General features: G+C 25.3%; 37 protein-coding genes, 2 tRNA genes and 1 pseudogene (1 of these 40 only partly in view). 15 read left to right on the top strand and 25 right to left on the bottom strand.

Features of this window, described 5'->3' with window-relative positions:
* On the bottom strand, positions 1-306 hold a 306-nt coding region (locus KQY27_RS08345; RefSeq protein ID WP_224426118.1), incomplete at its 3' end, for an SLC13 family permease.
* Positions 307-1,025: 719 nt separating this feature from the next.
* Here KQY27_RS08345 and KQY27_RS08340 point away from each other — a divergent pair.
* Positions 1,026-1,099: transfer RNA gene (locus KQY27_RS08340), tRNA-Gly, on the top strand.
* A 2-nt stretch (positions 1,100-1,101) separates the two neighbouring features.
* Positions 1,102-1,175 (top strand) — tRNA-Gly (locus tag KQY27_RS08335).
* A gap of 285 nt (positions 1,176-1,460) precedes the next feature.
* Here the strand turns inward: KQY27_RS08335 and KQY27_RS08330 are convergent.
* Positions 1,461-3,563: a right-handed parallel beta-helix repeat-containing protein gene (locus tag KQY27_RS08330; RefSeq protein ID WP_224426117.1), complete on the bottom strand. Its 2,103-nt coding sequence runs from the start codon at positions 3,561-3,563 to the stop codon at positions 1,461-1,463.
* 877 nt (positions 3,564-4,440) lie between these two features.
* Positions 4,441-6,063 carry a thermosome subunit alpha gene (gene thsA, locus KQY27_RS08325; protein ID WP_224426116.1) on the bottom strand — a complete coding sequence of 541 codons (1,623 nt, stop codon included), beginning with the start codon at positions 6,061-6,063 and terminating at the stop codon, positions 4,441-4,443.
* A gap of 678 nt (positions 6,064-6,741) precedes the next feature.
* Between thsA (KQY27_RS08325) and KQY27_RS08320 the strand changes: the two genes are divergently transcribed.
* On the top strand, positions 6,742-7,365 hold the full coding sequence (locus KQY27_RS08320; protein ID WP_224426115.1) for a cyclase family protein: 624 nt from the start codon (positions 6,742-6,744) through the stop codon (positions 7,363-7,365).
* 161 nt (positions 7,366-7,526) lie between these two features.
* On the opposite strand, the gene KQY27_RS08315 is transcribed toward KQY27_RS08320, so the two are convergent.
* The 14 genes from KQY27_RS08315 to KQY27_RS08250 all read right to left on the bottom strand — a co-directional run bounded on the left by KQY27_RS08315 (position 7,527) and on the right by KQY27_RS08250 (position 30,189).
* Positions 7,527-8,996 carry a hypothetical protein gene (locus KQY27_RS08315; RefSeq protein WP_224426114.1) on the bottom strand — a complete coding sequence of 490 codons (1,470 nt, stop codon included), beginning with the start codon at positions 8,994-8,996 and terminating at the stop codon, positions 7,527-7,529.
* Between the two features lie 564 nt (positions 8,997-9,560).
* Complete coding sequence (gene asd, locus KQY27_RS08310) at positions 9,561-10,610, bottom strand: aspartate-semialdehyde dehydrogenase (protein ID WP_224426113.1); 1,050 nt, start codon at positions 10,608-10,610, stop codon at positions 9,561-9,563.
* A gap of 17 nt (positions 10,611-10,627) precedes the next feature.
* A complete protein-coding gene (dapB, locus tag KQY27_RS08305) occupies positions 10,628-11,449 on the bottom strand; it encodes a 4-hydroxy-tetrahydrodipicolinate reductase (RefSeq protein ID WP_224426112.1) in 822 nt (273 codons plus the stop codon).
* A 741-nt stretch (positions 11,450-12,190) separates the two neighbouring features.
* Complete coding sequence (locus tag KQY27_RS09360) at positions 12,191-13,474, bottom strand: Fic family protein (RefSeq protein WP_224426111.1); 1,284 nt, start codon at positions 13,472-13,474, stop codon at positions 12,191-12,193.
* Positions 13,475-13,769: 295 nt separating this feature from the next.
* Positions 13,770-14,663 carry a 4-hydroxy-tetrahydrodipicolinate synthase gene (gene dapA / locus KQY27_RS08295; RefSeq protein ID WP_224426110.1) on the bottom strand — a complete coding sequence of 298 codons (894 nt, stop codon included), beginning with the start codon at positions 14,661-14,663 and terminating at the stop codon, positions 13,770-13,772.
* A 170-nt stretch (positions 14,664-14,833) separates the two neighbouring features.
* Entirely contained in the window at positions 14,834-16,054 is a 1,221-nt protein-coding gene (locus KQY27_RS08290; protein ID WP_224426109.1) for an aspartate kinase, read from the bottom strand.
* 523 nt (positions 16,055-16,577) lie between these two features.
* Complete coding sequence (locus KQY27_RS08285; protein ID WP_224426108.1) at positions 16,578-17,294, bottom strand: metal-dependent transcriptional regulator; 717 nt, start codon at positions 17,292-17,294, stop codon at positions 16,578-16,580.
* 545 nt (positions 17,295-17,839) lie between these two features.
* Complete coding sequence (gene acs, locus KQY27_RS08280; protein WP_224426124.1) at positions 17,840-19,777, bottom strand: acetate--CoA ligase; 1,938 nt, start codon at positions 19,775-19,777, stop codon at positions 17,840-17,842.
* Positions 19,778-20,135: 358 nt separating this feature from the next.
* Positions 20,136-21,953 (bottom strand): putative glycoside hydrolase, encoded by a 1,818-nt coding sequence (locus KQY27_RS08275; protein WP_224426107.1) that lies wholly within the window; start codon positions 21,951-21,953, stop codon positions 20,136-20,138.
* Positions 21,954-22,457: 504 nt separating this feature from the next.
* Complete coding sequence (locus tag KQY27_RS08270; protein WP_224426106.1) at positions 22,458-24,212, bottom strand: pseudomurein-binding repeat-containing protein; 1,755 nt, start codon at positions 24,210-24,212, stop codon at positions 22,458-22,460.
* A 1,305-nt stretch (positions 24,213-25,517) separates the two neighbouring features.
* Positions 25,518-27,185 carry a thermosome subunit alpha gene (thsA, locus tag KQY27_RS08265; protein ID WP_224426105.1) on the bottom strand — a complete coding sequence of 556 codons (1,668 nt, stop codon included), beginning with the start codon at positions 27,183-27,185 and terminating at the stop codon, positions 25,518-25,520.
* A 402-nt stretch (positions 27,186-27,587) separates the two neighbouring features.
* The gene (locus KQY27_RS08260; protein WP_224426104.1) at positions 27,588-27,797 is read right to left on the bottom strand and encodes a hypothetical protein; all 210 of its coding nucleotides are present in this window, start codon (positions 27,795-27,797) and stop codon (positions 27,588-27,590) included.
* A gap of 268 nt (positions 27,798-28,065) precedes the next feature.
* On the bottom strand, positions 28,066-28,692 hold the full coding sequence (locus KQY27_RS08255) for a class I SAM-dependent methyltransferase (RefSeq protein WP_224426103.1): 627 nt from the start codon (positions 28,690-28,692) through the stop codon (positions 28,066-28,068).
* Between the two features lie 273 nt (positions 28,693-28,965).
* On the bottom strand, positions 28,966-30,189 hold the full coding sequence (locus KQY27_RS08250; RefSeq protein ID WP_224426123.1) for an FprA family A-type flavoprotein: 1,224 nt from the start codon (positions 30,187-30,189) through the stop codon (positions 28,966-28,968).
* 504 nt (positions 30,190-30,693) lie between these two features.
* Between KQY27_RS08250 and KQY27_RS08245 the strand changes: the two genes are divergently transcribed.
* From KQY27_RS08245 to KQY27_RS08235, 3 genes are all read left to right on the top strand, one after another.
* Positions 30,694-32,079: a cyclic 2,3-diphosphoglycerate synthase gene (locus KQY27_RS08245; RefSeq protein WP_224426102.1), complete on the top strand. Its 1,386-nt coding sequence runs from the start codon at positions 30,694-30,696 to the stop codon at positions 32,077-32,079.
* A 100-nt stretch (positions 32,080-32,179) separates the two neighbouring features.
* The gene (locus KQY27_RS08240) at positions 32,180-32,644 is read left to right on the top strand and encodes a GyrI-like domain-containing protein (protein WP_224426101.1); all 465 of its coding nucleotides are present in this window, start codon (positions 32,180-32,182) and stop codon (positions 32,642-32,644) included.
* A 182-nt stretch (positions 32,645-32,826) separates the two neighbouring features.
* On the top strand, positions 32,827-33,351 hold the full coding sequence (locus KQY27_RS08235; protein ID WP_224426100.1) for a RimK/LysX family protein: 525 nt from the start codon (positions 32,827-32,829) through the stop codon (positions 33,349-33,351).
* 48 nt (positions 33,352-33,399) lie between these two features.
* Here KQY27_RS08235 and KQY27_RS08230 read toward each other — a convergent pair.
* The 6 genes and pseudogenes from KQY27_RS08230 to KQY27_RS08205 form a co-directional block, all read right to left on the bottom strand.
* Positions 33,400-34,470, bottom strand: a pseudogene (locus KQY27_RS08230) (virulence RhuM family protein).
* A gap of 250 nt (positions 34,471-34,720) precedes the next feature.
* Positions 34,721-36,556 (bottom strand): AMP-binding protein, encoded by a 1,836-nt coding sequence (locus KQY27_RS08225; RefSeq protein ID WP_224426099.1) that lies wholly within the window; start codon positions 36,554-36,556, stop codon positions 34,721-34,723.
* Positions 36,557-36,683: 127 nt separating this feature from the next.
* The gene (locus tag KQY27_RS08220; protein WP_224426098.1) at positions 36,684-37,625 is read right to left on the bottom strand and encodes a hypothetical protein; all 942 of its coding nucleotides are present in this window, start codon (positions 37,623-37,625) and stop codon (positions 36,684-36,686) included.
* A gap of 275 nt (positions 37,626-37,900) precedes the next feature.
* Entirely contained in the window at positions 37,901-38,788 is an 888-nt protein-coding gene (locus tag KQY27_RS08215) for an NAD(P)-binding domain-containing protein (RefSeq protein WP_224426097.1), read from the bottom strand.
* 37 nt (positions 38,789-38,825) lie between these two features.
* Entirely contained in the window at positions 38,826-39,704 is an 879-nt protein-coding gene (locus KQY27_RS08210; RefSeq protein ID WP_224426096.1) for an alpha/beta hydrolase, read from the bottom strand.
* A gap of 605 nt (positions 39,705-40,309) precedes the next feature.
* Complete coding sequence (locus tag KQY27_RS08205; protein WP_224426095.1) at positions 40,310-40,624, bottom strand: UPF0058 family protein; 315 nt, start codon at positions 40,622-40,624, stop codon at positions 40,310-40,312.
* A 1,070-nt stretch (positions 40,625-41,694) separates the two neighbouring features.
* Here KQY27_RS08205 and hisD point away from each other — a divergent pair.
* The 7 genes from hisD to KQY27_RS08170 all read left to right on the top strand — a co-directional run bounded on the left by hisD (position 41,695) and on the right by KQY27_RS08170 (position 49,548).
* Positions 41,695-42,996, top strand: coding sequence for a histidinol dehydrogenase (hisD, locus tag KQY27_RS08200; protein ID WP_224426094.1), 1,302 nt, complete (start codon positions 41,695-41,697; stop codon positions 42,994-42,996).
* 9 nt (positions 42,997-43,005) lie between these two features.
* Positions 43,006-43,455 carry a GNAT family N-acetyltransferase gene (locus tag KQY27_RS08195; protein WP_224426093.1) on the top strand — a complete coding sequence of 150 codons (450 nt, stop codon included), beginning with the start codon at positions 43,006-43,008 and terminating at the stop codon, positions 43,453-43,455.
* A gap of 527 nt (positions 43,456-43,982) precedes the next feature.
* Positions 43,983-45,302 (top strand): aspartate--tRNA(Asn) ligase, encoded by a 1,320-nt coding sequence (gene aspS, locus KQY27_RS08190; RefSeq protein ID WP_224426092.1) that lies wholly within the window; start codon positions 43,983-43,985, stop codon positions 45,300-45,302.
* Positions 45,303-45,639: 337 nt separating this feature from the next.
* Positions 45,640-46,326, top strand: coding sequence for a queuosine precursor transporter (locus tag KQY27_RS08185; protein WP_224426091.1), 687 nt, complete (start codon positions 45,640-45,642; stop codon positions 46,324-46,326).
* Entirely contained in the window at positions 46,307-47,548 is a 1,242-nt protein-coding gene (gene tgt, locus KQY27_RS08180; RefSeq protein ID WP_224426090.1) for a tRNA guanosine(34) transglycosylase Tgt, read from the top strand. Before KQY27_RS08185 ends, tgt begins: the two co-directional genes overlap by 20 nt.
* 240 nt (positions 47,549-47,788) lie before the next feature.
* Entirely contained in the window at positions 47,789-49,135 is a 1,347-nt protein-coding gene (locus KQY27_RS08175; protein ID WP_224426089.1) for an NAD(P)/FAD-dependent oxidoreductase, read from the top strand.
* Positions 49,136-49,302: 167 nt separating this feature from the next.
* Positions 49,303-49,548: a type II toxin-antitoxin system PrlF family antitoxin gene (locus KQY27_RS08170; protein ID WP_224426088.1), complete on the top strand. Its 246-nt coding sequence runs from the start codon at positions 49,303-49,305 to the stop codon at positions 49,546-49,548.
* A gap of 153 nt (positions 49,549-49,701) precedes the next feature.
* Here the strand turns inward: KQY27_RS08170 and KQY27_RS08165 are convergent, their stop codons facing one another.
* Positions 49,702-50,460 (bottom strand): TatD family hydrolase, encoded by a 759-nt coding sequence (locus KQY27_RS08165; protein ID WP_224426087.1) that lies wholly within the window; start codon positions 50,458-50,460, stop codon positions 49,702-49,704.
* 341 nt (positions 50,461-50,801) lie between these two features.
* Entirely contained in the window at positions 50,802-53,207 is a 2,406-nt protein-coding gene (locus KQY27_RS09355; protein ID WP_224426086.1) for an Ig-like domain repeat protein, read from the bottom strand.
* A gap of 1,249 nt (positions 53,208-54,456) precedes the next feature.
* Here KQY27_RS09355 and KQY27_RS08155 point away from each other — a divergent pair.
* Positions 54,457-54,807, top strand: a complete 351-nt coding sequence (locus tag KQY27_RS08155) for a VOC family protein (protein ID WP_224426085.1) — start codon at positions 54,457-54,459, stop codon at positions 54,805-54,807.
* A 124-nt stretch (positions 54,808-54,931) separates the two neighbouring features.
* Positions 54,932-55,223, top strand: the 5' end (the start) of a protein-coding gene (locus KQY27_RS08150) for a DUF4012 domain-containing protein (RefSeq protein ID WP_224426084.1). 467 nt of this gene lie beyond the right edge of the window; only the first 292 of its 759 coding nucleotides appear in the window; it begins with the start codon at positions 54,932-54,934; its stop codon lies beyond the right edge, outside the window.

The raw sequence follows: 55,223 nt of genomic DNA, 5'->3' as shown, positions 1-55,223 counted from the left end.
TTCAACCAAACCACTTTTCCTAATACCTTCAGCTATTATGAATCCACCAATCATTAAAAACAAAATGGGATTAGCAAAACCAATGGCCACATTCTGAAAAGTTGCAATACCCAATATAGGCTGCATAAACAAAATAATAATGGAAGTGGCTGCTAAATGAAGAGCTTCACTTACCCACATAATAATTGCAAATACCAATAATGCTAATGCCATATGTCCAGCATAACTAAGACCTGGAAGTGGGATTAACATTATAATTATAGCTACAATTATAGCTAAAGGCAACCCTATTCTTTTAAAGTCCATAACTTTTTCCTCAAAGGATTATTTAGCCCTATAATCAATTGAAAAACTGATAAAAGCTAATTACAAAGTTTTATATTTATATTTAAATGAATAAACTAATTTATTAATGATAAAACATTATTATTATGTATCTATAATTGATAAAAATAATAATATTATCAACTAGAAACTATTTACTTTAAAGTATATAAACTTAGCTAAATAAACAAAAAGTAACCTATAGTATATAAAAAAACATCAATAGTATATTAATATTGTATAATACTAAACTTTTTTCTTCAAAAATAAAGAATAACCCTATATTTTCAAAATAGCACAAAATCAAAGATTTTAAAATTCAAAATAATAAAAATTTTTTAATAATACTAAATTTAATTATTTCATAAACTATTATATTATAGTAAATTATTATTTTATACTAACTTATTATTTTATATATGAACATTAATTTCTATAAGTTTTTATAAAATTAATAATTTTTATTCACTATAAATTAATAGTAATATAAAAATACCTTATATTTTTAGAATTAATACCCTATAAATTAATATTTATATATAAAATTAAAATGTTATTATTAATAAAATAAAATCTGATTTCTTAAATCCGATTTTTTCCTAAAGATTCATTATAAATTAAGAATTATAAAATGGAAAATTTTATATATGATAACAAATAATGTATATTTGTATCTAATTTTATAGATTCTTTATTGTATTGCGGTGTTAGTCCAGCCTGGTTAAGACTCTGGCCTGCCACGTCAGTGACCCGGGTTCAAATCCCGGACGCCGCATTGCGGCTGTAGTATAGTCTGGTTAGTACTTGGGCCTTCCAAGCCTACAGCCCGGGTTCAAATCCCGGCAGCCGCACTTCATTTTTAATATATTTCTATTTTTAATGTTATTTATCTAATAATTATCAAATTATTCTTCTTTTTATTAAATATTTTTATAATTATAAAAAAATAGATAAAAATTATAAAAAATATAATATTATCAAATTATTCTTCTTTTTATCAAATATTTTTATAATTATAAAAAAATAGATAAAAATTATAAAAAATATAATAAAAATATAAACTTAAAAATTAAATAAATAGATAAATAGATAATTCTGAATTAAATCCAGAATTATCATAAAGTCTTTTTTTTCAATTATTTCCTTTTTCTAATGCTTACAACAGAAAATATAGCAAATAATATGGCTAAAACAATAGCCACAGGAATACCTGTGTTCTTCATTGCTGCAGATACAGTTGGATTATCCAAGCTAGATGAAGAGACAGCATCTTTAGAATTTTTTGGATCAATTGTTAGAGTTTTACTAGAGTCATTAGAGTTATTTTCTTTTTGATCTGATTTGTCTCCATCTGTTTCATTAGTTGTATTAGTTGTATTGGTTTCAGTTCCATTTGGGCTAAATGGTGGACTATAAGCTTTTATGAATTCAATTGTAAAATCAACAAATTCATCATCTGCTAAAGAACTGATTATATGTTTATCTCCAGCTTTGCCATTAGTGAAATATTCTGATAATATAGTCAACCTAGTATCTCCACTATTAAAAATATTTACACCAAAACTATCGATCTCAAAATAAGGCAATAACATTTTGTAATGTTCAACAAGCTGGTTTAGTATTAGATAAATATCAATACTAACTGGAGTTCCTTCAACGAAGTAAGCATTTTCGCCAGTTTTAGTAGTAATATAATCATTAACTGATATTGCAATAACATACCAGTTATCAAGAGTTAAACTCTTACCAACACTAGTATCATTAATAAAAGAATCAATGATATTCTTTCCCCACCAGTTGAGATTTGCATTAGTATTGTTTCCTTCATTAATTAGTCCAAATTCACTGTTTTTGTAGATTCTATTGTAGTTAATGGTAGAATAATTTGCATTGCCATCAACCCAAATACCAACAACATTGTTTAGTAAGTTATTAGATAGTACTTTGTTATTGTTACCATGAAGATAAATACCTATATTATTATTAGTAATATTGTTAGATGAAATATTTAAATCATCAGTCAACCAAGTTCGTATCCCATAATATAAATTGCTAATATCATTATTGTATATTTTATTGTTAATATACTTAGTAGAATCATAGATAAGGATTCCTGCATTGTTATCATTTGCATCTGAGGAACTTATAATGTTGTTATAGATTTCATTAGTTTCAACCAACTTTCCATTTATAATCCAAATACCAGCAGTAGTATATAAATTACCACTATTATTTGTATCAAATTTTATATTATTAGAATATATTTTATTGCCTTTAACAACTGTATCAGGAGTGTTGGTCATATATATTCCACCACTATTATTATAAGCATTACCAGATTTGATTCTGATATTGTTCTTTGAAATATCATTGTTACTGGATTCTTTTTGGCCTGAAACAACAATAGCAGTTCCTCGAGATTCAATGTTATTATTAGTTATTTTGTTGTTTATAATTGAACCATTTTTATTAGCTGATGTTACAAGAGAAATTCCATTCCGATTATTAGCCTTATTTTTTATGGTGTTGTGGGAAATTGTATTATCTTTAATAAACCCATTAGATTTTCCATTAGAAATACTAACTCCTGCACCATTATTTGAATCAATATAATTATTTGAAATATTGTTTCCGATAATGTCACCATCAGCTAAATTAGATATAGAAATACCTGCTACTGAACCATCCGAATTAACACTACCATTATTGATTATATTATTATCACTAATAGTATTATTAGTATAGTTTCCACCACTTAAAATGATACCTCTAGAATACTGAGTATTCGTAGTGATAGTATTGTTACTGAAATTAGAATTATTTGCACCAACAACAGAATTACCAGCATTATCATTATAAATGTAGATTCCATTTGTTGTTACATTTATTATATTATCGGTAATATTAGCTCCATCTAAATTTACTAGCCTTCCGTAAATACCATTAGTATAATTAGATATATTAAAACCAGATAATGTAAATGATGTAGTATTACTCAAAATATTGAATGCATTGCCTGTACCTTTTCCAACAATGTTAACTCCAGTTTTAGCTATTATATTCAAGTTTTTGGTAATATTCAAATTTAAAATTTGATTATAAATTCCAGATTCAAAAATTATATTGTCAAAAACATTAGCATTTTCAATAGCAGATTGGATAGTTTCAAGAGACATAGAGTCTGTAATAGTAACATTATTTGCTGCAGAAACAGAGGAGACTCCTATAAAAATTGTCATGATTAAAAAAACCATTAATAGGATCTTTTTAATGTATTAACCCCCTATAATTTAAATTCAACCACATATCTTTATAACTTAACAAAATTATTTAATAATCTTAAGAAAAGTTATATAGTACATTTATACATAATTGAAAGTTCAAAATTAGATTTAAACCCCCCAATATAATTTAATCCAATTAATCAAAAACTTGATTAACCCATGATTAAATTATGCAATTATGAAAATTATTAATTATATCTATCTAATTGACGAATAACTAAATCAAACTATTTATTTATTGTTAAAAAAAAGTTTTACCTAGATAGATTCTAGATAAATTTTAGAGGGATTTTAGAAAGATTTTAGAGGGATTTTAGAAAGATTTTATTATGATGAATAATTGTTTCTAAGAAATTTGTGTAAATTAGAGTGTAATTTTTAATAGATTATTATCGTTTTAGTCAAATTATTAGTCTAAGCTAATATAACTATTCTATAGACAAATATTTTATAGATTACAAATAATCTATATTAATAACATGTATTATATAATATTTATTAACATATAAATTTTTCGAAATAAAAATAAATAATTGATATTTATTCGAGAATAAATTATAAATAATATTATAATTTATTAAAATATTACCGATTTATATAAATTCTATACACTTAGTTAAAATGAATAAACTAAAAATTTTTAATTTTTTTTTGAAAAATTAATAATCAACAAAATATAGAAAAAAATAGCTTAATATGGAAAAAAATAGCTTAATATAGAAAAAAATAGCTTAATATAGAAAAAAATATAGAAAAAAATAGCTCAATATGAGAAAAAAATAGAAAAAAATAGAAAATTAAAAAAAGAAATAAAAAATAAAAGATATTAAAATTACATCATAGGAGGCATTCCGCCCATAGCAGCAGGATCCATACCACCCATATCAGGTGCGCCACCGCCAACAGATGCAATTACATCATCTATTCTTAAAATCATTTCAGCTGCTTCAGAAGCAGACTGGATAGCTTGTTTTTTAACACGTTTAGGTTCTATTACACCAGCTTCTTTCATGTCAGTAACATTTCCTTCAAAGACATTTAGTCCCATATAAGGAGAGTTTTCATGAGAAGCTCTAAGATCCACTAGTGAATCAATACTATCAAGACCAGCATTTTCAGCTAAAGTTTTAGGAACAACTTCTAAAGATTCTGCAAATGCAGTTACAGCTAATTGTTCTCTTCCACTAATAGATTCAGCATAGTCTTTTAATTTTTTTGCCATTTCTATTTCTGGAGCTCCACCACCAGCTACAACTTTACCATCTTCAACAGTAGCAGAAACTACACCAATAGCATCTTCGATAGCTCTTTGGATTTCATCTACAACATGTTTAGTACTTCCTCTTACGAGTAAAGTTACAGCTTTAGCTTCTTTACATTTTTCTACAAAGATCATATCTTCGCCAGATATTTTCTTCTCAGTTACTTCTCCAGCAGAACCTAAATCTTCAGGAGATAAATCATCAATATTAGATACAACAGTAGCACCAGTAGCTTTAGCTAATTTTTCAATATCGGATTTTTTGACTCTTCTTACAGCCATGATTCCTTCTTTAGCTAAGTAATGTTGTGCTAAATCATCAATACCTTTTTGTGCAAATAATACATCTGCACCAGAATCTGCGATTTTAGCTACCATATCTTTAACCATATTCTCTTCTTGTTCAATGAAAGCTTGCATTTGAGCAGGGTCAGTGATACTGATTTCTGCATCCATTTCAGTTTCTTTTACTTCAATTGGAGAGTTGATTAAAGCTATTTTTGCGTCAGTTAATTCTTTAGGCATTCCAGGATGTACTCTTTCTTTGTCTATGATTACACCTTGAACTAAGGTAGATTCATCTACAGTAGCACCTTCTTTCTTCTCAATTTTAATATGATCAGATTCGACTTCACCATTTTCAGCTACTTGTTGAACTGCTTCTACTACGAGATTAGCTAATGGTTCACGAGCTTTTTCAGTTCCTTTACCAGTCATTGCAGTCATAGCTACTTTAACTAAAGTATCTTTTCCAACATCATCAATAGAAATATCTTCTAATATTTCTTGAGCTTTTTCAGCTGCTTGTCTGTAACCCATAGCTATGATGGTTGGGTGAATATCCATGTCTAATAAGGATTCAGATTTTTTAAGGAGTTCTCCAGCAATAATAACTGCAGTAGTAGTTCCATCCCCTACTTCATCTTCTTGGGTTTTAGCTACTTCTACAAGCATTTTAGCTGCAGGATGTTCGATATCCATCTCTTTTAAGATAGTTACACCATCATTAGTAACAACAATATCTCCGAGTCCATCTACAAGCATTTTGTCCATACCTTTTGGACCGAGTGTAGTTCTTACGGTTTCAGCTAAAACTTTTCCAGCTAAAATATTATTTCTTTGAGCATCTCTGCCTAAAATTCTATTAGTACCTTCTGGTAAAACTAAAATAGGTTGTCCTTGGCCATTTGCCATTTAAATCACCTCATAATTTATAGATTATTTATTTTAAAATTTAATATTAAATGTCTAATAGACATTTAATGTGTATTATATATTAATATATAATACAATTAATAGTTATTTAATAAAAATATCTTTTGTAACAAGCATGCCATTATTAATGGAAAAAGAAGATAATTTCTAAAAAAAATGCTGATTTAAAAGATATTAAAAATTTATTAAATTTTCTATTATTTTAATATTTTAATAAATTTCACAATATAAAGTGGGTTTGAGGTTATATATAAATTTTACTATTTTACTAATATTAATTTAATATATATTTTATTTTATTATCTATTTTATATCTTTAATCAATATATTTACAAAATTAATTTTAATATATTAACTAATTATTATTCATTAATTTTATAACATAATTTATATAGGATTTAAATATTTTTAAATATTAGTTAAATATTATCTTAATATCATTTTTCACTAGTTTTAAGTTTTACAAAATAATTAATAATATTTTTTTATTATCATGTATTTTAAATAAATATTTTTTTATTAATTTTAAATATTTTATACAATATTTTATATCTATATTTTATATCTATATTTGAAAATTTTTAATAATATAAAAAACATATCAATATTATTTAATAACAATAAATATCATATGATAATATGATAAAAGGTAAAAACATGAATTATATAGATTTAAGCCATAAAATGATAGATAAAATGGATGTTTATCCCGGAGATCCTGAATTTAGATTAAAAGAAATTACAACAAATGACGAAGATTATTCTCTTTTTAAAATAAGTGGAGGATTGCATACAGGAACACATATTGATGCACCTTATCATTATATTCCTAATGGTAAAAAAGTATCTGATTTAGATATTAAAAATCTTGTTGGAAAAGCTAGTATAATAAAAATGAAAAATGATGTTGATATTATAAATAAATGTATCAAAATTGATGATGTTAAAATAGAAAAACAACTGGAAAACATAGCTATTTTAAACACAGGATGGTTCAAACATTGGAACAATGATATATACTTCAATGAAAATCCTTATATCTCCAAAGAATTAGCTAAACTATTAATAGAAAGTGAAATTTCTGGAATAGCTATTGATACATGTTCAGTAGACAAAGTAGGTCAAAATCATATCCATAAAATGTTTCTTAAAAATGATATTTGGATTGTTGAAAACTTAACTAATATGGACCAATTAACAAAAGATAAATATTATTCTTATTTTATTCCAATGAATATTGATGCAGAAGCTTCTTATGTTAGGTCTTTTGTTGAATATTAAAATAAAAAATAATAAATTATAATGAATCAACTATATAGATTAAAAAAGTTAAAATATAAGTTAAAAAAAGTAAAGAAGTAAAAAGATAAAAAAATAAAAATGTAAAAAGCTGAAAAATAAAAAGAAATAATCAAAATAATTAATATAAAACTTTATATTTTCTATTTTTTATCTGTTTTAATCCAATTACCATCAGGAATATTCTTAGGATCTTCAGGTTTTAAATATCCTTTACGTTCTAAACCTTTTATAATATTAGAGATATTATTATAAGAAATATCTTTAAAAGCAATTTCACGAATATATGTATGGATATCTTGAGAAGTCATAGGTTTATCTGGGATTAAATAGTAAATTTGAGATTGGAAAGAAGTCAAATCTTTTTTTGGTGAAGAAGTTAGCTTTTTATAATTATTTTTAATTGTTTCTAACTCTTTATTAACTTCTTTACAAGACTTAAGCTCATTTTTCAATTTTTTTATTTCATTTTTATTAGCTTTTTCAATCTTTTTAATTTCGTTAGATTGAGTTTTAGACACATTATTTTGGATATTATTTAATGAACTTTGATTTGAAGCTGAATTTGGTGATTCTTGATATTTATTAGAAAGATCTTTATTTAAATCAGAAAACAAACCTTTTATCTCTTCTAATTTTTTAATTTTAGTATCTTTACGATTAATTTCTTCTTTTAATTTATTATATTCTTCTTTAGAAATATTATTATCTTTAATTTTCCTTAATTCTAGTTTTTTATCATCCAGATCTTCAGTTAAAGATTTAATTTTATTATCTTTTTCTAAAATTTTATCAAGAGCAGATTGAAGTTTAGAATTGATTTCTTCTAATTCTTTACTCCTATATTGTTTAATATCATTTTGAAGAGAAGATTTAATTTCTTCAAAAGAAGATTGTATTTGTTCAAGTTCTTCTATTCTTTTGTCTTTTCCATCTAAACGATTTTCATAAGCTATTTTAACTTCTTCAAAAGATGCTTGTATTTCTTCAAGTTCTTTGATTCTATTATCTTTACCTTCAATCTCTTTTTTCAGAGATTTAAGAACCTCTTCATCAACAGCAGCTGCTTTTAAAACTTTTATTTCATTATCTTTAGAATCAATTTCCCTTTGAAGTTCTAAAAGATTATCTTTGCTGGCTATATTATTTTCTAAATCTTTAATTTTCTCTTTATAAGATTTAATTTCATCGATAAGAGATTTTATCTCTTTATCTTTTTCAACTACAGTAGCTAATGAGGATTTAAGTTTTTCATTATGTTCTTTAAGTTCTTGGGTTTTGAAATTATTTAAATCCTTTTCAAGAGCTACCTTAATATCATCAAAGGAGTTTTTGAAATTACTAAGATCTTTGATTTTGTTTTCTTGAGTTTGAATTATATTCTCTTTGTTATTAAGAGAAGTCTCTAAATTATTTAAATCAACCTTAAGATTAGCTATCTCTGCTTGTTTCTCATTAATGATAATTTCTAGTTTTTCAGCCCGATCATCATTTTCTAAGAGACTTTTTTCCTTTTCAAGGTTCATTAAATTCATTTTCAACTCATTAATCTCTAATAAACAAGATTTAACAAGATTCTGTAAACGAGCCTTATCCTCATCATTTCCTACCATAATATCCCCAAACCAATCTTAAATATCCTCAAATCAATCTTAAAATATATTTATACAACTAATATCTTATGATAAATAAATATAATTAATAATAGAATATTAATTATTTCCTATTTAATATATAGAATCTATAAAGATATATAGAAATTATATCTATTTAAATAGTAAATTAAGATTTTCAATAATATCCATGTTAAAATCCCCACATGATTCATGAATAAAAACTTAATACTATTCTATTATATGATTTACTAGTATTTAAGTATTGGTATAAATTAGTGGATTATAAAATATTAGTAATGATAAAACAAAGAATAATTTAAGAAAAAAATTAAAAATAAATTGAAAATATAATCTAAATAGAATAAAATAAAATGAAATTATAAAAAATGAAAATAAAATTATAAAAAATAAGAATAATATTATAATAAAAATAAATTAAAATTAATTAAAATTAATTAAAATAAAATAAAAAATGAAATATAAATTAATACACAAGTGTAAATTAATAAATAGATTCCATTATAATCTCTAAACTTAATATTTAAAACTTAATCTCTAAAACTATAAAATGGTTTTATTAATTAATTCTGCATTAAGAATTGAAGCTCCAGCAGCTCCTCTAACAGTATTATGACCAACTAGAACATATTTAAAACTATTATTAAATACAGGATCTTTTCTAAGTCTACCTACTGTTACTGCCATTCCACCATCAGCATTCCTATCCATTCTTGGTTGAGGCCTATCATCTTCCTCTTTAATAATTACAGGGTTTTTCGGAGCAGAATATAAATCAAGGTCTTGAGGAATTGATTTGAAGTTTGCCATATCATTTTTAATGTCATCAAGAGATATATCTTGATCTAATTCAATGAAAACAGCTTCAGTATGGCCATCAACAATAGCTACCCTATGACAAGAAGCAGTTAATCCAAAGTTAGCTGGAGTAACATCTAATCCATCAAGAGTTCCAAGTAAGTGAAGAGTTTCACTTTCCATTTTTTCTTCTTCACCACCAATATATGGAACTAAATTATCTACAATAGCCATAGATGGAACACCATCATATCCAGCTCCAGAAACAGCTTGCATTGTGGAAACATAAACTCTATTTATATCATAATTGTCATAAATTGGTTTTAAAGTTAAAGTAAGAGCTATAGTACTACAATTAGGATTAGTTACAATAAATCCATCCCATCCTCTATTTTTTTGTTGAGTTTCTATGATATCAAGAAATTCAGGATTGACTTCAGGAATAACAAGAGGAACATCTTTTTCCATCCTCATAGCACTTGCATTAGAAGCAACAATAAAATTTTCAGCTAATTTTGGTTCTACTTTTGCTGCAAACTCAGTTGGAAGTGAAGAAAATAATATATCCACATCATTATCAATTGCAGAAGGATCAGTTTCACTAACAACAATATCCTTTACAGACTCAGGCATAGCATCATCGAGATACCATGTTGTAGCATCTTCATATCTTTTACCAGCAGAGCGTGAAGAAGCAGCTAACGCTGTTAAATCAAAATCAGGGTGTTTATCCAATAACTGAATAAATCTCTGTCCTACCATCCCAGTTGCACCAAGTACTCCTACATTTACCATTTTATCACCAAAATTTTTTATTTAATACCTAAAACATCAGCCATATCATTGACTTTGCCAGGTTCACCATTCATTATAAATCTTAAAGCTCTCATTACTCCAGCAATGAAAACTTCTCTTGTATGGGCCCTATGAGTTATTTCTAAACGTTCTCCCTCACCAACAAACATCACAGTGTGATCACCAACTATATCTCCACCACGAATAGCATGAAGCCCTATTTCTTCTTTAGTTCTTTCACCAACAATTCCTTCTCTTCCAAAAACACCTATTTCATTGGTTTGTCTATTAAGTGTTTCAGCTATTACCTCAAATGCAGTCATTGCTGTTCCAGAAGGAGCATCTTTCTTTTTATTATGATGAGCTTCAATAATTTCAATATCAAAGTCATTTAAAATAGGAGCTAAATCACGTAATACTTTAAAGAAAACATTTACACCAATAGCCATATTTGAAGAAATAACAGCTTTAACATTAGTTTCTTTAACAATATTAGCTATTTCACTAGATTGTTCATCAGTGAAACCAGTTGTCCCAACTATAACATTAACACCGATTGAAGTTGCTATTTTTATTGTTTCAAATGCAGCGCTAGCTATAGTAAAATCTACTAAAACATCTGGTTTAGTTTCTTTTAAAACTTTTTCAAGGTTTTCAGCACCATTAGTTGTAACACCTATATTTCCAATACCAATAACTTCCCCAATATCCTTACCTTCAAGAGTAGAATTAGGTATTTCAATAGCAGCTACTACTTCAATATCTTCTTGTTCAAGAATTTTTTTAATAATTCCAGAGCCCATTCTTCCAGCAGCTCCAGTTACAGCAACTTTTAACATTTAAAAACTCCTAATTTTTATTTATATAATATTTTAATAATAAATTATTATAATATGATTTATTTATATAATAAATATTATAAATTTTATAATATTTTAAAATTATTTATAAATTATTTTATATAATTTTTTTATATAAAATACTATATTCAATTTATTAATATAATATTTTAAAATCTCTTAATTAATAAACTACATAATTTAATTTACTTATATAATTATTTATAATTTTTTAATTAAAAAATTTTTAAAATATATAACAAATATCATTATAACTTTATTAAATATATTTATAAATATTATTTATTTTATATATTTTTATTTTATCTAAAAAATCCGATAGATCTTCTATGTTAAAATTTATATTTTTATTTCATCTAAAAAATCCGATAGATCTTCTATGTTAAAATTTATATTTTTATTTCATCTAAAAAATCCGATAAATCTTCTATGTTAAAATTTATATTTTTATTTCATCTAAAAAATCCGATAAATCTTCTATGTTAAAATTTATATTTTTATTTCATCTAAAAAATCCGATAGATCTTCTATGTTAAAATTTATATTTTTATTTCATCTAAAAAATCCGATAGATCTTCTATGTTAAAATTTATATTTTTATTTTTTCTAAAAAAATCTTTCGAGATTCAAGGAAAATCTCGGATTTATATTTTTATTTTTTCTAAAAAAATCTTTCGAGATTCAAGAAAAATCTCGAAGTTTCATTAACATTATTAAAATTTAATTAATATTAACCAACTTATCAAAATCTTTAGATTTTATATAAATTCTTTTAGTTTTATTTACAGCTATTGGCTCAATAAAACCTTTTTTTACAAGTCCTGCTAAATCAGCTCTTGCTGTGAAATTCGAAACAGAAAATCTCTTTTCAATCTCTTTAACAGTGAAAACAATATCTGGATTTTCATATACTTTTTTAATTAAGTATCCTTGTCTTTCATTAACTCCTAATTTATTAATCATTTGAAGAATTGATATTTTTTCCTCTTCTTTTATCCCCACATAGTTTTTAAATGATTTAAAAGCTTTTTTTATTGTTTTTAAATTATATATAATAAAATAATTCAAGTCATTATCATCATTTTCAGTATAAAGATATGCTTTTTCATATTGAGATTTTGATTTAGCAATAATTTTTGAAATTGATAAATATTGAATAAATCCATAACCATTTTTCAACATATACCAATAAAAAAGAGAACGAGCCGTTCTTCCATTTCCATCAACAAATGGGTGTATCCAAGCAATCATAAAATGAATAATAATTCCTTTAATAATAGGGTGAATAGATTTATCATCAGAATTAAAAAAATTAGATAAATCATCAATCAAATTTGGTATTTCTTTAAAATCAGGAGGTATATGTACAGCTTCTCTTGAATGCCTATTAAATATATTTATATCATTATTGGTTCTGAAAGTTCCTTCTTCTTGATCATTATCTAAAGTTTTATTAGTAATTAATTTATGAATCTTTAAAAGATTTTCAGAATTTAAATCTTGATCTTTATTTTCTCTAATATATTCAATTGTATGATAATTATTAATTATCATTTGCTCTGATGAATCTTTTGGTTTTGTTTCTTTTAGTAGCATTTCTTTAGCTATTTTATGTGTTGTGGTAGCTCCTTCAATTTTGCTACTTGAAATAGCTTCTTCCATAAGAGAATTCATAAAATAATGCTTTTTATCATTTTGAGAAATGAAATCAGAAGGAGAAATATCTTCTCGAAGATTAATATCAAAGTAATGTAATAATTCTAAAAAGTTCTCAGTGATAAAGTAATTAAATTTATATTTTCCAAAGGATAGTATAGAATAGTTAATAAATCGACTTAATTTAACAATACTCCAAAGTTTTTTAGGAGACAAACTTTTTGGAGATTTATATTTAACTTTATTCCAGTAATAATAGTTGTTGTTAATGTATTTAACTAATGAAAATATTTTTTTATCTTTAAAATAAGAAATATGTTTATTATTTAACTTTATTTCTGGAGGCACCTCTATCATATTATAATATTTTTTTTTAAAATATAAAAATCTTTCGATATTCAAGAAAAATCTCGAAGTTTCAAGAAATAATTATATTTTTTTCATATATATTCTTCTAAAATTTTAAAAAATTAGGAATAAAAAATAAAATACTATAACAAATATATGAAAAAAGAGAAAAAAGGAAAAAATAAAATTAAAAGATAAGAATTAAAATTAAAAATAAAATATAAAAAATAAAATATAGAAAATAAAATATAGAAAATAAGAATTAAAATATAATAATAAAATATAATAATAAAAATCAGATTAGTTCTAGGTCTTTTAAGACATTTTGAACTTTTATCCTATTTTCATCTTTTAAAGGAGCAAGAGGCAATCTTATATCTCCAGAAGGACGATTTAACATTTTTAAAGCTTCTTTAGTAGGAACCGGATTGCTTTCAATAAACAATACTTTCATTAGATCATAAAGTTCATAATGTAAGTCCATGGCTATTTCATAGCTACCATCTAAGCAATTGTTAACCATCTGGCTCATTCTTAATGGATCAACATTAGCTACTACACTAATAACACCTTTTGCACCAAGTGACATCATAGGAAGTGTTAGATCATCATTTCCAGAAAGGATTGAAAATTTATCATCTAAACCAGCTTTTTGAAGTGTTTTTTGAGTTTTAGAAAGTTTATCTAAATCAGGATTAGCTTCTTTAATAGCTACAACATTATCAAGTTCAGCTACAGAAACTATTGTTTCAACATCAATATCAGTACCAGTACGAGAAGGAACATTATAAACAACAATAGGAATATCTGAATTATTATTCATAGTTTTATAATGCTCAATAAGTCCATGTGGTTGTGGTTTATTGTAATAAGGAGTTATTACAAGAGCCATGTCTGCTCCAGCCCTTTCAGCATATTGAACCAATTCTAATGCATCCCCAGTTGAGTTACTTCCTGCACCAGCTATAGTAGCTACTCTACCATCAACTTCTTCAACCAATATATCTATCAATTTTTTTTGTTCAGGAATAGTAATAGTAGCTGATTCACCAGTTGTTCCTGCAGCTAATAGACCATCCACACCGTTTTCAATTAAAAAGTTAATATTTTCTCTATACCCTTCTTCATCAACTTCATTATCTTCTGTAAATGGTGTAATCATAGCTACAGCCGTACCTTCAAAGTTCATATTTTTCCTCCATTATTTTTTTATCTATTTTCCTTTATTATTTTTATTATCTTTTATCATATGTTATTATTTTTCCTTTATTATCTTTTATATTATATGTTATTATCTGTTATTATCCTTATTATCTGTTATTTTTGCTTATATTAATTAATATAATATATTATAAATTATTATTCTAAAACATTTTTAACAAGTTCAAATGCTTTTTCTCCATCTTCCCATTCAACAAAAATAACAACAGCTGTTTGTGAAGAAGATATTTCTACAATATTTATGTGGTTATTTCTAAGAGGATCAGTAATATCTGATATTATCCCAGGAGTTTCAATAAAATCCGGGCTAACTAACGTCAGCATAGCTATTTCCTTGCCAAGTGAAAGTGAACTAAGTTCTTCAGAATCAATTACCAAATCATGTAATAAATGATAAGCATTGACAGCATCTTTCTTATTTACGAATATAGTCACAGAATTCTGACCTGCTGAAATGCCAAATATATTAATACTACTTTCAGCTAAAATTGAGGTTAATTTAGAAAGAAGACCAGGTCTTTTAAGCATTCCATCTCCAACAATAGCTACTACAGATATTGGTTCTGGATATAACATAGTAGTTTTCATCATCTCTCCGTCATAAGGCCCTACAATTGAAGTCCCTTTACTTGAAAGATCTCCATTTTCGTGACTAATAATTTTTGCACTAATTACAGGATCTTTATATTTCAATGCATGAGGATGAAGAACTTGTGCTCCATGAGTAGCTAAATCCCTCATTTCTTCTACAGATATTTTATCCAATTTTTTTGCTTTTTGGATTTTATTGGGGTCTGTGCTCATCACACCATCAACATCAGTAACGATAATTACTTCATCAGCATTTAAACAATGTCCAAGAAGGAAAGCAGTAATGTCACTTCCACCCCTGCCAAGAGTAGTAATTTCTCCATGAGGACCTTTACCTAAAAATCCACAAACAACAGGAATAATTCCTTGATCTAAAATTTTCATCAATTCTTTACTCATTAATTCAGAAGCTGAAAAATCAATTTTAGCTTCAAGAAGATTATTATCAGTGATAAGTGGCCATTCATCACAGTAAGGATCAATATATTCTGATTTTACTCCAAGAGATTCAATTACAGAGGACATAACTCTAACACTAGTCATCTCACCCATAGACAATATTTCAGCCATTTGTTTATCAGTAACATTTGATTCAACAGAATCATCAACTATCTTTATAAGGTCGTCAGTTGTCTTGTTAATTGCAGATACTACTACAACTACCTTATTACCTTTCATATATTCATTAACAACTGATTGAGCTGCTTTTCTTATTTTTTTGCCATTTCCTATTGAAGTTCCACCGAACTTAGCTATTATTAGTTCCACTAGCTTCACAACCTTTTATTTATTTTTTATTAATATACTATCATGAAAATTCATTAATATGACCATCAAAATGATTTAATATTTAAAATTATAATTTAAAATTCATAAAATTCATAAATTCTTAACTATATTTCATAGATTCTTAATTATTATATACATAAGTATGATGATTTAAATTTTTATACCGTTCATAATTATGAAAATTATTATTAATATAATTAGCTATTGTATTTAAGATATAGTTTTTTAAAAGAAATAATTTTAGATACAAGAAATATTTTGAAAAATATTCAAAGTGAAAATAACATGATTTAACTAAAATAAGCTAAATATAAAAATTTATAGAATAAAATGAACTAAAATTTAACATAAAATGAAAAAAAGAAAATAAAAAATGAAAAAAGATAAAAATCACTGAATCTTAAAATGTAAAAATAAAAATAGATGAAATAATATAGCAATTAGCTTAATAAAATAATTCTAGTTTTAATTAAAATAACTATAATTTCAACAAAGATAATTACTAACAGATTTTAACAAAAATATTGTTAGCTATAGTCATTGGAAGTTCTATTTTTGATCCATTTACAAAAATATCTAAAGAATCGTCTTCTTTATTTGATTTATCAATTTGAACTGGGACTCCAATAGCTATTCCTAAAGACATTAATTTTTTTAAAATATTTGTGTCGCCTCTAATAAATGAAATTTCAGCTTTTTCATTAGAATATAAATCAGGAATAGCAATTAAATTTGCTTTTCTTATGCCGATTTCTTCAATATCATTTTTATCATTAATACAATCCCCACAAGATGAAAAATCAAAATCACATGGAGGAATTGGTTTATCATCTGGACAAAAATCAGGATGTTCTAAAATATGACACATAGATCTTTCTGCTTCATCCGATAATGAATGCTCCATATTACAAGCTTGAATATGAACATTTTCTGGTTTTACTTTTAATATGTCTTTTAAAAACTTTTCAAGAATCCTGTGTTTTCTTGTAATTTTTTGAGCTATTTTAAATCCTTCATCAGATAAATTAGCTCCTTTATATGGAATATAATTAATGTATCCTAAATCTTCCAATTTTTTTAACATCTGAGTAACACTGCCAGGAGCTATATCTAAATTCTTAGAAATTGTAGTAGTGGAAACATAATTTCTTTTATCCCCATACTTATATAAAACCTCTAAATATTCTTCTATATTTTCACTTAGCTCTTTATTTGCCATGAAAACCACCGCTAATATTTATAATTAGGTGAAATAAATAAAATCCATTTATTATTTTTAATATCCTTATTGAATTTATAATTCTTATTTATAATTCTTATTTATTATTAAATATAAAATTTAATACCCTTATTGAATAATTTAATATTTTATTGAAAAATATATATTTAATGAATTAAATTTCATTAATTAATAAATTTAGTATAAATTCTTATTTTCTTATACTTTCTTATGAAATAAAGCTTCATTTTATTATAAATTTAATATTTTATTATAAAAATTATTTTTTCTTAATATATTTTTATATAATATGAATATATATGAATGATATAATATAAAAAGTTTTGGTTTACCTAAAATTTATATAAAAATTAGAAAATAGAAATAAAAATTAGAATATAAAAATAAAAAGTAGAATATAAAGTAAAATATGAAGTAGAATATAAAATAAAATATAAAAAATTAAAATAAACCGAATATAAGAAAATTGAGAAAATAAAAAACAAAAAATAATAAAAAAATAATAAAAATAAATAAAAAGTTACCTATAAATCATCTAAAGTAGATGTATCTCCTAAATCTTCTCCATCTTCTTTAGCTTTAAGGATTCTTCTCATTATTTTTCCACTTTTTGTTTTTGGGAGAGAATCAACAGGAACCATTTCACCAAGAACCGCTACAGGTCCAAGAGCATGTCGAACATGTCGTTTTAATTCTTCTCTAAGTGTGGACTTATATCCTTCTTTAAATGGCATATCTAAATCATAGCCTTTATTAAGAATTAAGAAAGCTTTGATTAATTGTCCCTTAACAGGATCCTCTTTACCAATAACAGCTGTTTCATTAACAGAAGGATGACTATTAAAAGCACTTTCAACTTCAACAGCACCTATTCTATGACCAGCTATTTTTAAAACATCATCAGATCTACCTTCAATCCAAATATAGCCATCTTCATCCATTCTAGCCATATCCCCAGTTTTATACATACATTCTGGGAAGAATTTCCAATAAACATCTTCAAAACGTTCTTCATCCTCATAAAGAGTTCTAAACATTGCAGGCCATGGCTTTGTAATAGCTAAGTATCCTTTTTTACCATTTTCAATTTTTTTTCCTTCTTCATCTACTATAGCTACATGAACCCCTGGAAGTGGTTTTGTAGCAGAACCTGGTTTTAAGTCAGCTATAGGCATTGGAGCAATCATATGCATACCTGTTTCTGTTTGCCACCAAGTATCCATAATTGGTGTTCTACTTTTTCCAATTTCTTCATACATCCATTTCCATGCTTCATAGTTAATTGGTTCACCAACACTTCCAAGTATTTTTAGAGAATCAAGATTGTATAATTTTGCATATTTTTTACCAAATCTCATTAAATGACGTATAGCTGTTGGTGCAGTATAAAATTTAGTTACACCATATTTTTCAACGATTTCCCACCAAATACCAGGATCTGGATAATCTGGAGCACCTTCATAAATTAAGGTAGTTGAACCAAGAAGAAGAGGAGCATAGATAGTATAACTATGACCTGTAATCCATCCAGCATCTCCTGTTGACCACCAAAGATCATTGTCATGAATATCGAAAACATTTCTAAGAGTAGTAGCTATACCAACCATATAACCTCCAGTAGTATGTAATACTCCTTTTGGTTTACCAGTACTTCCTGAAGTATAAAGAATAAACAATGGATCTTCTGCATCCATTATTTCACTATAACAAGAATCGCCTTCCCCTTCAATTAAACGTTCATAGAATATTTCATTTCCACGAAGATCAGCTACATCATTATATCTACCAGTATGGTTTACAAGAACAACAGTTTGAACAGTAGGACATTGTAACATAGCTTCATCAATAATAGATTTAAGATTGATAATTTTTCCACGTCTGTATGTTCCATCTGCTGTTATAACAACTTTAGATTTAATATCATTAATTCTTTCTACAACAGCTACAGAAGAAAGTCCTGAATAAATAGCACTATGAACAGCTCCAATTTTAGTACAAGCTAACATAGAAATAACAAGCTCTGGACACATTGGAAGATACATGGAAACAGTGTCTCCTTTTTTAATTCCAAGATTCCTTAGAGCATTTGCCATTTTGTTGATTTCACGATAAAGTTCATAGTAGGTGAGTTTTATTTCATCTCCACGTTCATTTGTGTAGAGTATAGCTATTTTATTTCTTTTTTCAGTTTTAATCCATCTATCAATAGCATTATAAGCAAGGTTGATTTTTCCACCAACAAACCATTTGTAGTATGGTTTTTCACTTGTATCAAGAACTTCATCCCATTTTTTAAACCAGTCAAATTGTTCAGCTTCCATAGCCCAATATTTTTCAATATCGTCTCCTTTGTTAATTTCCCTATCCCAATCTTTAACAAGAGCTCTTTCAATTACTTTAGAGTTTGGAGGAACAATTTGATCTCCATTGTGATTATCCAATTTATTTTGATCTTCTTTCATTTTCTCAGATTCATCCATGCTATCATCTCCTTTTGGTTCTAGCTCAGTACTATAAATACTATATATTATTTGAATGATTTATATAATTCTTTATAGAAATTTCTTTTACTTTTAAAAATTCAGTATATCATATTATTGTAATATATGATATATTAATATACAATATATAAATTTTGTGATGATTAATCATGATAAATTAATTATTTGAATTATTTTTAATAATATGAATTAATTATCAAAAAATAACTTTTTAAAAATGTAGAAAAAACAATTAAAATAATTAAATAAAAAAGTTATTGATAATTATTCTAAATAAAAAAGCATTAAAAATAAAAAAAATAAAAAAAGCTTATAAAATTTAATATAAGCTTAAAAAGTTAAAAAATGAAGTTAATCCCCATCTAAATAGTGCGAGACCCTTAGCTCCTCCAAGTAGACTAGCTAAACAATCTTTTTTTAGAGCTGAAGCTGAAAGAGCAACAGGCTTATTATCACTCTTATAAGATTGTAAACCTGTCCAAATTTTGGCACCTCCAGAATTTGAAACAAACCACTTAGTTGTAGCTGTTATCCAACTAGAAGCTTTATTATAGTTTCCTTTATAAACCATTGGAACTATGACATCTAAATATTTACCCATTTTAGGAATATTTTGACCATAATAACGAGCATTAGCTGAAGTTTCAGGCATTACTGCTGCAGAAAGAATTATATCCGGATCATACTTATTTATACATGATCTAACTTGACTTAAAAAGTTAGTAATAGCTTTTTCTCCAGTTACACCATTTTTATAATTATATTTATAAGCAGTTCCAGGATATCTTAGATAATCAAGATGAATTCCACTAATATAATCCATTCTTGAATAAGTTTTTATCTTAGAGAGAATACGATTAAATTGAGCTTGATTATAAGATTTTTTAGCTGTATTTATAGGATTTATCCATTTTCCATTGCTATAAAAACATTGAACCCATAGATGAGTTTTAATTCCTTTATTAGCTGCATTTTTAGCCCATTTAACAACTGCTGATTTTCCATATTTAGAAATTGCTGCCTCATGTAAAAATACATTACCTATACCTGATTTAGAAATTTTATTTAAATCAATTCTACTAAAATCTTTACTTTGTATCCAGATAGAATTTGAATTAGGAACATTTTTACTTTTAGATGCTCTAACATATTTTGGAATATACTTATTCAATTTATGAGACTTACTAACACTTATAGAAACATATTTAGGTAATTTCTTGTAATAATAATTATAATTAAGAACCGAAGCAAACATATATACAGCTGTTTGATACTGAATTTTTTTTCTACTACTTGCAGTAATAAAATTTGGAATCTTTTTATATTTATTAATATATTTAGTTGTTTTTAAAGCATAGCTATAATATTTAGATAAATAAATTTTAGACCTAATAGTTGTTCCAGCAGGTTTACTAGGATTTTTAATATTATATTTTACATTAACTTTTGAATAAACCTTTTTCTTCTTATTTTCAATTGTTTTAGTCATTAAATAGGTAAATTCAGGAACAGAATATTTAGAACCTTCAACAGTTACATATTTAGGTAATCTTTTATTAGTTTTAACATACTTTTTAAGATTTTTAGAAGCAGATATTACTCCACTTTGAGAAACTGATTTTGAAGAACCAGTAGTGCTTGATTTAGCACTAGAACTAGAGTATGTTTTCGAAGCAGCATGTGCTTTATTAATTCCATCTGAATTAGAATCATGTTTTAAATCAATTTTATTGTTTAAATTAGATTCATTTTTATCAGTAGCTACATTAACACTATTAAAAATAGAATCAGAAGATTCAAATCCATTAAAAGGATTCAAATTTAAAACCTGGTTAGTTTCCATAACCACAGCAAATGCTGAAAAAAGAGTCAAAATTAAAAAGAATGATGTTAATAATTTATATGTATTCCTATTGATATTTGTACCAATATTTTTATTAATATAATTATCATTACTATTATAATTATTATTGTTATTATAATTATTATTATAGTTGTTATTATTTACATTAATGCAATTATCTATATTATTTCCACTAATATCATTTTCAATGTTATTTTCACTAAATTTATTATATTTACTATTTTTATATCTATTATTTTTATATTTATTATTTTTATATTCACTATTTTTCAAACCAAAAATATTTATACCCCCTAATAGCTAAAATTCAATTTAAAAAAATATTTCAGTAAATAAAACCTTTTAGCTATTGATATGCTCAGATAACTAAAAATCAAATAATTAACTTCATAAAAAACGCAAAAAAATTATTAAATTTAAACACTATAATCATCCTTATACTATTAAAAATAAGAAAAATTCAATGATTAAAGTTTTTATATATTTTATTATAAGTTATATTCAATTTTAAATACAATAACCTATATTCATCTCATCTTTAATAAATATTTTGATATTTCTATTTTTAAAATTTTAAATGAAAATCATGTTTATATAAATATTATTACTTTATTACATTGTTTATAAAATTAAAATGTTTAAAATGAGCTGAAATAAGATTAGATTAATACAATAATGATATAAAGTTAAAAAATAGAAATTAAAAATAAAAATTAAAAAATAATAAATAAAAATAATAAATAAAAATTAAAAAATAAAATAATAAAAAAGAAATAACTATTTAATACCTAAAAGGTTAAATAAGTTAGTTATTCCCCATCTAAATAAAGCTATACCGTCTCCTCCTCCATTTAAAACAGATTTGCAGTCAGCAGTTAATTCAGCAACTGAAAGTCTAGTGAGATCATCATCAGAGTGATATCCATATAATCCTCCCCAAACTTGAGCTCCTCCTGAATTTTCCTTGTACCACTTTGTTGTAGATTCAATCCAAGCATTGTCTTTATTATAGTTCCCTTCATATAACATAGGAATCAATATATCAAGATATTGACCTAATTTAGATGCATCTTGTCCATAATATATAATTGCAGCTGATTTTTCAGGCATTAAAGCAGCTGAAAGAATAATATTATTATTTACAGCTTTAACAGCAACTGAAAGTTGTCTTACAAATTCAGTTATAGCATCAGCACCAGTTTTTCCATTACCATAAGTAAATATAGAAGCTTTATTGGTATCGGTTCCTGGATATCTAAGATAATCTAAATGAATTCCAGCTACACCACTTATTGCAGCATAAGATGTGGCTCTAGAAATAACACTATCAAAATAGTCTTGATTAAGAGCACCATTACTTATTGGATTAGTCCATTTTTTACTACTTGCATTATAAAAAGTAGAAAACCATATATGAACCTTAAATCCTTTAGCTGCAGCTTGTTGAATCCAATTTACAGCTGAAGCATAGTTATTAAATACATTTTCATGAAGGAATATGTTTCCAATTCCATATTTAGCAAGTAAATCCAAATCTACGTTATTCATATCTCCAGAATGTACCCAAATAGCATTTTTATTTGCAGACAAATTGTAATTATTATCTGGAGTACTTGGAGTTGAAGATCTTGAAAAATTTGGTTTATATTTATTTAGTTTATTAGTTTTAGCAATATTTAATGTTAAAGTAGATGGAATTTTTTTATTGCTAGCTATATAAGCACCAACTTTCGCAAAACCATATATAGCTGTTTGATACTGGATTTTACCATAACTAGAACTAATATAATTAGGAGCTTTTTTATATTTATTTATGTATAAATATGTTCTTTTAGCCCAATTATAATAAGTAGACTTTGAAATAGTCTTTTTTATAGTAGAACCAGAAGGACTTGTTGGATTTTTAACATTCCAGAGGATAGTTACTGAACTACTTGATTTTGCACATTTTAATGCAATAGCTTTTGAAACTAAATACATAAATTCAGGCATTGAAAATTTTACCCCAGAAATAGTTATATAATCAGGTAATCTACCATTTTTTTCTACATAACTTTTAAGACTTTGAGAAGCTTTAAAAATTGTAGATTGAGAAAGTTTAGTTAATTCTCCAGCTGATCCACCAGAAGAGCTAGAAGAATCAGAAGAAGAACTTCCATTATTAGAACTACTAGAACCTCTATTATAAACAGGCAAATATTTGTTAATATTTTGAGAAGCCTTAACATTAAGAGATAATTTAGATGGTAATCGACCATTACTATAAACATAGTTCAAAACTTTGTTAAATCCATATATAGCTGTTTGATATTGGATTTTACCTAATCCAGTGCTAATATAATTTGGAGCCTTATTATATTTTTCAATATAGTTTACTATATTTTTCACATAAGTATAATAAGATTTAGCAGATAAAGTACCTTTTATATTATTTCCAGCAGGTTTGCTTGGATTTTTAACATCATACTTAACTTTAATACTAGAAGTGACTTTATTATATTTATTAGCAATAGTTTTACTTAAAATATACATATATTCACTTAAAGAATATTTATAACCAGCTATAGTTATATAATTTGGAAGTTTTTTATACTTAGATACATAACTATGTAGTGATTTTGAAGCAAGTAAGATACTGCTTTGAGAAAGAGTAGTAGGCTTATTATTTCCAGAACTTGAACTTTTAACAGTAGGTGCTACATTATTTGTTGGAGAACTAGTAGGAACTAAAGAGTCATTTTTTGTATCATTATTAGAATCATTAGAACCAGTATCAGTAACACCAAGACTATTATAAACTGTAACCCCTGAAACATCAGATGATCCATTAGAATCATATGTAGAATTAGAATTACCATTAGCTGAATCATCAGCAAAACTCGCACTACAACTTAAAAATACAACTATAGAAAATAATAAAACTATTTTTATATATTTCGATTTAAATAAACCACTAATATTACTACCTCACTGTGTTATCTATTAATTTTTCAATTAATAGATTTTTAACCTATTAGAATTTATCTAATAGAGTTACGTCCCCAAAAATTGTGATTTTCTTATTAGATTCATTAAATATTAACAATTAATTAACAATAATTTACAGCTAATTAATAAATATAATAACTAATTAACAAATATAGTTTTTTCATGTCAATTTATTGGAAAATTCGAAAGTATGTTAAAAGTTAATATTAATAAATTCGAAATCACAACCATTAAATCCGCCTCTAATCTATTTAAAATAATTGTTAATAAATTATTAATATATTAAAATCATTATTAAGCAAATAAGACAATATTATAATAATTTATAATCAAAATATCAAATAGTAGAGTAATATTTATTTGTTTTTCAAACTATTTAAATATTGCTCTTATTAAAAGTATAACGAATATTCCAAAGATTATACATGATTAATAATAAAATAAAGAATAATTTCATAAAAAAGACAAAAAATGATTAATATTAATGAACTAAATAAATTTTTAAAATCGTATATAAAAAATAGAACAAGTATAATACATAACAATAAAGCTATATAAAAAGTATGTAAAGATAAAACAGACTATAAATACAGATAAAGTGCTAAAAAATTATAAAACTAATTATAATCATATAATAAGAGTTATAAAGAAATAAAATTTGTATAATAAAAAAAAGAAGTAAAAAAGAAGTAAAAAAATAAAATAAAAAAATAATGAAAAATAAAATTATAAAATAATAAAATAATAAAAAATTAAAAAATTAAAAAATATAAAAATGAAAATGAAAAACGAAAAAATTAAAAATATGATAAAATAATTAAAAAGTTGAAGGTAAAAAGATGTAAATAATTACATCATAGGAGGCATTCCACCCATACCGCCCATACCGCCCATGCCACCCATAGGAGGCATACCACTATCATCTAAATTATCATCTGTATCAACAGCTTCTAGAGCACCTCTAGCAGCTATAAGATCATCTATTCTTAGAATCATTTCAGTAGCTTCAGCAGCTGACTGAATAGCTTGTTTTTTAACTCTTTGAGGTTCAACAACACCAACTTTTTTCATGTCAGTAACTTCCCCTTCAAAGACATCTAATCCCATAAATGCAGATTGTTCATGAGCTGCTCTTAAATCTGCTAGAATATTAATAGTATCTAAACCTGCATTTTCAGCTAAAGTAGATGGTACAATTTCAAGAGCTTCTGCAAATGCATTTACAGATAACTGTTCTCTTCCACTAATTGATTCAGCATATTCTTTAAGTTGGCGAGCCATTTCAATTTCTGGAGCTCCACCACCAATAACAACTTTTCCATCTTCAAGAGTTGCAGCTACAACACCAAGAGCATCTTCTAAAGCTCTTTCAATTTCTGCTGTAATATGTCTTGTGCTTCCTCTGAGAATAATAGAAACAGCTTTAGGATCTTTACATTCTTCTATAAAGACCATCATTTGGTCAAATATTTTCTTTTCATATACAATTCCAGCTTCACCTAAATCATCTGAAGTTAAATCTTCTACATTAGTAACAATTTTAGCACCAGTAGCTTTTTCAAGACGATTCATATCAGATTTTTTAGTTCTTTTTACAGCTAATATTCCAGCTCTAGAAAGATAATGTAAAGCCATATCATCTATTCCTTTTTGACAGAATAAAACATTAGCTCCAGAATCAATGATTTTATTAATCATTTCACGAATCATTTGTTCTTCATTTTCTAAGAAAGCTTGAATTTGATCAGGACTTGTGAGATTAATTTTAGCATCAGTTTCTAAATCTTTAACTTCTAAAGGATATTTAAGTAAGGCTATTTTTGCATTTTTTATCTTTTTAGGCATACTAGGGTCTGCTTTACCTTTATCTACAAGAATACCATCAACAATTTCAGATTCATCTACACTTGCACCAGAAACTCTTTGGATATTTATGTTTTTCTTATCAACTTCACCATCTTCTTCTACTTTAAGGACAGCATCAACAATTAACCTAGCTAATGGTTCTTTAGCTTTTTCTGAACCTTTACCAGTCATAGCAGTCATAGCTACTTTCATAAGAGTATCTTCATCTTTAGCATCAAGAGATATATCATTTAATATTTCAAGAATTTTAGCTACAGCTTGTCTGTATCCTTTTACAATAACAGTTGCGTGAATACCATCATCTAATAACTCTTCAGCTTTTTTAAGAAGTTCTCCAGCTATTATAACTGCAGTTGTAGTTCCATCTCCAACAACATCTTCTTGGTTTTTAGCTATTTGAACAAGCATTTTAGCAGCTGGATGAGCAATATCCATTTCTCTAAGAATAGTTACACCATCATTTGTAATAACTACATCACCCATACTATCAACGAGCATTTTGTCCATACCTTTTGGACCAAGAGTAGTTCTTACAGTTTCAGCTAAGATTTTTCCAGCCATTATATTCATTCTTTGAGCATCTCGACCTAAGAAACGTTGTGTATCCTCAGGTAATATAAAAATTGGTTGATTACCATTATACTGTGCCATTATTTCACCTAATAATTTAAAAATCAATTAATTATTAATTTATATGTAATAATTATATTTATTTGTAATAACTATATCTATTTGCTATTTATTTGCAATACATTTATTCTTATAATATATTATTTATAATATATTTATTTACAAAATTATAAAATTAAAAAACAAATTTTTCAAATTTGTAGTTAATACATAATAATATAGATGGGTTAGAAGTTATATAAAAATGTTATTATTTAATATAAATTATATTAAAAATGTAATTAAAAATAAAAATATGACTAAAAAATATAGTAAAAAATATTACTAAAAGATATTACTAAAAAATTTAGTTAAAAATATAGTTAAAGCTATGATTAAAAAATATGATTAAAATATTGATTAAATATTGATTAAAAATAAATTTTATCTATTTTTACCTCTTGTTTTTTTATTACAATCAAAACATAGGTCTTTTTTTACATTTGATTTAAAAGTTTTTCCACAACTTTTACATCTAAGTTCAATTAAAGTAGATTTTTTATCTACAATATCCAAAGAACATGCACATTTCCATCCCATTTTACCCTTTAAAGCTGCTTCAAAAGCTTTATCTTCATCAAGTTCCTTTGACATATTATTAAATATATTTTAAATATTTTATATATTTTTCTAAAAATTATTTATTTAAAAATTATTTATTAAATAAATATACAATTATCAAATAACTTATCAAAAATCTTCAATTTTTATATATTTTTATTTTTTATAAAATTTTAAGATAAAATATAATATTTTATATAATAAAAAATAAATAAAATAAATAGAAATAAATAAATATAAAGGAATATAAATGAGCATGAAGGAATATAACTAAATATAACTAAATGTAATGAAAACAAATTTAGGATTTATAAGCTATAGCACAAACCCAAGGAGTTCCTTCTTTTCTAAATGTTGAAATATTCGTAAATCCAGAGATAGATAAAGCTGAATACAAATCTTCCTCGGAAAAAATTTTCATATCTAACAATTCAATGTGTTCTTTCATTTCCTCAAGAATATCTTCGTCTCCAACAGCTTCATTACAAATGAAAATTACACCATTAGTTTTTAATACTCTATTAACTTCTTTTAAATCTTCAATGAAATTTGGCCAAAAGTAAACTGTTTCAAAACCTGTAACAATATCAAAAGTTCCATCATCAAATGGAAGATCTGATACAGATCCTTGAATTATTTCAACTTTCCCATCATCAATAGCTAATTTATTCATATTAGAAGATTTTTCAACACTAACTTCAGAATAATCAATACCATAAACTTTTCCCTTAGAAATCATTTCAGCAAATCTTTTAACATTTACTCCACCACCACAACCAATGTCTAAAATAACATCATTTTCTTTAATTTTTAAGTGGCTGACTCCCCATTGAGCTAATTTTTCATGAGATTCATTCATTCTCTCAATTATTTCAGAACCTAGTTCTCCTTTTGGTTTACGAGCATTAATTATTAATTTTTTATCCATAATTTACCAACGCATTATTATTATCAAATTACTTATTTTTATATAATGTATTATTAATTATTATCAACTTAATTATTTTTATCCAAATCATTATTAAAATAAAAAAAATCTAATAAATAAAAAATAAAAATATAAAATAGAAAATAAAGAAATAAAGAAATATAGAAATAAAAAATAAAGAAATAAACAAAATAAATAGAATAAAAACAAATTTAAGATTTATAAATTATAGTATAAATCCAAAAATTTCCTTCTTTTCTAAAATTGAAATATTTACTCATCTTTTAGTTGCTTAGCTATTTCTTTTCCAATATTATAACATTTTTCCATATCTTCATCAGTAGGGATATAAGTTAAATCATATTGTTCTACAACATCAAAACCTGCACCTTCAAGGTCTGAGGTAAGTTTTTTAGTAGCCCCACCACCCCAACCTTTAGAACCAAATACAACAGCCTTTTTTTGATAACCGGTCTTTTTAAAGCTAAGAGCATTGAAGTAATAGATTAAATCCCCTAAACTAGGATAAGGATTGTTCATCATAGTAGGACTACCAACAAAAATAGCTTTACTATCTAAAACATCAGTTACAACATCACTTCTATCATCGGTGTGTAAAAAATATGCTTTAGCTTCCATTCCCTCACTTATAACCCCTTCAATCATTGCATGAGCCATTGATTGAGTAGAGTAATGCATAGTATCATATAAAAAAGTTACTTTATTCTTACACTCTCCAGAACCCCATTCTTGATATTTAGCAATAATTTTTAAGGGGTCAGTCCATAATTGTCCATGAGACGGAGCTATTAAATTGATTTTTTCAAAAAGACCCAGTTCTACAACTTCAGTAAGTTTTCTAAGTACAAGAGGAGATGAAGGAGTAATTAAGTTAGCATAAAACTTTTGAGCATGCTGGATTAATATATCTTCTGAAATTTCATAATCATATCTATAGCTAGAACATATATGTTGACCAAATGCATCATTAGAAAAGAGAATTCCATCTTGTTCTAAGAATGTAAACATACTATCTGGCCAATGTAACATTGGAGCTTCTAAAAATGTGAAAGTTTTTCCACCAAGTTCAACAGTTTCTCCAGTTTTAACAGGGTTCATTTTAAAATCAGCTAAAGCTGGAAGATGATTCTTAAGACCAGATACTGCCTTAATTGAACAATAAAGTTCTAATTCTGGAAATTTTTTGGTGAATTCAGTTAAGCAACCACTATGATCTTTCTCAATATGATTTTGAATAATCACATCAATTTTAGGTTCTTTTCCTTCTTGTTCAAAAGCATCATATATTCTTGCCCATAACTGAGCAGATGATCCTGGATAAGTATTATCTATCAAAGCTGTTTTTTTTTCACCAAATACAAGGTAACAATTGTAAGTAGTTCCATCAAGGGTATATCCATGATAATCTCTTAAATCCCAATCAAGAACTCCTACCCAATATACTCCATCACTAATTTTTAATGCATCTGCTTTCATACTAACACCATTTAAAACTTTATCTTTAAAAATTCCTTTTTCTGCTATATTTTTAACATTTTGAATATTTTTAACACTTTTAACTTCTTTAATATTATTCAATCCCCCATTTAACACCCAAAAATATATTTTAATACATTAATATAATAATATATTTCAATATATACTAAGTCCAATGTTAGAATGTTGAATACTAGAATATATTTGATATTTTAATAATTTAATAATTTAGTATATAATTAATAAAATATTACAAAATATTATGTAGGTTTAATTGAATGTTACTATATAATTTAAAATATTTATATTTGTCCTTTCAATTATTAAACAAAAAAACATCAAATCAAAATAAAAAAACATCAAATCAAAATACATTAATAAAAAGTCATTTATAGTCTAAAAATTTATAGTCTAAAATATATATAGATATATTAAAATATTAATAATAATCAATAGTATTAAAATAATAATCTAAAAAATATAACAATCAAAAAAGTGGTTTTTATGAAAAATATGGAAAAAATGGTTTGTTTAGTTGATGGAGAACATTATTTACCAGTAACTAAATCTGCAATTGAAATATTAAATAATTTAGAACATATAGATGTAGTAGCCATGGTATTCATTGGGGGAACAGAAAAATTAAGAACCGATGATCCTGAAAGCTATGCTAAAATGATGGGAATGCCTGTACACTTTGGTCCTGATGAAAATAAAATCCCCTATGATTTAATTGTAGAAATGATTAGAGAGTATGATGCAGACGTAGTAATGGATTTAAGTGATGAACCTGTTTTAGATTATTCAAAACGTTTTAAAATAGCTTCAAGAGTAATTTCAGAAGGAGTGACATATAGAGGTCCTGATTTTGAATTTGAACCATTAACCGAATATGATATTCCTAAAAAACCATCTCTAAAAATTCTTGGAACTGGAAAAAGAATCGGTAAAACAGCAGTATCTGCTTTTGCATCTCGTTTGATTGATGAAAATGGCTATGATCCTTGTGTAGTAGCTATGGGACGTGGAGGTCCAGAAGAACCAGAAATTGTCAGAGGAGATGAAATGGAAATCACTCCTGAATTTTTAATGGAACAATCAGACAAAGGAGTTCATGCAGCATCAGACCATTGGGAAGATGCTCTTATGAGTAGAATTCTTACTATTGGTTGTAGAAGATGTGGAGGAGGAATGTCTGGTGATGTTTTCATGACAAACATGAAAAAAGGAGCAGAAATAGCTAATACTGTAGAATCAAAGTTCATAATATTTGAAGGAAGTGGAGCAGCTATTCCTCCAATAAAAACTGATAAACACATAACTCTCATTGGTGCAAATCAGCCCTTAATAAATATTACTAACTTTTTCGGACCATTCAGAGCTAATTTAGCAGACCTTGTTATTATCACAATGTGTGAAGAACCAATGTCAAATCCAGCTAAGATAAAAGCAATAGAACACTTTATTTCTGAAATAAATCCTGATGCAAAGATTATATCAACAGTATTTAGACCAAAACCTCTTGGAGACATTAGTGGTAAAAATGTATTATTTGCAACTACAGCTCCTGATGAGATAAAAGACGTTTTAGTAAATCACCTTGAGAAAAATTATTGTTGTAAAGTTATTGGAACTACACCACATCTTTCAAATAGACCATTATTACAAAAAGATATTGAAAAATATATAGATCATGTCGATGTAATGCTTACTGAGCTTAAAGCAGCTGCTGTAGATGTAGCTACAAAAGATTCACTTAAAGCAGGTCTTGAAGTTGTTTATTGTGACAATATCCCAATACCTATTGATAATAGCTATCCTGATCTTGATGAATCTATAATAGAAATAGTAGATGGAGCTATTGAAAATTTTAACAGAAATAAACAATAAAATAGGACAAATAATAATTTTTATAAGAATTATTGAAAATAAAAATTATTTAAATAGCGAGTATTGAAAATAGAAATTATTTAAAATAGGAAGTATTAAAATGCCACTTGTTTCACGTATTGAATTAATGAAAAAAGCTAAAAAGCCTGTAATTTCCATTAAAACCACAACAAATATGGAAACATTACCTATATTAATAGGAGAATGTTATGAAAAAATAGGAAATTATCTAGAAGAAATTGGAGAATATCCTGAAGATATACCATTTGTAAGATATTTTAATATGGATATGGAAAATCTGAAAGTTGAAATAGGTTTTCCTGTTTATAAAGAGTTACCGGGGAAAGATGATATAGAATTCAGCTATATTGATGAGATGAAAGTTGTTTGGGCCATATATCAAGGAGCTTATCAAGAAATGGGAGAAAGTTATGATAAAATAATTAAATGGATTGAAGATAATAACATAACTACAAATGGAACATTTTTAGAATATTATTACAATAGTCCTGAAGAAATTTCAGAAGATAAATTATTAACTGAAATTATAATGCCTTTAGAATAATAATATGTTCTATATATTTATTCTATAAATTTATTTTTAATATTTATTTAATATTTATTTTTAATAGTTTTATTTTTTATTTATGATATCAAACGTTATAATATAGTATAATATAGTATAATATGATATAAAATATCGTAATATCTATTTTATTAATAAATAAAACAAAAATAGGTGTTAATTTGGAAAAAGAAGATATAAAAAAAATCCTTAAATTTACAATAAAGGAAAAAGAAATAATCAAAGCATTAGATCTTCCAGAAGAAGTTTTTCTACCACTTTTCTTTTCAGTTAGGTTTGGAGGAGATTGGAGTGTGAAAAAAAACTCAAAAAATCTAATGTCTATAAAAGAAAAGATAACTGAATATAATGATAAAACAAAAATAGGATACACATTAGAAAAGATATATCTCTTTGTAAACCCAGAAATTTTAGCTGAAGAAGGTAAAATTTATAGAATGGAAAAATGTGGAAATAAGAATGAAAGAGAATTAGTAGAAAGACCTTATTCAACTACAGTTAATGGAGAATACATTCTTGAAGCAACATTAAATCCAAAAGAAATGAAAATAGCTGTTAAACACCTTCAAGGACCATTAAATTTCTTTGGACCAGCTGCTTATGGAACTTCTCATGAAATTGAACATTTAACACAGGGCGAAATTAATGGAATTCCTTTCTGGGACTTTCAGTATGTTTTAGAATGATATGATTAAAAATAATCTAAATAAATATTTAATCATATATCTTAAAAATTATTCTTTTGTAAGTTTTTTAGTTTTTTCAAGAAATTTATCAAAGTCAGATTTATATTCTTTATCTTGAATTATTCTAAACTTCTCATATTCGTCTTTAGCTATTTTATCAGCATCATATTTACTAACATTTCCTTTATCTTTTAGCAAATCATATTCATTAAACTCTAAGAATTTATCTAATTTTAAAGCCCAATCTTTCATATACATAGGTTTATGTCTTCTAGCTTGGTTTTCAGCATAATCTAAATACATACTAACAATAATATCTAATTCAGTTAATTCATCTTCATCAAGATAATTTTTAGCAATTATAACATCTTTTGAAATTATTTTTCCTTTAGGTGATTTTTCCCATGTTTTTAAACCCATATTATACTTATTACTACTTGCTCTTTCAGCTATTAATTCTGGAGCAGTTTTACCTGAAACCGCAAAATGTAATTTATTTTGAACCATAGCAAAGAATTCTTGAGATATTTCAGAGCTAGGGTTATAATCATAGCTTGTTGCATAAAGATCTGTGATTCGTTTAAAAACTGAAAGTTTTTAAACGTTAAAAAATCTTCGATTTTCTAAATTCTGGTAAAATCTTCTTTCTGATGCCCTTATTTCTTTTATTCTCTCAAGTAAGCCATCAAAGTAATCTTTTCCAAAACGGGTGCCTTTTTTCAATAATTCATCATCTAAAGCATATCCTTTGATAATATATTCTTTTAATATTTCACTAGCCCATATTCTGAATTGTGTAGCTTGTTTAGAGTTAACACGATATCCTACAGCTATTATTATATCAAGATTATAAAATGTGATTTCTCTTTCAACTTTACGTTTTCCTTCATTTTGAACTGTTGCAATATTTGCAACAGTTGAATCTTCTAGCAATTCCTCATCATCAAAAATATTTTTTATATGTCTAGATATTACAGATTTATCTCTTCCAAATAGCTGAGCTAATTGATTCAAATTTATCCATAATGTTTCATCCCCCAAAATAACTTCAACACTAACTGCACCTTCTTTTCCTTTATATAATATTGTTTCGATTATTTCTAAACTATCTTGAATCACTAAATCACCTGAAATAAAAAGTTGGGATATTAACTTATATTATAATTATATAAAATCAACTATTTAAAAGATAAGAAAGAGCAAATGAAAAGTAATAAGAATTAAATATTAATTGAAAATAGAATAAAATTTTTTATTTATATAATAAACAACTACAAATTCATTAGAAAAGAAATAAAAATTCTATTAAATAAAAAAATAAAAAAATGAAAAAATTTATTGTTTAAAATTATAAGGAAAAGCACCTATATTAAGGAATACCTTCTCCTTCATCATCATCATTTATTGTTATTTCTGAATAAATAGAATCACTAGAGTCTGCTATTTCATCCATTATTTCATTTTGAAGATCAACATAAGAGACTTTGCCCACATTTGTAAGAGGTAGCTCCTCTCTAAAGACAAATTCCCTTGGAATACTCCAAGTACTTAAATATTCTTTACATCTAGCTAATAATTCTTTTTCTAAAGCAGAAGAATTTTTATAACCATCTTCAAGTACTATATAAGCACGAATTCTTTCTATTTGATAATCATCAGGAACTCCCATAACACAACAATTAGCTACAGCTTTATGATCAATTAGTACATTTTCAATTTGTGTTGGGAAAACTGAATATCCTGAACTTTTAATAATTCGTTTAATCCTTTGTTTAAAGTAAACAAAACCATCTTTATCCATGCTTCCCAAATCACCAGTATGAACCCATTTATGGCCATCAGAGTGAGTTTGAAGAACTAAATCTGTTTCTTCTTTTTCTTTGTAATATTCTAACATAACAGAAGGCCCAGCTATACAAATTTCTCCATCAACATCTGCAGCTACAGTTTCTTGAGTTCCAATTTTACATATTTTATAGAGAGTATCTGGGAAAGGAACACCAATACTTCCAAAACGATATTCAGTAGGAGGAGTTAAACAACTTGCAGTAACGGTTTCAGTTAAACCATAACCCTCCCTAATACTTATAGTAGCTCCACGTTCAGCTATAAACTCTTCAAACTGTATTTTAATATCATTTGGCAAAGTGTCTGCACCTGAAAAAATACCTTTTAAACACGAAAAATCAGAATTAATCATAGTTTTACTTCTTGTTAATGCTGTAAATAATGTAGGAACACCTGCAACAAATTGAGGTTTATATTTTGAAAATGTTTTTGCAAAATCATCTGCTGTGAATTTTGGAACAAGAATAATATTTCCTCCAAAACAAAGTGCAGTATGCATAGATACACCTAGACCAAAGCCATGAAAAAATGGCATAATACACATCATTTTATCATTAACTTCAACATCAGCTTGAGAACCTGTTTGAAGAGCAAGAGCATTAAAATTTAAATTTGACAAAACAACACCTTTTTGCTTTCCAGTAGTCCCTCCAGTATAAAGGATAGCTGCAGGATCGTCTTTTTGAGATTTTGATAAGTCATTGGAAAATTTTGGAAGATTATTTGAAGTTTCATTTTTAATTAAATCAAGTAGATCTTTCCAATAAATTATATTATCTCTTTCAGGTATTTTTTGTATTTTTCTCCCAGCTAAAAGCCAATAACCTGCACGTTTTAATGATTTAAGATAATCTTGAATTTTACAGATAACTAACTTCTCTAAATTTATATTATCTTTTATCTTTTCAAAGTTAGAAAAAGCAAAATCAGTTGTAAAAGCAAATTTACTATCTGTAATAGATATAAAATACTCTATTTCTTTTGGAGCTGATAAAGGATGTATCATATTAGAAATAGCTCCAATTTTATTAATAGCATAAAAAAGAATAACAGTTTGAGGAATATTTGGAAGACATACTGTTACTTTGTCTCCTTTTTTAATTCCAATTTTAATTAAACCTCGAGCACAGTGATCAATAATAGTCAAAAGTTCCTTATAAGTTAACTGTAAACCCATAAACTCCAATGCATCAGCATCTGGAAGTCTATCTCCAACAAATTCAATCATCTGATACATATTTTTATCCGGATATTCAATATTTGGAAGAATATTCTCAGGATAATATTTTAACCAAGGCCTATCATAATTTAACGTATCTTTAGCAGGTTTTAATAGAAACTCTTTTAGTTTTTTCATTTAATCCCCCATTTTGCATTGTTGATATGGAATATTTAAGCATCTGATGTATACTTAATTTATTTATAGAATCATTATTTTATATTATACAGAAATTATTTTTTAAATATATTTATATATATTATTTTTATATATCGATTGGAACTTCTTTTAGTCTTTCATCTAATTGTTCAGGATTATCAATAATATTTTGAAGTAATTTCAGACTATTGATTGAATAAATACCATCATTAACTCTTTCATCTAAAGTAACTGAAACATCTACTTCATAACCTTCTCCAATAGTAGCTTTTTTTACTTTTCCTATTGTTATAAAAACAGAACAAGTTCCTCGATCATATAAATGATGAATAGGGACAGTGCCTAAATCTATACTTCCCAAATTTGAAATAAAAGCTGAACACTGCATAATATCCATTTCTCTTAAAAATTTTGGAGCATGACCAATAATAATACAAAAATTCATAAGCATTACAACAAAACTGATAATAAAGCTTGGAAGCTTAATAAAAGTGTCTAAAAAATCCCCATGATCATCATCAGTACTATTTTTAACTCCCTTAATTGTTGGAGTTAATATCTTTACAACATCTTCAATTTTAGAATCTCTTTCAAAAGTAGAAATAGTAACAGATTCTTCTCCTTCATCACTTAATTCTTTTTTTACAACATATGCAAGTTCAATGTTATGTCGTTGATAAATTTTCTTTCCAGCTACAAATCTATTTAATTGAGGTCTTAAAGCTAATACTCGAGTTATAGCTGCCATGAAAAAATGATTATAATTATATTTCTCAATGAAATCAAAATCAGAAGAATTCTCCGAATTTTTTATTTGCTCTAACTCTTTATTTTTCTTATTTAAATATTCAACTATATTAGTAGCATCAAATTTTTCTCTAAAATAAATACTAGAACCATTTCTTGTTTTCATCAAATAAGGCATGAGTTTTTGAAAAGAAGCTACATTTTTAACTAAATATCCATCCCAACGTTCTCCTTTCTTTCTTTCTCGTTTATAAGCCCTTGATTCAGTAGAATCATTATTTTTAGTATTATTCCCACCCATATTAATCAATATCTTATTATTTTTATTATATTTATTATCTTTATTATTATATTCTATAAATTTAATAATTAATTAAAATTTTAAAACTTATAGTTAAACAAACACTAAAATAAATTGAATCTAATATTATATAAATATTATTTAATTAATCTAGTAATAAAATTATAAAAAATTAAGAGATAAAAAAAAGATAAAAAAATAATAAAAAAATAAAAAATAAAAACAGTAAAAAACCGTCAAAAATAATAAAAAATAATAAAAGTTTGATATTATAATTAAGAATTAGAATAAATATTAGTTAAATCTTGTTTAACTTCATCATATCTTTTAAAAAGAATATAAAATAAGTTTTCAGCTAAAACATCAAAATTATCATCGATATGATTGAGTCCAATTTCAGTAATTCCTTTTTTAGTAGTAGTTCTTTTGATAATCTCATCAGTAGTGAGATTATTAGTATCAATTTGAATTAAAGTTCCCATAATAGTTTTAACAATCATATTTTTAATTCTATCATTATTTAAATTATTTTCAGATTTTAAACTAGCTTTATCAGCTAAATTATTAATCATAGAAGAAATAAATGCAGGGCCACAGCTAGTTAATATAGTAGCTACCTCTAAACTATTATTAATACTATTTTCCTCATTTTCAAAATCATCAAGTATCTCAATATAACTAAATTCATTGAAAATTTCTTCAACAAATTCTTTATCATCATTTAAAGTCTTTTTATTGTGTAAAATCAAAGATACACCTGCCTTAGATTTAAAATCTTTAGATTTTTCATTGAAAGTAGAGGCAATAGATGGAATAACTTGACTAACAGAACCTGTATAAATATTAGATATATTTTCAAAGCTTAAACCTGCACAAACGTGAATAATATGACTATTTTCATTTAAAAAAGGAGAAATTTCATTTATTAAATCTTTAAATTGAGGAGTCTCAACAAAAATAAATATTTTACTAGAATTTTTAGTTAATATCTTATTATCATCAGTAATAGCTATATTGGGATAATTATCTTTTAATTTATCTAATTTACTTAGATTTCTATTTGAAACAATCATCTCATGAGAATCAAAGATATTATGCTTTAAAATATTTTCTATAATCATCTGCCCCATATTTCCATAACCAATAAATCCAAATTTTTCCATATAAAATTCTCCAATATAAACTTTTAATACCTATAATTTAATCTTCTCTTTTCAAATATGGTTTTTCATTTAAATCTAGATTTTTATTAGCTATAAAATCTTTAACAATTTCATTAAACCATTCATAATCAATAACGTTCCAAAGATGGATAGATCTATATACACTGAAAATTTTAGCATTTTTAAAGCTATTTTTTATCAAATTAGCTGATTTTTGGATTTTAGGATATTCTTTTGTTCCATATAATATTAATAAGTTACTATAATCATTCGAATTATTTTCAGAATATTCAATTTTAGGGATTTTGAATTCTAATGATTTTTTAGTAATATTGTTGAGATTATGATTATAATCATCATCAACACAGTTATTATTGATTATTTGTCTAGTTGATTCTTTTAAATCATCATAATATTGTTTTTCTAAACCATATTCAGCTAAAAGAGCTTTAATTAAAAATTTATCCGATTTCTTATCTAAGATATCTAATTTTAATCTATCAAGCATAGCTATAATTTCATTAATAAATTTTTTCCTAGGTTTTTCATAAATATTAACTCCAGTAACAATAGCTGTATCAATTAATTCTGGATATTTAGCTAATAAGTACAAAATTATCTGGCCACCAACAGAAATTCCAACCAAATGAACTTTTTTAGTTTTTGAACCAATATTGCTTTTTTCTTTAATCAAATCTTTTATGATTCGTGCAGATTTTTCTATTGAAAAATCAAGCCCATAATAGCTATTCCCATGATTTGGAAGATCTAAGTAAATACAATGATAATTTTCAAAACTATTCCTTTGATTTTTCCAAATCCAGTTACTCAATAAATTACTATGAAGAAATATAATCATTTCTTCATTAGAATTCCCTTTTTCTTCATAATAAAGATTGATTTCATTATTTTCCATAGTTATCATCTTGATTCTTAATCTTGATTCTATTTATTGTTTTATAACTTAAATAACTTGAAGTATAATATGAGATTCTAATTATTTATTTATTAAAATATTCTATTAAAATTTCTATTTATTCTTTTATGAAATTATTATATATATTATATAGTTATTGTTACAATAAAATCTTACTAAATCTGATTGTTAAAGAATGTCAATGAAAATAAAATGAAAAAATGAAAAAATAAATGAAAATAAAAAAGAAATGAAAAAGAAATGAAAAAATAAATATAAAATAAATAAAAATGAAATAAAAAAGAAATATAACATAAAAATATGGCAAATAATCCAAAAAATTGAAAAAATGTGGATAATAAGAATAAAAGAAATAAACTAACTAAATAGATATAAAATAAATTAAATAAAAGAAATAAATTAAAAAATATTTAATTAAAATAAATTTAAATTAGAATGGAAATAATAAGTATTATAAAAACCATGTTTAATAATAATAAGAATTGATAAAATCAATTAAGAAAATTAACCACTTTAAATAATGATTAAATAATGATATTACCTTTTATCCATTATCCATTGTAACCAGACTTAGTATATTTTTATTATTTAGATTCAGTAGCTATTGGAACTTCTTCCACTTTTAATTCTTTTTTAGATCTCCTAACAAGTTCAGCTAAAGCATTAGAAACGTTAGACGGAACAGACTCAGTATCTTCTTTCAAAATAACTTCTGAAATTGTGTTTGAAAGAACAAATATTGCATGTTTATGTTCAGCTTTAGTTCTGTGAATATGATGAGGACTTATATTAAGAGCAATATATTCACTACAAGAGTTAGGTATCTCACTCTCTGTTTCTAAATATTTCAAAACATATACTAAAAACTGGTGCATTTGAATCATTTCATCTTTATACATAAATAACCTCTATATATTATAATTTTAACATTCTCAGCCATAATATTATTTTTATAATCATAGCTCGATGAAATCAATTTTAAAGCACTGAAATCATTAATAATGTTCATTTATATAATTTTAAAATTAATTTTTAACATAAATTTGTACTATTAAACATTAATTTTATATTAATAATTCGTATTATTGATTTTATATTAAAATAAAATTAATATAATATCAATATTAAAATACCAGTATTATAGTATTACATCAATATCATATATATAAGATATGCTTATGATATATTTTTTACATAATATGTTATATAATATAATAATACTATTATACAAAATGATATTATATAAATAATGTATTATACAATATATGGTGTATTTTATATATTATATTATTTTTGCAATTCATGAAATATTATATTAATACATGATATTTTTTTACAATGCATATTAATTTAATTATATAATCTATGTATTAACTTATTTAAAAGGATACTATTTTAAAATATAACTATTGGTTTATTTAATGAATGTATACTATTAAAATATCCATTATACATAAGAATGTATATAATCTACAAGTGATGATTATATTTTATTAATATTTATATTTGTTTATATTTATTGATAAAATCTATTTTGAAGTAAACAATTATATTATTATACCAATATAATTTATATTTTCAAATTGTTTATAAATGTTTTTATGAACAATAGAAGATAACATAATATTTATATTATTCTAAAATTATAATATTTAATTAATACAATAATTAAGTTGTTTTAAATTATTAACTTTTTTATATCCAAAAATATCGAATTATCCTCAATTAATCATTGAAAATAATAGCAATGAGAAAAAATAAAAAAATAATAGTTAATAATGAATAATATATTTAATAATTAATAATAGCTAATGATGAATAGCTGATAATGAATAATATCTAATATTGATGACTGCTAATAATGAATAATAGCTAATAATTATAATAATAAAAAAAGTTTGTAAAATTTTATGTGAAATTTTATATAATATTTTAATAAATTCTTATTCCTAATTTATAGTTGATTTATATGGAAATTCTAGATTATAAAAAAGAAAATATAGTTAAATTAACAAAGAGATCACAAGATGATATTGAAGATGTTCTCCCTGTTGTTTCAGATATTTTAAAAAATGTTAAAGAGTCAAAGGACTCAAGCTTAAAAAAATATACTGCAAAGTTTGATAATGTTAAAATTGAAACATTTAAAGTCTCACAAGAAGAAATAGAGAATAGCTATACTAACTTAAAAAAAGAAAATCCAAAGCTAATTGAATCTCTTAAAAATGCAAGTAAAAATATAGAAGATTTCCACAAAGAACAAATTCCAAAAGAATGGAATATGGAAATTACGAAAGGGATTACAGCAGGACAGATAATTCGCCCTATTAATATTGTAGGATGTTATATTCCTGGAGGAAGAGCTGTATATCCTTCATCCATTTTAATGACAGTCATTCCTGCTAAAATAGCTGGAGTAAGTAGAATAATATGTTGTACTCCCCCACAAAGTGATGGAAAAGTAATGGATGCAATTTTAGTAGCTGCTGATATTGCAGGAGCAGATGAGATATATAAAGTTGGTGGGGCTCAAGCTATAGCTGCAATGGCCTATGGAACAGAATCTATACCAAAAGTGGAAAAAATTGTTGGTCCTGGAAATATATTTGTTACAGCAGCTAAAAAACTTGTTTATGGAGAAGTTGATATTGACTTCCCAGCTGGTCCATCTGAAGTCTTAATAATAGCTGATGAAACTGCGAATCCAGAATATTTAGCTTATGACATATTATCTCAAGGGGAACATGATCCTAATGCTTCTTGTTTTTTAGTAACTGATAGTGAAAATATAGCTAAAGAAACTAAAAAAGAAATAGAAATAAAAACACAGCAAGCAAAAAGAAAAGAGATTATAGAAGAATCCCTTGAAAAATATGGAAAAATAATATTAACTAAATCAATAGAAGAATCAATTGAAGTTTCCAATGAATATGCACCAGAACATTTAATTATAATGACAAAAAACAGTGCTACTGATCAAAAAATACTTAAAAAGATCACAAATGCAGGTTCAATATTTTTAGGAAAATATTCTCCAGTAGCTGCTGGAGATTATGGCTCTGGAACAAATCATGTTCTTCCTACAGCAAGTGGAGCTAAAATGTACTCTGGTCTTTCAACAGAATCATTTTTAAAGAAACCTACAGTACAAACAATTACTGAAGAAGGATTAAAATCTTTAGAATCTATTGTTATTCCAATAGCTGAATATGAAGGACTTTATGCTCATGCTGATTCTGTAAAAGTTAGATTAAATAAAAAAGATAAATAAAAAGTCAATATGAAAATATTAAAAATAAAAGAAAATAAAAAGGAATTTCTAGATTTGCTATTATTAGCTGATGAAGAAGAAGAGATGATAGACAAATATCTAGAAGATGGAGAACTTTTTACTTTATATGATGATGATTTAAAATCTCTATGTGTTTTAACTTCTTTAAAGGATAGTTATGAACTAAAAAACATAGCAACATATCCTCAATATCAAAATCAAGGATATGGGCAAAAATTAATTGAATTTATAATTGATTACTGTAAGTGTAAAAACAAATTCAAAAGTATTTATGTTGGAACAGGAGATTGTGAAAAAATAATCAATTTTTATGAAAAATGTGGATTTGAAAAATCCCATAAGATAAGTAATTTTTTTGTTGACAATTATAAGAAACCTATTTTTGAAGACGACAAGCAATTAATCGACATGATTTATTTAAAAAGAGATTTATATTAAAAATTATTACAATACAAATTAAAATACTAAAATAATAAACTATTAATTAATTAAAATATATTAATTAGAAATATATTAAAAATTAATATATTATTCAAAATTATATTATTATTTTAAACTATACATTTATTAAAAAATTAAAATAATAATTAATATGATAATTAAAATAATAAAATATTGATTAAATAATAAAATCTATAAAAATAAAATATGGATTAAAATATTAATTAAAATAATAATTAAATTATTAAAAATAAAATACTGATTAAGATATCAATTAAAATAATAATTAATATGATAATTAAAATAATAAAATATTGATTAAATAATAAAATCTATAAAAATAAAATATGGATTAAAATATTAATTAAAATAATAATTAAATTATTAAAATTTATAAAAATAAAATAAAAAATAATAAAATTATAATTTATGATTTACTAAAAAATATTTTATAATATTATAATTTTATAATATATTATAATATAACTTTATTTTATAACATAACTTATCAAAAAGGTGAAAAATTGACAAGATTATCCGATGATTGGAGAAGAACTCATTATACTAAAGAAGTAGATGAAAGTACAACTAACAGTGAAGTCACAGTTATGGGTTGGGTTCATGAAATAAGAGACCTTGGTGGAATTATTTTTGTGCTTATTAGAGATAGAGAAGGAATGATACAGCTAACCGCCCCAACTAAAGAAGTATCCGCTGAATTAGTAGAAACAATTAGAAAATTAAGGAAAGAATCTGTAATTGGATTAAAAGGTATAGTTCAAGAAAGTGGGAAAGCACCCAATGGTGTTGAAATCATACCAAATGAAATTAAATTATTTTGCTTAGCTAACCAACCATTACCAATGGATCCAACAGAGAAAGTAAAAGCAGAAATTGACACTCGTCTTGATTCTAGATTTATAGACCTTAGAAAACCATCAGTGAGTTCTATATTTAAAATAAAAAGTAAAATGCTCCATACAGTTAGATGTTTCTTTGAAAAAAATGGATACTTAGAAGTTAATACTCCAAAACTTGTTGCTTCAGCTACCGAAGGAGGAACTGAATTATTCCCGATTACTTACTTTGAAAAAGAAGCATTCCTTGGTCAAAGTCCTCAATTATATAAACAGATGATGATGTCAGCTGGTTTTGATAAAGTTTATGAAATAGCTCAAATATTTAGAGCTGAAGAACATGATACACTACGTCATTTGAATGAAGCTGTTTCCATTGATATGGAAGCTTCTTTTATGGATGATGTTGAAGTTATGAAAGTCTTAAATGATTTGGTCCAAGAAGTAATAATAAATGTTAAAGAAGACTGTAGTGAAGAGTTAAAAACTCTCGGAATTGATTTAGAAACTCCAGAAGGTCATTTTGAAATTGTAACTTATGATGATGCTGTTGATATGATAAATTCCAAAGATGTTCCAATGGAATGGGGAGAAGACCTATCAAGAGCAGCTGAAAAGGCACTTGGTGATATGATGGATGGATATTACTTTTTAACAGAATGGCCAACAGAAATAAAACCATTTTATGTAATGCCAAATGAAAAAGACCCAATAAAAAGTCATGCATTTGATTTAATGTATAAAGATCTTGAAATATCATCTGGAGCTATGAGGGTTCACCAACACGACTTACTTAGAGAAAAAATAGCTGAAAAAGGATTAAATCCTGATGCATTTGGAGGATATTTGAAAGCATTTGAATATGGCATGCCACCTCACTCAGGATGGGGTCTTGGAGCAGATAGATTCAACATGACTCTAACAGGATTAGAAAATATAAGAGAAACAGTTTTATTCCCAAGAGACAGACGTAGATTAACACCTTAAGTCTGTTTTTCAATTTTTTTATTTTATTTTTAATTATATTATTTTTTTTCAGAATCAATTCCTGAATCAATTTTTTATGAATTGATTTTTTATGAATTAATTTCTGAATTAATTTTCTCTGAATTGATTTTTTTAAAAATTAATTTATTTTCTTTCAATGAATTAATTATAATTTTTTAAGTATTCTATAAATCAATTTTTATATTATAGTTTTATTATTAATATTGTAAACTAATTAATTCATTAATATAATTAATTAAATATGATTAATATAATTAAATATAATTAAAAATAAAAGAGTTTAAATATTCACAATTATATTAAAAGAGGAATGATATTGAAAGAAAGAATAATGTTGTTTTTAGGAAGTAAGTTAAAAATTTCTAAATCAGAACTTTTTGCAATTTTGACAGCTTTAACAGCGACAGTTTTAATTATAAGTAATCTAGCTAGTACTAAGATGTTTGATTTTTTTGGAACTGGTTTAGTTTGGGATGGTGGAGCAATACTTTTTCCTCTTTCTTATATTCTAGGAGATGTGATTACTGAAATTTTTGGTTTTCAAAAGGCCAAAAAAGTAATTTGGACAGCATTTGCAATGAATTTAGTAGCTGTTTTAGGACTATTCATTGTTCAAATTTTACCTCCAGGTCCAGGATGGGGAAATCAAGTGGCATATGAAACAATTATAGGATTCATGCCCCGTATTGTTGCTGGTAGCTTAATAGCATTTGTAACTGGACAAATTCTTAATGCTTATGTTTTTGTTAAAATTAAAGAGATTACTAAAGGCAAACATTTATGGCAAAGGGCAATTGGTTCAAGTCTTGTTGGAGATTTGGTTGATACTTTAATTTTCACTACCATAGCATTTATCGGTACTATTTCAACCACACAATTCCTTGGATTGTTAGTTATTGCATACACTTCCAAAATCATTGGTGAAACATTATTATTACCTGTAACTTATGGTGCAGTTAAATTATGTAGAAAAGTGGTGGAAAATGACACAGAACCAATTTAGTTTTGAAATCAATGCAAAAATTCCAGATGCCTTAGGTAGAGCAGGTATTATTCATACTCCACATGGTGATATTCACACACCTAACTTTGTAGTAGTTGGTACTTATGCCAAAGTCAAGTTTCTAGAACCTCAGCAATTTCATAATATTAATGCTCAAGTAATGATTAGTAATGGATTCCATTTATCTAAAATTGATGATGAAATAGAAAAAGCTGGAGGATTGTCCAAATATTCTGGATACAACTGTCCTACGATTACAGATAGTGGTGGATTTCAAGTCATGTCATTTGGTAGTGGTTTAGGTAAAGTAATTTCAATGGACAAACGAAACATTGCTCGTGAACAATTTAAAACAGATAAAAAACGCCATTTATCAAGGGTAACAGACGATGGAGTATATTTTAAGAGAAATGAGAAAGATGATGAAAAACTTTTCACACCAGAATATTCAATGGAATTTCAACATAAAATTGGTGCTGATATCATCATGGCATTTGATGAATTAACTAACATTGGTGATAGTAGAGAGTATAATGAAGAAGCACTTGATCGTACTTATAGCTGGGCAAAAAGATGTTTAACTGAACATAAAAAATTAACTAAAGAGAGAGTTGGAAAACCTTATCAAGGACTTTTTGGTGTGTTACAAGGTGCACATTATCAAGATCTACGAGAAAAAGCTGCTCGTGATTTAGGAGCAATGGATTTTGATGGGTATGGTATAGGTGGTGCATTTGAAAAAGAACAGCTCCCTAATATTTTATTCTGGGTGAATTCAATCTTACCAGAATCAAAACCTCGACACTTACTTGGTCTTTCCAAACCAGATGATATTTTTATTGGAGTAGAAAATGGATGTGATACTTTTGATTGTGTTGCACCAACTAGAGAAGCAAGACATGGAAAAGTTTACACTCTTGATGGAGATATTAACATAAGAAATGCAAAATTTGCAGAAGATCCTTCACCTTTATTCAAAGGTTGTGAATGTCCAACTTGTAAATCTCAATACACTCGAGGTAAAATTAACAAATTATTGAAAAATAAAGATGGATTAAAAACTGAAGAGGAAATTATTAGAGATAAACAAATAGCTATAGAACTTATAACAACTCATAATGTCCATTTCATTATTAAACTTACACAAGAAATCCGTAAATCCATTATTGATGGAAACTTTTTTGATTTTCGTGATAAATGGTTAAAAAGGTATTATAAATAAATCAAAATAGTTATAAATTGATTTTTTGTTTTTTTGTGTGATAATTAATAAATTAATATAAATAATTAAAAATAATAAATTGATTTTTTATTTAATAATTAATAAATTAAAATTTTATAAATTAAAACAGTAAAAACATATTTAATTAATAAATTAAGATGAATAATTAAAATAATTAATAAATCGAAATTTTAAATAAATTAAAACAATAAAAGCATATGAAAAACAAAAAGGGAAACTATGGAAAATTATAAAGTAGCTATTATAGGTGGAGGACCAGCTGGAATGATGGCTGCAATATCTGCTGCAGAACAGCTGAAAAGTAAAAATCAAATCGTTTTAATTGAAAAAAATGATCAATTAGGAAAAAAATTACTTTTAACAGGAGGAGGTAGGTGTAATATAACAAACTTAAGTCCTATGAAAAAGATTTTAGATAAATTTGAAAAAGAAGAAAAATTTTTCCTAAAACATGGATTTTATACATTTGATAATAAAAAATTACTTTCTCTTTTTGAATCAAAAGGATTAACATTTAAAACAGAAGAAAATAATAGATGTTTTCCTATAACTGATGATTCTAATTCAATTCTAAAAATACTAAAAGAATATTTAGATGAATTTAATGTAGATATTTTATTAAATAATCAAGTTAAATCCATAGAAAAAATTGAAAATAATAAAAATAATAAAAATAATGAAAATAATAAAAAAACTTCCATTTTTACCATTAAAACAACCAATGAAACAATATATTCAGAAAAAGTAATATTAGCTACTGGAGGAATTAGCTATCCTCAAACAGGTTCAACTGGAGATGGATATGCAATAGCTAAAAACTTTAAACACACAATTTCTTGTTTAACTCCTGGTGCTATTCCATTGAAGGTAGAAGACAATTCATTAAAACAGCTGTCAGGAATAGCTTTAGAAGATGTTATAGTTTCATATAAATCTAAAAAAATATATGGAAGAGGTAATGTATTAATCACACACTTTGGATTGTCTGGCCCTCCTATTTTAGATATTAGTAAGTATATCTCAGAAAAAATTCAGATTCAAAGAAATGAATTTAATAAAGGAAAGAAAGTGGATAACACAGATGAAGAAGAGATTTTACTTGAAGATACATTTATAAATATTGATTTAGCTCCAGATATGACTGAAGATGAGTTAAATCAAAAAATAATAGCTGATTCCCAAACAAATGGGAAAACCATGATAAAGAACTATCTTAAATATTATTTAAAAAATCGTTTTATTGATTTCTTTTTAAATAAAATTAATGTTAGTGGTAATAAAACACTTAGTAATATGACTAAAAAAGATAAAAACAAAATAATAAACAATTTAAAACAATTACAAATAAAAATACACAGTTTACCAGAAAAAGCATCCATGATTACATGTGGGGGAGTAAATATTAATGAAATTGATCCTAAAACTATGGAATCAAAGTTAGATAGTGGAAAAGGACTTTATTTTGCAGGGGAATTATTAGAACCTTGTGGTCCAACAGGAGGTTATAACCTTCAAATAGCTTTTTCAACAGGTTATTTATCTGGAATTTCAGCTGCAAAGGATTGAGATAAATAGTTTTAAAGAAATATTTCATTAACAATAATTAGCATATAAAGAAAATAGAACATTAGAAAAATAAATAATCTGAAAAATAGCCCATTAGAAAAATTTTTACATTAGTTATATCATATATTATACTATATACAATATTAATTAAGAAATGAGGCAATTAAATGGATTCAAAAGTTTATAAAGGCTATCAAACTGTAATTCCATCAGAAATAAGAAAAAAATTAGGAATAAAACCTAATGACAAGATAACATGGAATTTAATGAGCGATGGAACTGTGAATTTAAATTTCAAGAAACAAAAAACAACAGAGGACCTCATAGGTTATGTATCTAGTAAAAATAAGACAGATTCAGCGAAATTAAAGAAACAATCTCAAAGAGGTTTAAACATAGATATTTATAGATAGTAGCTATTTAATAGTATTATTAAATGATAACGACAAAAATACCACAAAAAGCAAAAATATACATAAATAGGCTAAAGTTGGTAAAATAGTAAAAAAGTTTATAAAATAGATAAAAGTTGATAAAAATATAAATAATATTTAAAAAAATTGTAATTAAATATCAAAAACACTTTTAGCTGTATTTTCTGTGATTTTATCAATAGTATCAACTGATTCTTCTTTGATTTCAGCTAACTTCTCAATTACATAAGCTACATTAGCAGGTTCATTTCTGTCTCCTCTTTTTGGAGCTAGATATGGACTGTCAGTTTCAGTTAATATATTTTCTATTGGAATATCTTTAGCTAATTCTTGATGATGATTTGAATAACAGATCATTGTAGAAAATGAAGTATAATATCCTTCTTCTATTAATTTTTTAGCTGTTTTCAAGCTACCACTATAACAGTGAAATATAACACTTGGAATATTATCATATTCTTTAACAATATTAAATGCCTTTTTTTCACAATCTCTTGCATGAATAAGAAGTGGAATTTCATATTCATTTGCAAGTTCTACAAATTTTGTAAAAATTTCTCCTTGGCGAGCTCTTTCAGTTTTATCTTTAACATAGAAATAATCCATTCCTACCTCGCCAATAGCTACAATATCATTTATATGTTCTTTTATATATTTTATAACTAGGTTTAAGTCATCAGAATCACTTTGTCCAGAACTAACTGGATGAAAACCAAAAGTAGGATATATAAATCCTGAGTATTCTTCTGATAGTTTTAAAGCTCTTTCGTTTCCTTCAAGACTAGTTCCAGAATTTATCATTGCACTTAGCTTTTCTTTTGCTCGTTTTATTGTTTCTTCTCTATCTTCGTTAAATGGTTCAAAATCAATGTGACAATGAGTATCAATCATTATATCATACCTAATCTTTTATTAATTAATGTTAAAATTTTATAGAAATTCTAATATTATTAGCTTTTATTAAATGAAATACTTTTAAATTTTATTAAAATGTTTTTTATAAGCTATTGTAATATTTTATTAAATAAATTTACATTTGTTTAATTTAATATTTATAACATTTTTATATATTTAAAATTTTATAAATTTTTTACATAAAAAAGTAGTATTTTAATAATAAATATTTGATTTATTTTGTATAATAAATAGATAATAGATAAAAATGAGTAAAAATGAATAAGAATAAATAAAAAAAGGATAAAAGATTTAAATTTATCCTTTAAAGATTGTTTTTAGTGTTTTAAGCTGATTGATTTTTTGTTGTTAGCTAATATTATTTCTTTGTTTTTGTTTTTTGGATCTACTTGGAAGTGTGCTATGCAGTATCTGTGGTTTGCTTTGTCTGGGAAGTAGCTGACGATTATTGATATTTTCTTTCCTGGAGCTATTGATTTGATTTTAATGTATTTGGTTTTGATTTTGATTCCTTTTCTCATATGGAAAAGAGCCAAAACAGTAGATTTAGATTTTAAACTTCCAGTATTAGCTATTGTAACTCTATAAGTTGACACTCTTTTCTTAAATGATAATTTTTTGATTGATAAGATTCCTAAGTTGGTTTTAGAGGTTATTTTTTGTACTGCTTTGGTTGTTGATGATTTGTAGTTGTTGTCTCCTGCAAATTTAACTGTTAGAGTGTGTTTTCCACCTTTTAATCCAGCTATCTTGAATACAGCTATTCCTTTGTTGTTAGTTGTTGCAGTGTATGTTTTTCCATTGATTTTTAATGAAACTTTTTTGTTTTTGAGAATGTTGCCGTTTATGTCTTTTAAGGTTACTTTTATATTAGTTTTTTTACCTTCATTAATAGTAGGTGCAGAAACAGTAATAATAGTATTTTTTTCTAATACTGCATTAATTGTTGCAGTAGTATTGGATTCACTGTAAAAAATGGTTTCTAAAGTATTAGTAGTATTAAATTCTTCAAGGGTTGCAAAAAGATTGTATGTACCTGTTTTAGGAATGTTGTAGGTAAATTCAGCAATACCATTGTTGTTGGTTATTGCAGATCCTATTAATTTTCCATTAGCATAGAAATTAATAGTTGCACCAACAATAACATTACCATTATGACTATTAGTAGCTTTCACTCTTATGGTAACTTTATTGCCTGAAACAGTAGTATTAATAGCTAAATCTGATTGAATATTAATAATATTTCCTGAACCATCTATATCACCATTATTAACAATATCATCTCCAGAATTTCTAGAAACAGTATTGTTTTCAACAGTAGCATTACCATTATTAATTATACCATCACCAGCATTATCATTAACAGTATTACCATCAATAATAGCATTACCTTCATTAGAAACACCATTACCACCATTACCAACAATCTCATTATCAACAATAGTAGAATCACCACCATTACCAGTATTCACACCATCACCAGAATTGCCAGAAATATTATTACCCTCCAATGTAGCATTACCATCATTAAGAATACCACCACCATCATTATCAGAGATAGTAGTGTTAATGATATGAATTGAACCTGTATTGTTTACAGCATATCCTTGGCTAGATTTCAAAGTATTATTTGTTATAATACTATCATAAATAGTCAAATTCCCACCTATACCACCACCATTACAATAAACAAGATTACCTTCAAAAATAGTATTATTTGCAATAATATTATTATAAATCGACATGGTAGCACTTGTATAGATTAAATGACCACCATAAATTGTATTATTACTAAAAGTACAATTAACTACAGAATAATTTTCAACATTATTGAAGATTAAAGAACTTTCATTTACAGTACTATTGATGAATGTACAATTAATTAAAGCACTGTTATTACCACCATTTCGAATGGTAGCACCCGAATTAGGTGCACTATTATTGATGAATATAGAATTAATTATAGTCTTATTAACACCATAACTGTAGATTGCACCAGCAAAACTATTTAATGCATTATTTCCATTGAAATAAGAGTTAATTATGCTTAAATTAACAGCACCATTGTAGATTGCACCACCAGATATTATTGCTGTGTTATTAGTAAATTCAGAATTAATTATATTCATATTATGACCCGAACTGTAATAATTGAAGATTACACCACCACGACATGCAGTATTGTTGATAAATGTACAATTATCGACAGTAATGTTACTTCCAGCATTGTAGATTGCGCCACCATAGCCATTCGAAGAAGTTGAATTAGTTACTTCATTATTTGAAAATGTACAGTTTATGAGTGTCATCTTAGTAGCTCCATAGTTGTTGTAGATTGCTCCACCATTGCCTATAACATTTGCATTCAGGAATGTTATGTTTATGAATGTTACATTAAGGTTATTTCCTATTGAAAAAATCCTGCTGAGTCTTTGTGCATCCAGGATGACTTTGTCTTTGGTTTTTCCTTGAATTGTAATGTTTTTATTAATTGTCATATTGGTATTGTTGTTACCTGTGTATATTCCTTCTTCTAGTTCAATTATATCTCCATGAATTGAATCATTGAGCGCTTTGCTTATTCCACCAGAAGTCTGATTATCAATAGTAGTAGTGGTAGCTGCAAAACCAGCTTGCAAACTAATTACAGCAAATAAAATAATACTCGCTATAATTAATGTATGAGTTATAATTTTTTTATTTTGTTTAATAATTTTATTCACCTCCCCATTTATGGGATTAATTTTTTCGAAAATTCTAAAATGTGATGCAAAAAAGAATAAAATAGTCCCTAAAAAAAGAATTTAAAATAAGGGGTGAATAATTATCTAAAAAAATTCTTAATAGAACATATTTATCCTTTTTAATAAATCACATTTACAAATTTTTTTTTGATTAATATAAAACCATTAATATAATTAATAAACTCTCCCGAAAGTTAACATCTACTAATTAAATTAAAAAAAAGAGCATTTATTCAAATATCATTGCATAATAGCCCCTCTAATCTTATATAATCATGAAAAAATTACTCAAAAAAAATAATCATGATAAATTATGATAACCTTTTCATCATTATATAAATAAGACATAATATAACTAAAAAAATATAATAAAAAATAACCCCTCTAAAACAATATAGTTTTGAAAACCCCTCCTTTATCAAAGAATAATATTATTACTAAAAAATTTACTTCGTTATATTCAGGTTAAACGAACTAACTTACTATTTTTTAAATATAATTACTATAAAATTGATTTACAGTTCATACAAAAATATTCTAACAATTATAAAATTTATTAAATATTCAATATTTTTCATATAATTTACCTTTAATAAAGAAAATCTCCCTCTATTTTTCCAAATCATAGCTATTTTTTCTTAATTTTACTTCGTTTAACCTGAATTAAACGAACTAAGAAAAAATATGATTAAACTATATTAAATAATGAAAACAGCTATCAATAACTGAATTCAATATTTAATATAATAGCAATTTAGTAATGTTTATTTTACTAATACAATTATATTGGCAAAGAGATATATAAAGATTGCGATTTTGTAAAAAATACTTTACAATAGAAAATATAAACATATAACTAAAAAACCAACACAATTTTACAAAAAACACAAAACTAAAAATACAATATATAAAAAAAGAAGATATTCCATATCCATTCTAAAATATTAATAAACTATTATAATAAAAATAAGAAATAGAAAATATAATAATTAGTATAATTAACGAAAATCATTATTTATTCAATGAAAAAGCTATGAATAGCTAGATATAAAAGATAATACAATATTGATAACTAATAAATATCTTTAATATATACATCATTTATAATTAAAATTTTATATTAAAACTATATAGTGAAAACAGCTATATTTATATAAAATCATACCCAATAATAGATAAGGATAATAATAACTAATAATAAGTAATAATATAATCAAACTGTGATAAAATGAAAATAAAGTACAGTACAATGATAGTTAAAGATATGGAAGAATCAGTACACTTTTACAAAGATAAATTAGGTTTTGAAATAGATAGTGAATATAATCTTCCTCAGGGGAAAATCACTTTATTAAAAGGTGAAGGAGATACCCTAATAGAATTAATAGAAAACGAATCATTTGATATTGGTCTTTATTCTGTAGGCATGGATGTTGAAGATATGGATACTGAAGTTGAAATGCTTAAAAATAAAGGAATTAAATTTGAAATGGAACCTATTGAAATAACAGTAGGGTCTATGGCACTATTCAAAGACCCTAATGGAGTTAATATTGTTCTAGTTCAACATAATGAATGAAAAATAAAAAATAGAAAAAATAGATAAAATAAAATAAAGAAAAAAATAAAAAATAAAAAATAAAAAATAACTAAACAAAAAAGAATGATTTTAAAATTTTACTATTTTAATGGGCTGAGATAACATGGAAAGGAAAAATAAACTTATTATAGCAATCCTGATTGTAGCTGGTATTGGGATACTTGCTTTGGCATGGGGAACTTTTTTAGGAGGTCCTAACTTAAATGATGGAAACAGGACAATTTTAGTATTAGGTGTTGACAAAGGTGAACAACCAGGTTTAGGTGGTTTGGATATGGCATTTTTGATATATATGCAAAATGGTGAAATAAAAAAATATGAACCTGTATATCCTGGACAAATGAGACACCCTACACAACCTGCTCCAAACAACATATATTCAGGTACAATGCGAC

The sequence above is a fragment of the Methanobrevibacter sp. TMH8 genome, from assembly GCF_020148105.1.
In the GTDB taxonomy this organism is placed as follows: Archaea; Methanobacteriota; Methanobacteria; order Methanobacteriales; family Methanobacteriaceae; genus Methanobinarius.
The sequence above is the reverse complement of the archived record's forward strand: the minus strand, read 5'-3'. Positions and strand labels throughout refer to the sequence as shown.

What these genes read in the sequence shown, in the direction of transcription:
- KQY27_RS08315 (WP_224426114.1), bottom strand. Translation starts at nt 8,996, where the DNA reads ATGGTAGGAAATGATGAGGATAAGGCTCGTTTACAGAATCTTGTTAAA.
- thsA (WP_224426116.1), bottom strand. Translation starts at nt 6,063, where the DNA reads ATGGCAAATGGCCAAGGACAACCTATTTTAGTTTTACCAGAAGGTACT.
- KQY27_RS08175 (WP_224426089.1), top strand. Translation starts at nt 47,789, where the DNA reads ATGGAAAATTATAAAGTAGCTATTATAGGTGGAGGACCAGCTGGAATG.
- KQY27_RS08215 (WP_224426097.1), bottom strand. Translation starts at nt 38,788, where the DNA reads ATGGAAAAATTTGGATTTATTGGTTATGGAAATATGGGGCAGATGATT.
- tgt (WP_224426090.1), top strand. Translation starts at nt 46,307, where the DNA reads ATGACACAGAACCAATTTAGTTTTGAAATCAATGCAAAAATTCCAGAT.
- KQY27_RS08255 (WP_224426103.1), bottom strand. Translation starts at nt 28,692, where the DNA reads ATGGATAAAAAATTAATAATTAATGCTCGTAAACCAAAAGGAGAACTA.
- KQY27_RS08165 (WP_224426087.1), bottom strand. Translation starts at nt 50,460, where the DNA reads ATGATTGATACTCATTGTCACATTGATTTTGAACCATTTAACGAAGAT.
- KQY27_RS08240 (WP_224426101.1), top strand. Translation starts at nt 32,180, where the DNA reads ATGCCACTTGTTTCACGTATTGAATTAATGAAAAAAGCTAAAAAGCCT.
- KQY27_RS08155 (WP_224426085.1), top strand. Translation starts at nt 54,457, where the DNA reads ATGAAAATAAAGTACAGTACAATGATAGTTAAAGATATGGAAGAATCA.
- KQY27_RS08320 (WP_224426115.1), top strand. Translation starts at nt 6,742, where the DNA reads ATGAATTATATAGATTTAAGCCATAAAATGATAGATAAAATGGATGTT.
- KQY27_RS08205 (WP_224426095.1), bottom strand. Translation starts at nt 40,624, where the DNA reads ATGTATAAAGATGAAATGATTCAAATGCACCAGTTTTTAGTATATGTT.
- asd (WP_224426113.1), bottom strand. Translation starts at nt 10,610, where the DNA reads ATGGTAAATGTAGGAGTACTTGGTGCAACTGGGATGGTAGGACAGAGA.
- KQY27_RS08195 (WP_224426093.1), top strand. Translation starts at nt 43,006, where the DNA reads ATGAAAATATTAAAAATAAAAGAAAATAAAAAGGAATTTCTAGATTTG.
- thsA (WP_224426105.1), bottom strand. Translation starts at nt 27,185, where the DNA reads ATGGCACAGTATAATGGTAATCAACCAATTTTTATATTACCTGAGGAT.
- hisD (WP_224426094.1), top strand. Translation starts at nt 41,695, where the DNA reads ATGGAAATTCTAGATTATAAAAAAGAAAATATAGTTAAATTAACAAAG.
- dapA (WP_224426110.1), bottom strand. Translation starts at nt 14,663, where the DNA reads ATGAACTTTGAAGGTACGGCTGTAGCTATGATTACACCATTTACAGAA.
- KQY27_RS08330 (WP_224426117.1), bottom strand. Translation starts at nt 3,563, where the DNA reads ATGACAATTTTTATAGGAGTCTCCTCTGTTTCTGCAGCAAATAATGTT.
- dapB (WP_224426112.1), bottom strand. Translation starts at nt 11,449, where the DNA reads ATGTTAAAAGTTGCTGTAACTGGAGCTGCTGGAAGAATGGGCTCTGGA.
- KQY27_RS08245 (WP_224426102.1), top strand. Translation starts at nt 30,694, where the DNA reads ATGAAAAATATGGAAAAAATGGTTTGTTTAGTTGATGGAGAACATTAT.
- KQY27_RS08250 (WP_224426123.1), bottom strand. Translation starts at nt 30,189, where the DNA reads ATGAAAGCAGATGCATTAAAAATTAGTGATGGAGTATATTGGGTAGGA.
- KQY27_RS08220 (WP_224426098.1), bottom strand. Translation starts at nt 37,625, where the DNA reads ATGGGTGGGAATAATACTAAAAATAATGATTCTACTGAATCAAGGGCT.
- acs (WP_224426124.1), bottom strand. Translation starts at nt 19,777, where the DNA reads ATGAAAGAAGATCAAAATAAATTGGATAATCACAATGGAGATCAAATT.
- KQY27_RS08170 (WP_224426088.1), top strand. Translation starts at nt 49,303, where the DNA reads ATGGATTCAAAAGTTTATAAAGGCTATCAAACTGTAATTCCATCAGAA.
- KQY27_RS08225 (WP_224426099.1), bottom strand. Translation starts at nt 36,556, where the DNA reads ATGAAAAAACTAAAAGAGTTTCTATTAAAACCTGCTAAAGATACGTTA.
- KQY27_RS08260 (WP_224426104.1), bottom strand. Translation starts at nt 27,797, where the DNA reads ATGTCAAAGGAACTTGATGAAGATAAAGCTTTTGAAGCAGCTTTAAAG.
- KQY27_RS08270 (WP_224426106.1), bottom strand. Translation starts at nt 24,212, where the DNA reads ATGTATATTTTAAGTAAAACTATTGCTAATAAATATAATAAAGTCACT.
- KQY27_RS08285 (WP_224426108.1), bottom strand. Translation starts at nt 17,294, where the DNA reads ATGGCAAATAAAGAGCTAAGTGAAAATATAGAAGAATATTTAGAGGTT.
- KQY27_RS08210 (WP_224426096.1), bottom strand. Translation starts at nt 39,704, where the DNA reads ATGGAAAATAATGAAATCAATCTTTATTATGAAGAAAAAGGGAATTCT.